Annotated in this window: 52 protein-coding genes and 4 pseudogenes (1 of these 56 cut by a window edge); 28 read left to right on the top strand and 28 right to left on the bottom strand. The window is 58.4% G+C overall.

The window, feature by feature from the left end; translation table 11 throughout:
- On the top strand, window positions 1-72 hold the final stretch of the coding sequence (locus tag ACIQ47_RS02755) for a hypothetical protein (RefSeq protein ID WP_396436732.1). It extends 531 nt beyond the left edge of the window; 72 of the gene's 603 nt are visible here — the last part of the coding sequence; the start codon falls outside the window, past its left edge; its stop codon occupies window positions 70-72.
- A gap of 36 nt (window positions 73-108) precedes the next feature.
- On the opposite strand, the gene ACIQ47_RS02750 is transcribed toward ACIQ47_RS02755, so the two are convergent.
- Window positions 109-1,044 carry a hypothetical protein gene (locus tag ACIQ47_RS02750; RefSeq protein WP_396436731.1) on the bottom strand — a complete coding sequence of 312 codons (936 nt, stop codon included), beginning with the start codon at window positions 1,042-1,044 and terminating at the stop codon, window positions 109-111.
- Between the two features lie 271 nt (window positions 1,045-1,315).
- Between ACIQ47_RS02750 and ACIQ47_RS02745 the strand changes: the two genes are divergently transcribed.
- The 3 genes from ACIQ47_RS02745 to ACIQ47_RS02735 all read left to right on the top strand — a co-directional run bounded on the left by ACIQ47_RS02745 (window position 1,316) and on the right by ACIQ47_RS02735 (window position 5,840).
- Window positions 1,316-3,538, top strand: a complete 2,223-nt coding sequence (locus tag ACIQ47_RS02745) for a PhoX family protein (protein WP_396436730.1) — start codon at window positions 1,316-1,318, stop codon at window positions 3,536-3,538.
- 76 nt (window positions 3,539-3,614) lie between these two features.
- Window positions 3,615-5,657 carry a PhoX family protein gene (locus ACIQ47_RS02740; protein WP_396436729.1) on the top strand — a complete coding sequence of 681 codons (2,043 nt, stop codon included), beginning with the start codon at window positions 3,615-3,617 and terminating at the stop codon, window positions 5,655-5,657.
- A gap of 18 nt (window positions 5,658-5,675) precedes the next feature.
- Window positions 5,676-5,840 (top strand): hypothetical protein, encoded by a 165-nt coding sequence (locus ACIQ47_RS02735; protein WP_396436728.1) that lies wholly within the window; start codon window positions 5,676-5,678, stop codon window positions 5,838-5,840.
- A 12-nt stretch (window positions 5,841-5,852) separates the two neighbouring features.
- On the opposite strand, the gene ACIQ47_RS02730 is transcribed toward ACIQ47_RS02735, so the two are convergent.
- A complete protein-coding gene (locus tag ACIQ47_RS02730; RefSeq protein WP_396436727.1) occupies window positions 5,853-6,482 on the bottom strand; it encodes a ParA family protein in 630 nt (209 codons plus the stop codon).
- Window positions 6,483-6,514: 32 nt separating this feature from the next.
- Window positions 6,515-6,790: a hypothetical protein gene (locus ACIQ47_RS02725; protein ID WP_396436726.1), complete on the bottom strand. Its 276-nt coding sequence runs from the start codon at window positions 6,788-6,790 to the stop codon at window positions 6,515-6,517.
- Between the two features lie 166 nt (window positions 6,791-6,956).
- Here ACIQ47_RS02725 and ACIQ47_RS02720 point away from each other — a divergent pair, with 166 nt between their 5' ends.
- Window positions 6,957-8,075, top strand: a complete 1,119-nt coding sequence (locus tag ACIQ47_RS02720; RefSeq protein ID WP_396436725.1) for a glycosyltransferase — start codon at window positions 6,957-6,959, stop codon at window positions 8,073-8,075.
- Window positions 8,076-8,292: 217 nt separating this feature from the next.
- Here ACIQ47_RS02720 and ACIQ47_RS02715 read toward each other — a convergent pair whose 3' ends face one another.
- Window positions 8,293-9,147: an EamA family transporter gene (locus tag ACIQ47_RS02715; RefSeq protein WP_396436724.1), complete on the bottom strand. Its 855-nt coding sequence runs from the start codon at window positions 9,145-9,147 to the stop codon at window positions 8,293-8,295.
- Between the two features lie 72 nt (window positions 9,148-9,219).
- Between ACIQ47_RS02715 and ACIQ47_RS02710 the strand changes: the two are divergent.
- Window positions 9,220-9,351 (top strand): annotated as a pseudogene (locus ACIQ47_RS02710) (SMR family transporter); the annotation flags it as partial.
- A gap of 53 nt (window positions 9,352-9,404) precedes the next feature.
- Here ACIQ47_RS02710 and ACIQ47_RS02705 read toward each other — a convergent pair.
- The 8 genes from ACIQ47_RS02705 to ACIQ47_RS02670 form a co-directional block, all read right to left on the bottom strand.
- Window positions 9,405-10,532 carry a TIGR03364 family FAD-dependent oxidoreductase gene (locus tag ACIQ47_RS02705; protein ID WP_396436723.1) on the bottom strand — a complete coding sequence of 376 codons (1,128 nt, stop codon included), beginning with the start codon at window positions 10,530-10,532 and terminating at the stop codon, window positions 9,405-9,407.
- A gap of 14 nt (window positions 10,533-10,546) precedes the next feature.
- Window positions 10,547-11,377 (bottom strand): phosphonoacetaldehyde hydrolase, encoded by an 831-nt coding sequence (phnX, locus tag ACIQ47_RS02700; RefSeq protein WP_396436722.1) that lies wholly within the window; start codon window positions 11,375-11,377, stop codon window positions 10,547-10,549.
- Between the two features lie 30 nt (window positions 11,378-11,407).
- The gene (locus ACIQ47_RS02695) at window positions 11,408-13,084 is read right to left on the bottom strand and encodes a putative 2-aminoethylphosphonate ABC transporter permease subunit (RefSeq protein ID WP_396436721.1); all 1,677 of its coding nucleotides are present in this window, start codon (window positions 13,082-13,084) and stop codon (window positions 11,408-11,410) included.
- Window positions 13,084-14,178, bottom strand: a complete 1,095-nt coding sequence (locus tag ACIQ47_RS02690; protein WP_396436720.1) for a putative 2-aminoethylphosphonate ABC transporter ATP-binding protein — start codon at window positions 14,176-14,178, stop codon at window positions 13,084-13,086. The genes ACIQ47_RS02695 and ACIQ47_RS02690 overlap by 1 nt, the downstream gene beginning before the upstream one ends.
- Window positions 14,179-14,275: 97 nt before the next feature.
- Window positions 14,276-15,304, bottom strand: a complete 1,029-nt coding sequence (locus ACIQ47_RS02685) for a putative 2-aminoethylphosphonate ABC transporter substrate-binding protein (RefSeq protein WP_396436719.1) — start codon at window positions 15,302-15,304, stop codon at window positions 14,276-14,278.
- A 138-nt stretch (window positions 15,305-15,442) separates the two neighbouring features.
- Window positions 15,443-16,252: a phosphonate ABC transporter, permease protein PhnE gene (gene phnE / locus ACIQ47_RS02680; RefSeq protein WP_396436718.1), complete on the bottom strand. Its 810-nt coding sequence runs from the start codon at window positions 16,250-16,252 to the stop codon at window positions 15,443-15,445.
- Window positions 16,249-17,070, bottom strand: coding sequence for a phosphonate ABC transporter, permease protein PhnE (phnE, locus tag ACIQ47_RS02675; protein ID WP_396436717.1), 822 nt, complete (start codon window positions 17,068-17,070; stop codon window positions 16,249-16,251). Before phnE (ACIQ47_RS02675) ends, phnE (ACIQ47_RS02680) begins: the two co-directional genes overlap by 4 nt.
- On the bottom strand, window positions 17,067-17,456 hold the full coding sequence (locus ACIQ47_RS02670; RefSeq protein WP_396436716.1) for an ATP-binding cassette domain-containing protein: 390 nt from the start codon (window positions 17,454-17,456) through the stop codon (window positions 17,067-17,069). Before ACIQ47_RS02670 ends, phnE (ACIQ47_RS02675) begins: the two co-directional genes overlap by 4 nt.
- On the opposite strand from ACIQ47_RS02670, the pseudogene ACIQ47_RS02665 reads away from it, so the two are divergent.
- A pseudogene (locus tag ACIQ47_RS02665) lies at window positions 17,443-18,135 on the top strand (integrase core domain-containing protein); the annotation flags it as partial. The gene ACIQ47_RS02670 and the pseudogene ACIQ47_RS02665 sit on opposite strands and share 14 nt — an antisense overlap.
- On the opposite strand, the pseudogene phnD reads toward ACIQ47_RS02665, so the two are convergent.
- Both phnD and ACIQ47_RS02655 read right to left on the bottom strand, forming a co-directional pair.
- Window positions 18,114-18,704, bottom strand: a pseudogene (phnD, locus tag ACIQ47_RS02660) (phosphate/phosphite/phosphonate ABC transporter substrate-binding protein); the annotation flags it as partial. The pseudogenes ACIQ47_RS02665 and phnD overlap by 22 nt on opposite strands.
- A 12-nt stretch (window positions 18,705-18,716) precedes the next feature.
- Window positions 18,717-18,884 carry a hypothetical protein gene (locus tag ACIQ47_RS02655; protein ID WP_396436715.1) on the bottom strand — a complete coding sequence of 56 codons (168 nt, stop codon included), beginning with the start codon at window positions 18,882-18,884 and terminating at the stop codon, window positions 18,717-18,719.
- A 195-nt stretch (window positions 18,885-19,079) separates the two neighbouring features.
- Between ACIQ47_RS02655 and ACIQ47_RS02650 the strand changes: the two genes are divergently transcribed.
- The 11 genes from ACIQ47_RS02650 (at window position 19,080) to lplT (ending at window position 32,112) form a co-directional block, all read left to right on the top strand.
- Window positions 19,080-21,110, top strand: coding sequence for a bifunctional metallophosphatase/5'-nucleotidase (locus tag ACIQ47_RS02650; RefSeq protein ID WP_396436714.1), 2,031 nt, complete (start codon window positions 19,080-19,082; stop codon window positions 21,108-21,110).
- Between the two features lie 259 nt (window positions 21,111-21,369).
- Window positions 21,370-22,551, top strand: a complete 1,182-nt coding sequence (locus ACIQ47_RS02645) for a PQQ-dependent sugar dehydrogenase (RefSeq protein WP_396436713.1) — start codon at window positions 21,370-21,372, stop codon at window positions 22,549-22,551.
- Window positions 22,552-22,768: 217 nt separating this feature from the next.
- Complete coding sequence (pstS, locus tag ACIQ47_RS02640; protein ID WP_396436712.1) at window positions 22,769-23,788, top strand: phosphate ABC transporter substrate-binding protein PstS; 1,020 nt, start codon at window positions 22,769-22,771, stop codon at window positions 23,786-23,788.
- A gap of 90 nt (window positions 23,789-23,878) precedes the next feature.
- The gene (gene pstC, locus ACIQ47_RS02635) at window positions 23,879-24,856 is read left to right on the top strand and encodes a phosphate ABC transporter permease subunit PstC (protein ID WP_396436711.1); all 978 of its coding nucleotides are present in this window, start codon (window positions 23,879-23,881) and stop codon (window positions 24,854-24,856) included.
- A 7-nt stretch (window positions 24,857-24,863) separates the two neighbouring features.
- Window positions 24,864-25,718, top strand: a complete 855-nt coding sequence (pstA, locus tag ACIQ47_RS02630) for a phosphate ABC transporter permease PstA (protein WP_396436710.1) — start codon at window positions 24,864-24,866, stop codon at window positions 25,716-25,718.
- Window positions 25,719-25,772: 54 nt separating this feature from the next.
- Complete coding sequence (gene pstB, locus ACIQ47_RS02625; protein WP_396436709.1) at window positions 25,773-26,546, top strand: phosphate ABC transporter ATP-binding protein PstB; 774 nt, start codon at window positions 25,773-25,775, stop codon at window positions 26,544-26,546.
- A 13-nt stretch (window positions 26,547-26,559) separates the two neighbouring features.
- Window positions 26,560-27,258 (top strand): phosphate signaling complex protein PhoU, encoded by a 699-nt coding sequence (gene phoU / locus ACIQ47_RS02620; RefSeq protein WP_396436708.1) that lies wholly within the window; start codon window positions 26,560-26,562, stop codon window positions 27,256-27,258.
- Window positions 27,255-27,950, top strand: a complete 696-nt coding sequence (phoB, locus tag ACIQ47_RS02615) for a phosphate regulon transcriptional regulator PhoB (protein WP_396436707.1) — start codon at window positions 27,255-27,257, stop codon at window positions 27,948-27,950. Before phoU ends, phoB begins: the two co-directional genes overlap by 4 nt.
- Before the next feature lie 13 nt (window positions 27,951-27,963).
- Entirely contained in the window at window positions 27,964-29,289 is a 1,326-nt protein-coding gene (phoR, locus tag ACIQ47_RS02610) for a phosphate regulon sensor histidine kinase PhoR (protein ID WP_396436706.1), read from the top strand.
- Between the two features lie 143 nt (window positions 29,290-29,432).
- Window positions 29,433-30,866, top strand: coding sequence for a UDP-glucose dehydrogenase family protein (locus tag ACIQ47_RS02605; RefSeq protein WP_396436705.1), 1,434 nt, complete (start codon window positions 29,433-29,435; stop codon window positions 30,864-30,866).
- Entirely contained in the window at window positions 30,859-32,112 is a 1,254-nt protein-coding gene (gene lplT, locus ACIQ47_RS02600; RefSeq protein WP_396436704.1) for a lysophospholipid transporter LplT, read from the top strand. Before ACIQ47_RS02605 ends, lplT begins: the two co-directional genes overlap by 8 nt.
- Here lplT and ACIQ47_RS02595 read toward each other — a convergent pair.
- On the bottom strand, window positions 32,109-33,302 hold the full coding sequence (locus ACIQ47_RS02595) for a glycosyltransferase family 4 protein (protein ID WP_396436703.1): 1,194 nt from the start codon (window positions 33,300-33,302) through the stop codon (window positions 32,109-32,111). The two genes, lplT and ACIQ47_RS02595, sit on opposite strands and share 4 nt — an antisense overlap.
- A 107-nt stretch (window positions 33,303-33,409) precedes the next feature.
- Between ACIQ47_RS02595 and ACIQ47_RS02590 the strand changes: the two genes are divergently transcribed.
- Entirely contained in the window at window positions 33,410-34,018 is a 609-nt protein-coding gene (locus ACIQ47_RS02590; RefSeq protein WP_396436702.1) for a hypothetical protein, read from the top strand.
- Window positions 34,019-34,066: 48 nt separating this feature from the next.
- Here ACIQ47_RS02590 and ACIQ47_RS02585 read toward each other — a convergent pair whose 3' ends face one another.
- Entirely contained in the window at window positions 34,067-35,698 is a 1,632-nt protein-coding gene (locus ACIQ47_RS02585; protein ID WP_396436701.1) for an aminotransferase class III-fold pyridoxal phosphate-dependent enzyme, read from the bottom strand.
- Between the two features lie 52 nt (window positions 35,699-35,750).
- On the opposite strand from ACIQ47_RS02585, the gene asd reads away from it, so the two are divergent.
- Window positions 35,751-36,632 (top strand): archaetidylserine decarboxylase, encoded by an 882-nt coding sequence (gene asd, locus ACIQ47_RS02580; RefSeq protein WP_396436700.1) that lies wholly within the window; start codon window positions 35,751-35,753, stop codon window positions 36,630-36,632.
- A 46-nt stretch (window positions 36,633-36,678) separates the two neighbouring features.
- Here the strand turns inward: asd and ppk2 are convergent, their stop codons facing one another.
- From ppk2 to trxA, 6 genes are all read right to left on the bottom strand, one after another.
- Window positions 36,679-37,599: a polyphosphate kinase 2 gene (ppk2, locus tag ACIQ47_RS02575; protein ID WP_396436737.1), complete on the bottom strand. Its 921-nt coding sequence runs from the start codon at window positions 37,597-37,599 to the stop codon at window positions 36,679-36,681.
- 77 nt (window positions 37,600-37,676) lie between these two features.
- Window positions 37,677-39,047, bottom strand: a complete 1,371-nt coding sequence (locus tag ACIQ47_RS02570; protein ID WP_396436699.1) for an MATE family efflux transporter — start codon at window positions 39,045-39,047, stop codon at window positions 37,677-37,679.
- A 3-nt stretch (window positions 39,048-39,050) separates the two neighbouring features.
- Window positions 39,051-40,796 (bottom strand): hypothetical protein, encoded by a 1,746-nt coding sequence (locus ACIQ47_RS02565; protein WP_396436698.1) that lies wholly within the window; start codon window positions 40,794-40,796, stop codon window positions 39,051-39,053.
- A gap of 143 nt (window positions 40,797-40,939) precedes the next feature.
- Window positions 40,940-41,203 (bottom strand): type B 50S ribosomal protein L31, encoded by a 264-nt coding sequence (locus ACIQ47_RS02560; RefSeq protein WP_396436697.1) that lies wholly within the window; start codon window positions 41,201-41,203, stop codon window positions 40,940-40,942.
- Between the two features lie 84 nt (window positions 41,204-41,287).
- Entirely contained in the window at window positions 41,288-42,550 is a 1,263-nt protein-coding gene (rho, locus tag ACIQ47_RS02555) for a transcription termination factor Rho (protein ID WP_108352340.1), read from the bottom strand.
- 246 nt (window positions 42,551-42,796) lie between these two features.
- Window positions 42,797-43,129, bottom strand: a complete 333-nt coding sequence (trxA, locus tag ACIQ47_RS02550; protein WP_396436696.1) for a thioredoxin TrxA — start codon at window positions 43,127-43,129, stop codon at window positions 42,797-42,799.
- Between the two features lie 102 nt (window positions 43,130-43,231).
- On the opposite strand from trxA, the gene ACIQ47_RS02545 reads away from it, so the two are divergent.
- The 5 genes from ACIQ47_RS02545 (at window position 43,232) to ACIQ47_RS02525 (ending at window position 49,725) form a co-directional block, all read left to right on the top strand.
- Window positions 43,232-44,560, top strand: coding sequence for a TIGR03862 family flavoprotein (locus ACIQ47_RS02545; RefSeq protein ID WP_396436695.1), 1,329 nt, complete (start codon window positions 43,232-43,234; stop codon window positions 44,558-44,560).
- A gap of 61 nt (window positions 44,561-44,621) precedes the next feature.
- Complete coding sequence (locus tag ACIQ47_RS02540) at window positions 44,622-44,933, top strand: hypothetical protein (RefSeq protein ID WP_396436694.1); 312 nt, start codon at window positions 44,622-44,624, stop codon at window positions 44,931-44,933.
- A gap of 105 nt (window positions 44,934-45,038) precedes the next feature.
- Entirely contained in the window at window positions 45,039-46,490 is a 1,452-nt protein-coding gene (locus tag ACIQ47_RS02535) for a DEAD/DEAH box helicase (RefSeq protein WP_396436693.1), read from the top strand.
- Window positions 46,491-46,589: 99 nt separating this feature from the next.
- Window positions 46,590-48,806 (top strand): TonB-dependent receptor plug domain-containing protein, encoded by a 2,217-nt coding sequence (locus ACIQ47_RS02530; RefSeq protein WP_396436692.1) that lies wholly within the window; start codon window positions 46,590-46,592, stop codon window positions 48,804-48,806.
- Between the two features lie 52 nt (window positions 48,807-48,858).
- Window positions 48,859-49,725 carry an alpha/beta hydrolase gene (locus tag ACIQ47_RS02525; protein ID WP_396436691.1) on the top strand — a complete coding sequence of 289 codons (867 nt, stop codon included), beginning with the start codon at window positions 48,859-48,861 and terminating at the stop codon, window positions 49,723-49,725.
- Between the two features lie 84 nt (window positions 49,726-49,809).
- On the opposite strand, the gene ACIQ47_RS02520 is transcribed toward ACIQ47_RS02525, so the two are convergent.
- From ACIQ47_RS02520 to ACIQ47_RS02510, 3 genes are all read right to left on the bottom strand, one after another.
- Complete coding sequence (locus ACIQ47_RS02520; protein ID WP_396436690.1) at window positions 49,810-50,781, bottom strand: Bug family tripartite tricarboxylate transporter substrate binding protein; 972 nt, start codon at window positions 50,779-50,781, stop codon at window positions 49,810-49,812.
- Window positions 50,782-50,812: 31 nt separating this feature from the next.
- Entirely contained in the window at window positions 50,813-51,934 is a 1,122-nt protein-coding gene (locus tag ACIQ47_RS02515; protein ID WP_396436689.1) for an NADH:flavin oxidoreductase/NADH oxidase, read from the bottom strand.
- Window positions 51,935-52,065: 131 nt separating this feature from the next.
- Window positions 52,066-52,785: a pseudouridine synthase gene (locus ACIQ47_RS02510; RefSeq protein ID WP_396436688.1), complete on the bottom strand. Its 720-nt coding sequence runs from the start codon at window positions 52,783-52,785 to the stop codon at window positions 52,066-52,068.
- On the opposite strand from ACIQ47_RS02510, the gene yaaA reads away from it, so the two are divergent.
- Both yaaA and queF read left to right on the top strand, forming a co-directional pair.
- A complete protein-coding gene (yaaA, locus tag ACIQ47_RS02505) occupies window positions 52,784-53,560 on the top strand; it encodes a peroxide stress protein YaaA (RefSeq protein ID WP_396436687.1) in 777 nt (258 codons plus the stop codon). The genes ACIQ47_RS02510 and yaaA overlap by 2 nt on opposite strands.
- Complete coding sequence (queF, locus tag ACIQ47_RS02500) at window positions 53,557-54,402, top strand: NADPH-dependent 7-cyano-7-deazaguanine reductase QueF (protein ID WP_396436686.1); 846 nt, start codon at window positions 53,557-53,559, stop codon at window positions 54,400-54,402. Before yaaA ends, queF begins: the two co-directional genes overlap by 4 nt.
- 6 nt (window positions 54,403-54,408) lie before the next feature.
- Here queF and ACIQ47_RS02495 read toward each other — a convergent pair.
- A pseudogene (locus ACIQ47_RS02495) lies at window positions 54,409-54,720 on the bottom strand (addiction module antidote protein).
- A 10-nt stretch (window positions 54,721-54,730) separates the two neighbouring features.
- Entirely contained in the window at window positions 54,731-55,162 is a 432-nt protein-coding gene (locus tag ACIQ47_RS02490) for a hypothetical protein (protein ID WP_396436685.1), read from the bottom strand.
- Between the two features lie 277 nt (window positions 55,163-55,439).
- Here ACIQ47_RS02490 and ACIQ47_RS02485 point away from each other — a divergent pair, with 277 nt between their 5' ends.
- A complete protein-coding gene (locus tag ACIQ47_RS02485; protein ID WP_396436684.1) occupies window positions 55,440-55,868 on the top strand; it encodes a PACE efflux transporter in 429 nt (142 codons plus the stop codon).
- Between the two features lie 42 nt (window positions 55,869-55,910).
- Here ACIQ47_RS02485 and ACIQ47_RS02480 read toward each other — a convergent pair.
- Window positions 55,911-56,092 (bottom strand): type II toxin-antitoxin system PemK/MazF family toxin (locus ACIQ47_RS02480; RefSeq protein ID WP_396436683.1); only part of this gene is annotated, 182 nt, incomplete at its 5' end.

The raw sequence follows: 56,092 nt of genomic DNA, 5'->3' as shown, positions 1-56,092 counted from the left end.
GGCCAAACCAGGGGTGCTTACGAGCCCCAAAACAACAGATTGCAACTAGGCATGAAATGGCGCTTTCGTTGAACGATGAAAACCTGTTCCAGGGCTGATCTTTTCAAATCAATCCGCTGGGGCCAAGACCACCTCGATCGCGTACTGCGTAGACAGAGGTCCGGTTTGCTGAAACCACAGCGTCATGGCCCCTTCGCCCAGTTGAGACTTGGGTGCATTGGCCAACACATTGCGCCCCAAATCACTGGGCCCCATGTGGCCAAAAACCAGCATCCGTGAAACATCCTCGCCGGCATCAAAAACCTTGTTGCGCTGCAAAGCATAAAAGGCAATGGCATCTTCCGAAACATACTGCACCAGCTTGACTGACTTGACCATTTGTCCTTTGGGAATGTCCCAAGTGACATAGTCACGATCACCGCGCGCCACCACGCCATGGATCAAATAGGTCTGCAAGCCCGGCGTCAAAATGCTGGGTTGCAATGGGTTGTCTGATACTTCGTGGGCTACCAGACTTTGGTTTTGCAAGTCAAATGCTTGGGCGCCAGAAGCGTTACCGGCCAAGTCCATTTGGCGCAACCAGATGCGGCTCAAGTTGTTGCCCAAAATGCCCAGCGCGGTGCATTGACCCGGAGCCCATGAGCGTTGCTCGTCCAGCGAATATTCCCAGCGCGCACCGGGTTCAATGCCCGAGAGTTTCAAGCTGTTGGTCACCCCTTCGGTTTGGCCGGCGACGCCCAAAGCAGCGGGTGCCGTGGTGTCTAAAAAACAGTTGACGCGCACGATCTCAGACTTGTTGCCTGCGTCGTCCCGTGCGCGAACCCAAATCACTTTGGCACCGTCTCCTGTCACAGCGAAAGAAGCGCCAGATCCGCGTGTCCAACTGCTGCCTTGGTCCAGCGAAAACTCCCAGTCGATGCCTGCGCTTTCAACAGCCCACCGACCATTGCTGGTGACGCCGTCAGTGATGCTCAGGCCGGTGTCGTTGAACGACAAAACAGGCGCTCTGAGAACGACAGCGCCCACGGTAGGTGGTGTTGGCATGTTGGGTGGGGTCAGTATGGAAGGCCCAGCACCCGAGCCGCCGCAGGCGGTTAAAAAAGTAGCGATAACGATCACCAAAGAGTACGGTGATGAAAATTTGTGATGCAAAAAAATGTGAGATTTTTGGCAATTCATTTCGCCATATTGAGTCACGCAAATGTGACAAAAAGATGAATCAAAAAAATTCGAAATTTTTAGAGTGTCATGGGTTGGTCACATTCAATTACCAAAATGAACAAGCTATTTCAACTTAACCATATGGAGCTTTTACATGGCGCATCATCCTGATGACAACACCAACATTTCGACCAACGAACACTTTGACCAAGTGCTGGCCAAAGCCAAGATCAGCCGTCGCAGCCTAATTCAAGGTGGCGTGGGCCTGATGGCTGTAGGCAGCTTGCCCATGCTGGCAGGCTGCGGTGGAAGCAGCGGCGCGCCTGCTGCTGGCCTGGCTTTCACCGCCGTTGGTAAAAGCATTTTGGACCAAGTGATCTTGCCACCTGGCTACACCTTCACCGTTTTGCACGCCACGGGTGACCGCTTGGTCTCCAGCATCCCCGCCTATTCCAACTTGGGCACTGAGACTGACGAGTGGAGCATGCGTGTGGGTGACCACCACGACGGCATGGACCTTTTTTACATCGGTGCCGACGGGAAGTTTTCAGCCAAGGCCACAGACCGTGCAGTGCTGGCTGTCAACCATGAAAGCTCGGCCGATGCACACTTCTTTCACCCCAAAGGTCAAACCAGCAACGGCGTGAACGGCAAGAAGTTTTCTCAGTTTGGTGATTGGGATGTAGGCACCCGTCCAGCCCTGGAAGTGCTCAAAGAAATTAACCACCATGGTGTCTCGGTGGTCGAGTTGCGCAAGAGCGGAACCAACTGGTCTTATGTGGTGGATTCTTTGTACAACCGCCGTGTCACAGCTCAAACGCCAGTGCGCATTGCCGGTCCTGCAGCCCACATGAACGACATCAAGGCCTTCATGGTCACCGCGTTTGACACAACAGGCGCCACCGCTCGTGGCACCTTGAACAACTGCGGCCATGGCATCACGCCTTGGGGCACTTATTTGGCTTGCGAAGAAAACTGGGCGGTTTACTTCAACATGCCCGCCGGCACGCCAGCTTTGGATGCCAACACCACCGAGTCGCGTCGCCGTTATGGCGTTGCACGTTCAGCGCTCTCTGCGACGGCTACTGCTGCATCGGGTCAAGGCTGGTACACACCTTCCGATACGGACAACCGCTTCACACGCTGGAATGTCGCCCCCATCGGTGCCACTGCAGCCGCAGACTTCCGCAATGAGCCCAACACCTTTGGCTACAACGTGGAAATTGACCCAGTGACCAATGGCACACCTGCCAAGCGCGTCGCCATGGGCCGTTTTGCCCACGAGGGCGCATGGTGCGGTCTGCCTGTGGTGGGCAAGCCATTGGCGTTTTATCAGGGCTGCGATTCCCGTAACGAGTACATCTACAAGTTCGTCACCGCCGCCAACTGGGATGAAAAAGACATCGGTGGTGGTTTGGCCGCTGGTGACAAGTACCTGAACGAAGGCAAGTTGTACGCCGCCAAGTTCAATGCCGATGGCAGTGGTCAGTGGATCGAGCTGACAATCACCAACCCGCTCATCTCTGGCTACGCTACGTACAAGTTTGCTAACCAAGCTGACGTTTTTGTGAATGCCCGCTCGGCTGCGGATGCGGTAGGTGCCACCAAGATGGACCGTCCTGAGTGGGGTGCGGTCAACCCTGCCAACGGTGAGATCTACATGACCCTCACCAACAACTCCAATACCAACCGCACCCCTGGCAAAACAGACCCGGCCAATCCCCGCGCCTATGCGGATGCTGATGGTAAAAAAGGCTCTGGCAATCCCAATGGCCATATCATCCGCTGGAAGGAAAAAGACAATTTGTCGACCGCTTCGGCCTTCACTTGGGACATCTTCTTGTTCGGTGCTGAAGAGGACATGCCAGCCAATGTGAATTTGTCCGGTTTGACTGCTAAAAACAGCTTCTCGTCGCCAGACGGCTTGTGGTTCTCCAAAGCCACGGGCATTTGCTGGATCCAGACCGATGATGGTGCATTCACCGATGAGACCAACTGCATGCTGTTGGCTGCCATCCCTGGCAAAGTGGGCGACGGTAAAAAGATCAGCGTCGAAAACAAGATGGTGGTTGGCGGAACCGAGGTGGTGGCCAAGCAAGACACCTTCATTGGTGCGGCTCTGGGAGAAGCCCAGTTGCGCCGTTTCTTGGTGGCACCCGTGGGCGCCGAAGTCACTGGCATCACCGAGACGGCCGATGGCAAAACCATCTTTGTGAACATTCAGCACCCTGGTGAAAACACCAATGCCATTGGTACGGCAGCTGAGTTCACACACACCAGTCAGTGGCCTGGCAACATGGGCTATGGTCCCAAAGGCCGCCCACGTTCGGCCACCATTGTTATTACCCGCACTGATGGTGGTGTGATCGGCCTCTGACCCCCACTTAGCATCGCTAAAACTGCAAGTGCCCCGAAAGGGGCATTTGCTTTTGAAATCACCTTTGAAATTCGATATGTCACACCGCGTCCACGACCCCATCTGCAACGTCTCCGGCAACCCTCACTTCCAGGATGTTCTGAGTCAGTCCCTGCAAACCCCGATGCGCCGCGGTTTGCTGCGTGGTGGCTTCGGTTTGGCGGGTCTTGCCATGCTGCCCGGTTGCGCCACTTGGGGTTCTGAAACAGCCGCTGTGCCCAAGGCGCTGGGTTTTCCCGCTGTTGAAAAGAGCCTGCTCGACAGCGTGATGCTGCCGCCCGGCTACCAGTACAGCGTCTTGCATGCCACAGGCGATGCCTTGGATTCGGCCCTGGCCGCTTATTCGAACAAGGGCACGGAAGCGGACGACTGGTCGCGTCGCGTAGGCGATCACCACGATGGCATGGACATTTACTACATCGATGCCAATGGCCGATATACCGAGAAAGAAACAGGCCGTGCCGTGCTGTGTGTCAATCACGAAAGCTCGGCCGATGCGCATTTCATGCACCCCAATGGCCAGACCAGCAACGGTGTCAGCGGCAAAAAATTTCACCAGTTTGGCAACTGGGATCTGGGCACCCGTCCCGAATTGGAAGTCCTCAAAGAGATCAACCACCATGGTGTGTCGGTCGTCGAGATGGTCAAGACGCATCAGGGCTGGCGTGTCAAGCAAGACTCACCGCTCAACCGCCGCATCACCGCGCAAACACCGATGCGCATCAGCGGGCCGCGTGCGCACATTGAAGCGATTCGCAGCTTCATGGTCACGCGTTGGGAACCGGCGGGCAGCATGTCGCGTGGTACGTTGAACAACTGCGGCCACGGCAAAACCCCATGGGGCACTTACCTGGGCTGCGAAGAAAACTGGGCTTATTACTTTCAAACCACGGGTGTGGGCGCTGCCTTGCCTCCCAAAGAAATCGCTGCACGCAAGCGTTATGGCGTGCCCTCTGCAGCACCAGCGGCCGGTGCCACGCGCGCGCCCAGCCAAGGTTGGCACACCGTCTCGTCCACTGACGACCGCTTCGCCCGCTGGAATCTGGCAGCCACCGGTGCCAACGCTGACAAAGATTTCCGCAACGAGGCCAACACCTTTGGCTACAACGTCGAAATTGACCCGCTGGCCCCCAACTCCACACCGGTCAAGCGTGTGGCCATGGGACGATTTGCGCACGAAGCCGCTGTCTGCAGCCTGCCGCAGGCAGGTCAGCCACTGGCTTTCTACATGGGCTGCGATGCGCGCAACGAGTACATCTACAAATTTGTCACCACCGCCGTGTGGGACCCGCGTGATGTGGGCGGCGGCATGGTGGCGGGTGACAAGTACTTGAGCGAAGGCAAACTGTATGTCACTCGCTTTGATGCCACCGGCCAAGGCGAATGGCTGGAACTGACCATCACCGATCCACGCATTGCCAACCACAGCGCCTACAAATTTACCAACCAAGCCGATGTGTTCGTCAATGCCCGCCACGCCGCAGACGCCGTGGGGGCCACCAAGATGGACCGTCCGGAGTGGGGTGCCGTCAACTACCGCAATGGCGAGGTGTATTTCGCCCTGACCAACAACAACGCGGACAACCGCACCCCGACCAAGGTGGACCCTGCCAACCCCCGCGCCTACATGGACTTGGATGGCAAAAAAGGCATGGGCAATCCGCACGGCCACATCATCCGATTCAATGAATCGGGCCAAAAATCCACCTCCAAAGCCTTCACTTGGGACATCTTCTTGTTCGGCGCTGAGGAAGACTCGGGCGATGCCAACTTGTCGGGCCTGACCTCCAAAAATTCATTCTCTTCGCCGGATGGCTTGTGGTTCAGCAAAGCCACCGGCATCTGCTGGATTCAAACCGATGATGGCGCTTTCACCGACGAAAGCAACTGCATGATGCTGGCCGCCATTCCTGGCCAAGTGGGTGATGGCGGCAAAGTGACCGTGAAAAACAAAATGGTGGTCGGTGGTGTTGAGCAAACCGGCACCCAAGAGACCTTCATGGGCGCCGCTTTGGGCGATGCCAAACTGCGCCGATTCTTGGTGGCTCCCCCTGGCGCTGAAGTTACAGGCATCACCTAAACGGCAGATGGCCGCACCTTGTTTGTGAACATTCAGCACCCTGGCGAGTTGTCCAAGCCCTTGGCCAGCGGCAGCACACCACAAAGCATGTGGCCAGGCAATGCAGGCTTCGGTGCACAGGGCCGTCCACGTTCGGCCACGATCGTGATCACGCGCAAAGACGGTGGTGTGATCGGGTTGTAAACCGCACAGGCCTCAGCTCATTGCCAAAGTGAGCAGCGCCTGCTCCACGTCCTGTGCCGCTTGCTTGAGGTGCGGGTTGCTGGACTCGCTGCCAGCGCGGCCCACATCCAGGTCGGCCTGAAAGCCGTCACGCTCTGGCCAGACAGCGTTGAGCATGTCAAACCCTGCCTCAGCAATGGTGGCCTCGGCTTGTTCGAGCAGACGCTCCGAACGACCGGTTTTGGACAACACAATGACGATTTTGTTGCCCACGGAACGGGTTTTGGCCAGCTTGCGTGCCAGCGCCAAGGTGGGGCGAAGATCGTCCATGGAAGTACCCGTGGGCAAGAACACCACGTCACTCTCGCGGCTGACATCTTCGGTCAACTCGTCAGCCAGTCCCCGCGTGTCCACGACCACCAGGTCATAGCCTTCGACTGTTTTGCGCAATTTTTTCAGACTCTTGAATGCGCGGGCTTCAATCTCCGGCTCGATGCCGTTGCGCATTCTCAGAGCGCCCCATTCCACGCAGGTGAGCTGCTCCAGATCGAAGTCACCGATCAGCACCTTGTGCTGCGCCCGGGCCGCAGCCACGGCCAACACGCGGGCCAAGGTGCTTTTGCCCACACCGCCTTTTTGTCCCACAAATGAAGCAATCCGCATGAATCAAATCCTGACTAGAGAGTGGCGTGTCCTCAAGCTTTGGGCTTGCTAGCCTTGGGCTTGTTCATCTGCAAAGCTTGCATGGCCACATCAAATGTTTTGGCTTTGCCCATGTAATAACGGTCAAGCCGCCACTCTTGCAGGATGTCCATGGCCAGCTCGAAATCTGAGCTGCTGAGTTCATACAGATCCTTCAACGAAAAATCTACTTCATCGACCAATGAAGAAATCAACCGGGCAAAAATCTGAGCCGTGGGGTTCAAGGGCTCGTGGGCAATGAGCTGTCGGACTTTTTTGATGGCACGCATGTTCAAACTCAAAAATATTGAGTATGGCTCCAATGAATAAATCATTTATGAAATTTTTGTGAAGTGAATGTGGCAATCAAAATTCAAATGCATGACCATCCCAAAAAGGATGCAGCCAGTGTTATGGTCACGCTCATGTCATTCGCATCGGGCAAGCTGCACAGCCATGCCACACGATGTCCAACTTATTTATTTCAATGCCGGAGGCGGGCACCGTTCTGCTGCCCTGGCCCTGCAGGAAGTCATCGCCCAAGCACACCCTGACTGGGCTGTGACGCTGGTGAACCTGTTTGAAGTCATTGACTCAGACCGCTACTACCAAAAATTGACAGGCTTTGCGCCTGAAGACCTGTACAACATGCGTTTGAAACGCGGCTGGACACGGGGCCTGGCCACCGAGCTCAAGCTTTTTCAGGGCATGATTCGGCTGACTTTGCCCAAGCTCAAAAAGAAGATGCGATCGTTCTGGCGCAACAACCGGCCCAACCTGGTGGTCTCGCTGGTGCCCAATTTCAACAAGGTCATGTACGAGGCCTTGCGTGACGAGTGTCCCGGCGTTCCCTACGTCACGGTCCTGACCGACATGGCCGATTACCCCCCTAATTTCTGGATAGAACCGAACCAAGGTCAGTTCATCATTTGCGGCACTGAATTCGCAGTATCCCAGGCTGCAAGCTTGGGTTATGACGCCGCAGCCATCATCCAGACATCCGGAATGATTCTGCGCCCGAGTTTTTACCGCAAGCCATGCGTGGACAGAGCCAGCCGTTTCGCAGACTTGCGACTGGACCCCCAGCGCCCTACAGGTTTGGTTTTGTTTGGCGGTCATGGCTCCAATGAGATGCTCAAAATTGCCAAGGCCCTGCCCGATCAGCAACTGATTTTTGTGGTGGGGCACAACAGCGCTTTGGCTCAAAAAATGGCTGCGCAATCATCTTCAGTTCAGCACCGGGTTTTGGGATTTACCAAAGACATCGATCAGTTGATGCAGCTGAGTGACTACTTTGTGGGCAAGCCTGGACCAGGCAGTTTGAGTGAGGCTGTGCACATGGGTTTGCCGGTCATCACCTTTCTCAACGCATCCACCATGCCCCAAGAGCGCTACAACACAACTTGGGTGGAAGAAAACAAGTTGGGCAAGGTCATTGCTTCGGTCAGTGAACTGCCGGGAGCAGTTGCTGCTGTTTTGAGCGATCTGCCCAACTACAAGCAGCACGTCCAAGACATCAACAACCAAGCGGTGTTTGAAGTTGTGGAAGCTTTGGCCAAGATTCAGCAGGGGTAGATGGGGGCTGAGCATGCCTGCGCCAATGCACGGATTGGTTTTATCCAGGAAGCGGGCGCAGCAAGCTCACACTTGCCACTGGCCGCGTTTTTCCTGCCCTTGGTAGCCTTGGAAAGTACCACCAGGGTCTTAAGGTTGGAGCTTCCTTTATTCCATGCGCCGTTTAGCCAATTGCAGGCCGACTTTGGTTAAAAATCGCGATGGCTTTTTTCATGGCTCAAGCTTTCAAAAAATAAACACCGACCATCACCAACACAGACGAAATGGCGGCAGATGCAAAGCGTCCTTCTTTGAACCAAAAAATGGAGATCAGCATGGCGAACACCACTGACGTCTCGCGCAGGCCCGACACCAAAGCGATGGGCGAGACTGTCATGGCCCACAGCACCATCGAGTAACTGGTAATGGAGATGGAAGAACCCAGCACAATCAAGCCCGCGTTGTGTTTTGAAAATTGCCAAAGCGCTCGTGTTTGGTGGCGGTAGGCCAGCAGGTAAACCAAGATGGGCTCAAACACAGCCGAGGTCAAGACATAGGCTGTGGGGTTGCCTGACAAACGAGCGCCAGCTCCATCGACCACGGTATAAGCCGCGATGACCAATGCGTTGAGCAGCGCAAATTGAAGGTGGCCGCCTTTGAGCGTGGTGGTCAGTTTGGCTTGTGGGGTGGCATAGGTGTACAGCAAAAATAAAATGCCCAAACTCAGGCACATCAAACCCGCAAAGGCGGGCGCGGTAAATGTCTCGTCCAATGCCAGCAAAGAGATCAGCATCACAAACAAAGGTGCCATGCCGCGCATCACGATGTAGGCGGGACCAAATGCGCTGTGGGTGTAAACCTTGGTCAGCACATAGATGTACAGGCCATGCAACAAAATCGACGCCAAAAGGTGCGGGTAACTCGCCTCGGATGGCCAACCCACCACCCAAAGCAAAGGTACGGCGAGCAGGGCGCTGCACACATGCAAGGCCATGGTGAACAGCGATTTGTCGCTGGCGTGGCTGATCAGTGAATTCCAAAAAGCATGCATCAAAGCCGCCAACAAGACCACCCCCAAGACCCAATTCGTCACAATGGTTTCAAACCTCTGATTTAACGTGGTTCACGTTCGGCATTTGCCAGCCCCTGATGAAAAGATACCTGCATGACGCCCTGCATGACACTGGATTTGGCCATAACCGCTGAAGTGATCGCCACTTCGGCCATCAAAGCCACTGTCAGCTTTACACGTCCGTGGCCCTCCGTGCTGATGGTGGCGGCTTATGGCGCGGCGTTCTATTTTTTTATCGGTGGTTGTCAAAGGCCGACGCCTCAAAGCGCCCACCGCGCTCATGCCCCCATGGCCAAGTCGAGCAACTCCCTTGCCAATGCAAACGAGGTGGATGCACCGGTGCCCCCTGTGACCACACCAAGGGCCACACCCGCACTGGGCTGTGCTTTGAACACCACATCTTGGGCCGAGGCGTAGGTGCCCACCCAGCGCTCGGTCACTTTGGCCTTGGGCAAGTTCAGCACTTGGTGAAACTCGTCCATGATCAAGTCCTCGGTCCGGGCGCTGGCAAACGGCGCTTCGGCATCGCCATAAACATGGCTATCGCCCACCACCAAAGAGCCATCGGCCGACTGCACCACGATCAGATGAATGCCTTGGGCCAGATGCTCTGCCTGTTCCGTCTGCAAGCGTGCCTTGAGGGGCTTTGCCTCGGGCAAGTCGGCATAGCCTTCGTAGCGGATCAGGCTCAAATCAGACATGACAGCGCTGGGCAATTTGAGCGCTTGCCCTGGCGACACCCGCATCATCTGCAAAGTGCATTGGCGTATGCCTGCTTGTGCCAGCACCTCGGGGTACAAAGCATTCAAATCGTTGCCTGGGCAGACCACGCAATGCTCGGCACGCAGGCGGCCACGGCTGGTGGTGATGTGCGGCAAGTCGATGCTCAGCACCGGCGTGTTCCAGAAAAAGTCCACACCCAGGCTGTGTGCCAGCCAATGGCTCAGGCGGGGAATGGCATCGCGTGACTCTACTCGACATTCGTGCGGGCTGTGCAAAAGCGCCATGCCTGCTTGCAGCCAGGGCCAGTCGCGCGCAGCGGTTTTGGCGCTGAGCATGCTGCAGCCTTGGCCCATTTCAGTCGCCATCAGGGCTTGCAAAACCGCCACGGCTTCGGGTCGTTGGGCCATCATCAGCAGGCCTTCGTGCACCAGCTCAATGCCCGCTTGGGGGGCGACTTCACGCCAAATCGCAGCCGTTTCTTTTGCCCTCTGCCAGTGCTCGCCGCGTCGTTGGCCCGTGACGGTGATGAAGCCAAAATTGCGCACCGAGGCACCAATGGCTTTGGCGTTGCGCTCGACCACGGCAACGCGCAGGCCGCGCTGCCGAGCTGTCCAGGCTGTGGCCAGGCCCACAATGTCTGCGCCCACCACCACCAAGTCGTAATGCGTTGCTGTCTCGTTCATGTTCATGCTTTCTTTCAGGGGCGCAGGCCCATGGCCAAGCGTTCTTCAATGTCGAGCAGCACCGCCGGCAAGTCGGCCACCGTGTCGATCACAAAATGCGCGCCTGCGGCTTCAAACATGGGCGTTACACGTTCGCGCACAGCGCGGCGTGTTGCTTCATCGGCTTGCTCGTATTCGGTTTGTGTCCAACCGGCTGGGCTGCCAGACAATGCCAGACCCACCGTCCACATGCCCGCGTTCAGGCCTTCGGCAATGCCGGGCACGGTGTCGTCCACCTTCACGCAGTGCGATACCGCGCCAATGTGCAAATCTTGCACGCAGGCCAGTGCCATCCAAGGGCCAGGCCGCGCGCCCGCAGCCAAATCGTCGGCACACACGGTGCAGTCGGGCGCGTAGCCCTGCTCAGCGGCCAGCACCATGAGGCGTTGCATCACCTCGCGCGGGTAGCCCGTGGTCGAGCCGATCTTGAACCCGTGGCTGCGCAAGGCCTGCACCAGAGATAAAGCGCCGGGTATCAAGTCGCTGTGTGCGCCCACACGCTCGACCTGCAGCGGAATAAAGGTTTCATAAATGTGGCGCACATCGTCTTCAGACATGGGTCGGCCAAATTGCGCGGTCCAACGTGGGCCCACATCCGGGTCTTGGCCCAAGGCTTCGATGTGTTGCCACTTGCCCAAGCCCATGGGTCTGCGGGCTTCTTCCAGGCTGAGTTCAAACCCATAGGCTTGTGCAAAAGCATCGACAAAAATTTGAGTGGGGGCAAAAGAGCCGAAGTCCACCATGGTTCCGGCCCAGTCAAAGATGACGGCTTCCAGTTGGTTTTTGGGTGTGGCAATGGGGGTCATAAATGGCCTAGGAAAAAACGAAAAATGCAATCAGCGAACACGCCAGGCTTGGGTGGATTTTCTGAACTGACGGGTCAGCAGACTGTGCAGTAACTTCACCGTTGCGGAGGTGGCCACAATGACCACCGCCATAGCTGCTGCGGCTGCCGTGAAACCGGCTTCGTCCATGTGCACGATGGATACGGCGGCCAACTTGGTGTTGGAGCCGTACAAGAAGATCACGGCGGACACGGTGGTCATGGCATTGACGAACAAGTAAATGCTGATGTCGAGCACCGCAGGCAAGCACACAGGTACGGTCACGCGTCGGAACATGCGGCCCACCGAGACTTTGAGCGAGGCTGAAACCGATTCAAATTCACTGTCCAGTTGCTTGAGCGCCGTGATCGCGGTGATGTGGCTCACGGTGTAGAAGTGCGCGACCGAGTTCAACACCAAAATCGTCATGGTGCCGTAAATGAAGCCCAGAGGATGACCTGGTGCATTGAAAAAGAAAATATAGGACAGACCCAACACCAAACCGGGCACTGCCATGGACAGCATGGCCATCAGGTGCGTGGTGTTGCGCACCCAGACAAAGCCGCGTGTTTTTTCCATCACAAATGCGCCTGTGAACACCACCAATGTGCCCACCGCAGCGGTCCATGCGGCCAGACGCAAGGAGTTGAAGTAAGCGCTCCAGCCTTCGCTGTCGAAATTGTCAAACTGGTAGTTGGCCCAAGTCAGGCTCAGGATGTAAGGCCATCGCGTGACCAAAGAAGCCCACACCGCCATGCCCAAAACCACCAGCAGCATGCCAGCCACCAGCGCGCAAAACAACCAAAGTGCCCCATCTCGCGACGCGTGGCGTACCGGCACCAAGGGCACCGAGCGGCCGTTGAGCAAAGCCACTTGGCGGCGCTGTACCCAGCGATCGGCCGCAAAAGCCAACACGGCAGGCAAAAGCAAGACAAATCCGACCACCGCACCCATTGAAAAGTTTTGCTGACCAATGACCTGTTTGAAGATGTCGGTGGCCAAGACATTGAATCGCCCGCCAATGACCTTGGGAATGCCAAAGTCGGTGATGGCCAAAGTGAAAACCACAAAGCCCGCGCTGATCAAGCCGTACTTGCTGCCCGGCAAAGTCACCGTGAGGAAGGTGCGCAAGGGCGAAGCGCCCAAGACCTTGGCCGCTTCATAGTGCCTCGCATCGGCCATGCTCAGGGCCACCACCAAGATCATCAAGGCGTGTGGAAAGCAATAAAAAACCTGCGAGATCACGATGCCCAAGGGGCCGTAAATGGTCCCGCCCATGAGCCAGCTGTTGAGCAAGCCTTGGTTGCCAAACAAGTAAATCAATGAAATGGCAGGCAGCAAAGACGGGGCCAAAATGGGGATCAAGGCCAAAGCCTTGAACACGGTTTTGCCAGGCATGGCGCTGCGCGTCAGGGCGTAGGCGTACACATAGGCCAGGCTAAGGGTGATGAGGGCCACCAAGCCCGATACCCACAAACTGTTCCACAACGAATCGGTCAGTGCGGGGGTCTCAAAGTAGCGCGCGTAATTATCCAGCCCGACCCAAGCACCCTGGGCGTCTTCAAAACTCTTGACCAGCAAGGTGCCCAATGGCAAGACCAAGGTCACCAGCAGCCAAAGACCCATCAGCAACACACCCAAGCGCATCCAGACCCCGTCGCGGTCCAAACGCTTCCAGTGCGCCCACATCAAACCGCTCCTGAGCTGCGACCAAACACCTGCATGCGCTCGGCGGGCAAATCGATGAACAGCGGACGCTGGGTGTTCAAACCCATGCGCAGCGCCTGCGCGCTCGGCACATCGGCCACCAAACTTTGGCCGTTTTGGGGCAATCGCACCCGCACGCGACAAAAGGCACCCAAAAACTCCAGGTCCTGCACTTGGGCTTGGCAGCGGTTGTTGCCTAGCTCATTGGGGCTGGCGTCGTCGTGCAACACGATGTCTTCGGGCCTGAGGGCCAAGGTCACTGTTTCACCCAGAGTCAGGGTAAAGGATTGTTCGCATGACAACTCCAAGCCATGCCAATTGAAACGTCCAGGAGAGACGCATTGCGCTTGCAAGGGGTTGGTCTTGCCCACAAAGTCGGCCACAAAGGCGCTGCGAGGTTGTTGGTAAATTTCTTGGGGTTTGCCCACTTGTTCGATGCCGCCTTGGTTCATCACCACGATGCGGTCGGCCAAACTCAGCGCTTCCTCTTGGTCGTGGGTGACCATGATGGTGGTCACGCCCAAGCGCTGGTGCAACTGGCGAAGTTCTGTGCGCAAGTGCGCGCGCACGCGCGCATCCAGGGCGCTCAGGGGTTCGTCAAGCAACAACAAACCGGGTGAAATGGCCAAAGCGCGGGCCAAGGCCACGCGTTGCTGCATGCCGCCCGACAACTGGGCGGGATACTGACCGTCTGAGGCCGCCAAACCCACCAAGTCCAGCAATTCATCAACACGCGCCTGGCGTTTGTCGCGCGGCCAGGCTTTGCCTTGCAAGCCATAACCCACGTTGTCGCGCACATTCAAGTTAGGAAACAAAGCGTAGGACTGAAACACAATGCCAAAGTCACGCTGTGAGGGTGGCAAACCCGAGATGTCACGGCCCTTTTGAACGATGGTGCCGCGGTCTTGTTGCTCCAGCCCGGCGATGATGCGCAGCAAAGTGGTTTTACCGCAGCCGGAGGGGCCTAAAAAACACACGAATTCACCGGGCTCAATGCTGAGTGTGACATCGCGCAATGCCGCAAAGTGACCAAAATTTTTATGGATGTGCTGTACGGCGAGGTAAGGGACGGTCATGGATTTTTCTCTAACGGACCCAATGAAAGGGGGGCGCTGTATCAGCGCCCCCTGAGTCGGGTGGGTGCAAAAAATTCTTGCACCCTGACATGCCCATTTACTTGGGGGCTGACTTGCTGTCGTAACGCTTGGTCCACTCGGCCAGGATGCGTGCACGCTCTGCGCCCATCTTGGCCAAATCAATTTTGACCATGGCGCTGTCAGCGCTAGGGGGGTAGTTGGGGGGCGCTGGGTTCATGCCGGGGTAACCCACGATGGCGTAGTATTTGCCGTACAACTCGTAAGCGGACTTGGTGATGGCAAAGTCGGCCAGCTTTTGTGCAGCGGCCAAGTTTTTGGTGCCCTTGACAATTGCTGTGGCCTCCATATCCCAAGGCGCGCCTTCTTTGGCCAAGATCACATCAATGGGTGCACCCGCGGTTTTTTCGCGTGCACCTCGCATGTCAACACCAATGCCAACCACGCGCTCGCCTTTGGCCGCTTGCACGCAAGGTGCTGAGCCCGAGTGGGTGTAGACCGCCACGTTTTGGTGCAGCTTGTCCATGAATTCCCAGCCGCCTTTTTCACCCATGATTTGCAGCCAAGCATAAACCGCCTGGTAGCCAGTGCCTGACGATGCAGGGTTGGGCATGACGACCGCATCTTTGTAGATGGGCTTGATCAGGTCTGCCCAAGACTCTGGCTTGGGCATGTTCTTTTTGCCACCTTCGACGGTGTTGTAGCACATGACCGCCAACCATGCGTCCATGCCGGTCCAGGTGGTGGGGTTCTTGGTGCTGCGGAACACAGGCTTGATTTGGTCAACACCTTTGGGGCTGTAAGGCAACAACAAACCCATGGTGTCAAACAAGGCAATGCTGGAAGCGCCCAAACCCCAGATCACATCGGCGCGTGGGTTGTCTTTTTCGGCCAAGATGCGTGCGGTCATGATGCCTGTGGAGTCACGCACCCACGAAATTTCGACATCGGGATGGGCTGTTTCAAAAGCCTTTTTGTAGGGGCCGAGTTGGTCGTTTTCAAGCGCGGTGTAGACCGACAAGACAGTTTTTTGAGCCATGGCAGGCACGGCCAGCATGGCGATCAAAGCGCCAGACAAAACAGTTTTGAACAAAGGGTTCAGTTTCATGGAGACTCCGTAAAAATGCTGTGTATGTTTGTCAAAATTTTTTAATAAAATCGAAGATTCAGTTTTGTTTGACAGCCTGAGCGTATGGCTTGCATGTTGCAGTTTGATGACAGTTGCTGACTCGCTGGGTGAATTAATTCAGATCAATTTTTTGCGCACCAGTGCGGTGATCCATTCGCTGAACACCACCGTGAACAAGATCAAAATCAGCAGCATGGTGACCTTGGGCCAAGCCAAGGTGGCCAGCGCGCCTTCGAGCTTCACACCAATGCCACCCGCACCCACCAAACCCAGAACGGTGGATTCGCGGATGTTGATGTCCCAGCGGAACACGCTGATGCCCGCCAACGTGGGGGCCACTTGCGGCACCACGCCCCACGCCATGGTCTGCGCACTGGATGCCCCAGTCGCTTCAATGGCCCCCACTTGATCGGCATCGATTTCTTCGATGGCCTCGTACAGCAATTTGCCAATGAAACCAATCGAACGCAGGGCGATGGCCAAGATACCTGCCAACACACCCGGCCCCAAAATCGCTACCAACAACAAGGCCCAAATCAGCGAGTTGATGGAGCGCGAGGCCACGATCACAAACAGGGCAACCGGGCGAATGAAGGTGGCGCTGGGCGTGGTATTGCTGGCAGCCAAAAAGGCGATGGGTACGGCCATCACCAAACCCAACAGAGTGCCCAGTGTGGCGATATTGATGGTTTCCCACAAAGGCCACCACAACTCGTGCACCGAAGACCAGGCGGGGGGCATCATGCGTGAGCCAATGTCTTTGAATTGCGCAGGCGCGTCCGACACGAAGGCCCAGATGGTGTCTTGCGTCATGACCTGGAAGGTCCAGGTCACAAAGGCCAACAGCAAGACCCACACCATGAACACCGCCAACTCAGACTTGGGCGAGCGTTTGCGCCACGCTGGGGCTTTCAATGCGCTGCTCATTGGATGTACTTTCTCAGCCGTCCCGAGCTGTATTCGGCGAACATGACGATGACAATGATCACCCACAAAACAGCGGCGGCAGAGTCAAACTCATAGCGGTCCATGGCGGTGTTGAGGGTGGCGCCGATGCCACCGGCCCCCACGATGCCGATCACCGCCGACTCGCGAAAATTGATGTCCAGCCGGTACAAAGACAAACCCAGAAAACGGGGCGTGACTTGCGACAACACCGCAAAGTCCAACACCTGTACATAGCCCGCCCCCGTGGCCCGCAAGGCTTCGAGTTGAGAGGCCTGAATCTCTTCGATGTCTTCGGCCATGAGCTTGGCCATGAAACCAATGGTGGCAAATGTCAAGGTCAAGAAACCCGCGAAGGGACCAAAGCCGAACATGGCCACCAAAAAGATCGCCACGATGATTTCGTTCAAGGTGCGCGATGCGGCAATGAAAGCACGGCACGCCAGATAGATCCAAGTGGGCGCCAAATTGCGCGAAGCGCCGACCGCCACGGGGATCGACAAGAACACACCCAAGGCGGTGGACGTCACCGTCATGGTCAGGCTTTCTTGAAAGCCTAGCGCGATATCCCCCCAACGGCTGGAAAAGTCGGGGTACATGAAGCCTTGCACAAAGGCCCAGCCGCGTTCCAGGCCCAGCACCATGCGGGCCCAATTGACCTCGACCGAACCAATGGCCAGCACCAGGTAAATCAGCGCGCCGATGTAAAGCGCCCAGCGTGTGCGCGCACTGCCAATGAAGGGGGGTGGCCTCCAGGTGCGCATGGGCCGTGCGTCCAGCTGCGGTGTCTCGGCGCTCATGCGGCGGTCAGGGCCAGGTTGTTTTCGGCACGGTCCTGGGTCGCATCGGCCGTGGCTTGCATGCGCTGGGTGATGGCGGTCCAGTCTTCATCGCCATAAATGCGCGTCAGCACTTCACGGTCGACTTGCGAGGCGGGTCCATCAAACACCACGCTGCCTGCACGCAAACCCACTATGCGTGGCAAAAATTCGGTGGCCAACACCACGTCGTGGATGTTGACGATCGCGGCCAGTCCGCGCTCTTGGCACAGCTCCAAAATCAAACGCATGATTTGGCGCGATGTCTTGGGGTCCAGGCTGGCGGTGGGCTCGTCCACCAACAGCAACTTGGGGCTTTGCATCAAAGCGCGGGCAATGCCCACACGTTGGCGTTGCCCGCAAGCCACGCGTTCGGGGCTTGATCGTTGCTTGCGCCGCCACGGCGTTGGCAACCTCAATGCGCTCAAGCCCAAAGAACCGACTGAGCCTCACAAAGCTTTCAAAAGCTATGAGCCGGGGTTTATCCACATCGATGTCAAATACCTGCCCCAGATGCCCGACGAAACCAACAGGCGCTATCTGTTTGTGGCCATCGACCGCGCCACACGCTGGGTGTTTGTGCAGATCAAGAGTCACAAGACGGCCGCCGCCGCACGATCGTTCCTCAACGCCTTGCACAAGGCTTGCCCGATCAAGATGCAGAAAATTCTGACCGATAACGGCAAAGAGTTCACCGACAGGTTGTTTGCCAGCCGTGAGCGCCAGGCCTCGGGCAACCATGAGTTTGACCAACTGTGCCAAGCATTGAACATTGAGCACCGCCTTACTAAGCCACGCACGCCCAGAACCAACGGCATGGTCGAACGCTTTAATGGGCGCATTGCCGATGTACTCAAAATGCATCGATTCACCAGTGGCGAGGATTTGGAGCAAACGCTCATGCGTTACGTGGCCTTGTACAACCATCAATTACCCCAGTCGGCGCTCAAGAGCAAAACCCCGATGAGGGCCATGAAAGACTGGTACGCTTCTCATCCGCATTTGTTTGTAAAACGCCCTTACGATCATCCGGGATGCGACACATAGCCATAACCCGTGGTGGGGAAGGAGGCCGATTTGTAGATCACCTTGGTCTGCTCGGACTTGACCACGCCACGGGCTTCCATGCGAATCTTGACCGAGTTGGCAATCGCGGCTGCAGGGTAATCTTTGTTGGCCACACCCAAAATGGAGTTGTCGTGCTTGCCGCTGAACACTGGCGTGAAGTCCTTGCCTGCTTCCATCTTGAACTGCTGACGCATCAAGGCAGAGGGGGCTTTGTAGCCCGAGTTGGAGGTCTCAGACGTGAAGGCCATGCGTTTGCCTTTGATGTCTTCGATCTTCTCGATGCCGCTGCCGGGGTGGGTGATGAACTCCATCTCGTAACCAAAGCGGTTGTCCTTGGAAGCCATCATGGCAAAGGGCACAAAACCAGCGCAGTTCACCGCAATGGGGTTGGAGCCCGTGTTGAAACCCGAGACGTGCAAGCGACCAGCGCGCATGGCTTCGAGTTGGGCGGCATTGCTTTGCACAGGGAAGAACTGAACGCGTTTGCCCGTGACTTTGGACAGGTGATCCAGGAAGGGAGCCCAGACTGGAGCGTACACGGCAGGGTCTTCAACAGGTGTCTAAGCAAACACCAATGTGGCCGGGTCGATCCATTGCTTGGGGTCGGTTGGGGCGTCTGCCACCATGTCGCCGTTGGCGTCTTTGAAGCGGGAGTCCATGGCCAATGTCGGGCCAGCCAAAGCCAAGCCGAGAAGAGAAGCCAAACCTATTTGGTGTTGAAGTTTCATGTGAGCCCTTTGTGTGAAAGATCAATTCACTTTTGGGATTGACTGTGTCATTTGTATGACATGTCAGGCTTGGGGCTCTTGCCCTGAAAAACAGCCAAAGGCATTTTTTGATGTATTGAAAATTTCACATCAATGTCTTCATATCGACATATGACAGATCTAACTTCAGTCCGTCGTTTCAACCGAGTAATTGTCATGAAAAAACAGTTTTCCAGAAGACTTCTGATGGCCTCTATGGCCTCTATGGCCTCAGTGCTCATGCTCAGCGCCTGCGGCGGCACCAACAGTCCACCGCAAGCAGCGGCCTTCACCTTGCAGTTGCTGCACATCTCCGACGCCGACGGCTCGGACAGCACGGCGCTCAACAGCGTGGCCAACATGTCGGGATTGATCCAGAAGTTTCGCGCCCAGTACCCCCAGCAAACCTTGACTGTGAGCTCGGGTGACAACTACATCCCGGGTCCTCGTTTCAATGCGGCCAACGACAGCAGCCTGAACGCCAGCTTGGGCCGCGCCGAGGTGGGGCGCGCAGACATCGCCTTTTTGAACGCTTTGGGCATTCAGGCCTCGGCCATTGGCAACCATGAATTGGATTTGGGCACCAAACAATTCGCCGACATGATCAAACCGCAGTTGCCTTGGTCTGGCGCTTTGTTTCCCTACTTGGCTTACAACGTGGACTTTGCTGCCGACAGTGAGGTGGCCAGTTTGAAGTTGGCCAACGGCGGCAAAGCGGCCGAACAAGCGGGCAAGTTGACCGGCTGGACCGTGGTGGACGTCGGGGGTCAAAAAATTGGTGTCATTGGTGCAGGTTCGCCCGTGTTTGCCAACATCACATCGCCGGGCAATTTGAAATTCACGCCCGCTTTGACCAGCAGCGAGGTGGATGTGGCCGCGTTGGCCGCCGTGATTCAAAAAGGCGTTGATGAGATCACCGCAGCGGGCATCAACAAAGTGGTGCTGCTGGCGCACATGCAAACATTGGCCATTGAGAAAGATTTGGCCAAACGTTTGAAAAATGTGGACATCATCGTGGCCGGTGGCTCCAACACTTTGCTGGCCGATGCCAACGATGTGCTGCGCACAGGCGACAAATCTGCGGGTGACTACCCTTATCAGACGCAGGACGCAGCAGGTCAGCCCACCGTGGTTGTCAACGTGGACGCCGATTACAAATACCTCGGCCGCTTCATGGCACCTTTTGACGACAAGGGGGTGCTGATCACGCAGCGTTTTGACACTAAGCTTTCGGGTGCCTGGGCCACCAGCGAAACCGACGATTCGGCTGGCGGCGTGACCCCCTCGGGCCTGGTGACCCAAGTGCGTGATGCCATCCAGGCCGTGCTCAAGTCCAAAGATGGCAACGTGTTCGGCAAAACCAGCGAGTTTTTGGAAGGTCGCCGCGCGGCAGTGCGCAACGAAGAGACCAACTTTGGCAACCTGACGGCCGATGCCAACCTTTGGTATGCCCAACGCTTGGACCCCACTGTTCAAATCTCCTTGAAAAATGGCGGTGGCATCCGCTCGGAAATTGGTGAAGTTCAAGCCATGCCCGGAGCCACTTCAGCAGCTGTTTTGACGGCACCCAAAGCCAATCCCGCCGCCAAGCGCCAGGCCGGAGAGATCTCTCAACTGGCCATCGAAACGGCTTTGAAGTTCAACAACAAGCTCTGGGCCTTTGATGTCACGGCGGCGCAACTCAAGTCCTTGTTGGAGCACGGTGTGGCCGTGTTGGGCAGCCAGGGCCGTTTCCCTCAGGTGGGTGGCATGAGCTTCAGTTATGACCCAAGCCGCACAGCGCAAATACTCGATGCCAACTTTGCCGTCACCACAGCGGGTGAGCGCATCCGTTCGCTCAAGGTCGGCAGCGATGTGGTGGTGCAAAACGGGGCCTTGGTGGGCAATGCGCAGCGCACCTTCCGCATGGTGACCTTGAACTTCTTGGCCGAGGGCACCAGCACAGCAGTGGGTGGTGGCGACGGTTACCCATTCCCAGCCACGGCCGATTTTGTGAACCTGGTCAAGCTGGACACCACCATGACCGAAACCACAGCGGGCGGCGCGGCCAGCACCAGCACCGCCACTTTGGGCAGCGAGCAAGATGCCTTCATGAAATACATGAAGAGCCAGTTCGGAGCAACAGCTTTCGGTGTGAAAGACACAACCGCTGCGCAAGACACACGGATTCAAAACCTGAGCCAGCGCTCAGACACGGTGTTGAACTGAAATTACAGGAGATGAACATGAATTTGAACTTAAAAAAAACCAAAATGGAACTTTGAGTTCAGTTCCGAAGTTTTCAACTTCTTGTCGGCGCGCTGTTTCAGCGCGCCGTTTTTTTTACGGTCAAAAATATCACCCTGCCCAGGCGCCAAGCAGTATGAATCACAATCAAAATCCATCGCATGGTGCAAGTGAATCTTGGTTCGATACCGTCGGCTTGCACGCGATCCATTCACTTTTTTGACCAGATGAGGAAAGCAGTATGTGCCAGACGCAAATTTTTCGGTTGATCGCAACCATCTTTTTGGCGGGCTGTGCGGCCGCTGCCCTGGCCTCAACTCAACCCACTGCCGCCCCCACGCAGTCCAAAGACATGGTGAGAAACGCGCCCGCGCCGGTCACTTTTCAGGTGCAAACCTTGGTCAAGGGCTTGAGCCATCCCTGGTCGCTGGCTTGGTTGCCCGGCGGTGACATGCTGATCACGGAGCGCGAAGGGCGCTTGCGCCGCATCAGCCGCGACTTTCAGCTCGACCCTCGCCCGATCGAGGGGCTGCCTGTCGACATCGTGGCCGACGGGCAGGGGGGGTTGTTGGACGTGGCTGTGCACCCCGACCACGCCCGCAATGGCTGGGTTTACCTGGCGTATGCGCAGGCGCCCAAAGACGGTGCACGCGGCGCATCGGCCACGGCCCTGGTCAGGGCGCGCCTGCAGGGGCACCGGCTGGTGGATCTTCAGCCCTTGTTTGCCATGCGGCCCGCATCGCGGAGTGGGCGGCATTTTGGTGGGCGCATCGTGTTTGATCGTCAGGGCCATGTCTTTTTGACCTTGGGCGACCGGGGCGATGATGCGCGCGCCCAAAAACCGCGCGACCATGCCGGGTCGGTCATCCGCCTGCATGACGATGGCCGCGTGCCTGCGAGCAACCCCTTTGTACAGCAAGCTCAGCAAATGCCCGAAGTGTTCAGCCGGGGCAACCGCAACATCCAGGGCGCGGCCATTCACCCGCAAACCGGCGAATTGTGGACGCACGAGCACGGCCCGCAAGGCGGGGACGAGCTCAACATCATCCGCAGCGGGCGCGATTACGGCTGGCCCACCATCACCTATGGCGTGAACTACGTGACGGGAACGCGCATCGGTGTGGGCACGCACCAGACAGGCATGGAGCAGCCCCTGCATATTTGGGTGCCCTCGATTGCGCCCTCGGGCATGGCGTTTTACGAGGGGAATGCTTTCCCGGCTTGGCGCGGCAGCCTGTTTCTGGGGGCTTTGCGGGGGCAAAGCCTGGTGCGATTGGTGCTGGAAGGCGAGAAAGTGGTGGCTGAAGAGCGTTTGCTGACGCAGCAAATCGGGCGCATCCGCGATGTGCGGGTCGGCCCGGACGGTCTGGTTTACCTCTTGAGCGATTCGCCGGATGGCGCTTTGTGGCGTTTGAAACCCTGACAGCGGCTGCGATGCCTTGATGTGGGCGGACCGCAAGGTCTTGGACATGTCTGCACGCACGGTTTTTCTTCGGCTTGTCTTTGCCAATCTGTTCATTTGCCATACAAATCAAGGTTATTTGACACAAACTTGTCACAATCGAGGGCTACATTAAAGCCAGTCAGCAGCAAACAGGTTGTTGGCAAGAATTTTCTTTGACCCTGCTTCAGGAGCTGAAATGCTGAAATTTAAATCCCTCTTGGCCGCTGTAGGCATGACCGTTTTGGCTGCCACTGCAATGGCAGCCGACATCACCGGCGCTGGCGCGACTTTCCCATTCCCTGTGTATGCCAAGTGGGCTGAAGCCTACAAAGCCGCCACTGGCACAGGTATGAATTACCAGTCCATCGGTTCTTCCGGTGGCATTCGCCAAATCCGTGCCAAGACCGTGACTTTCGGTGCCACAGACGCCCCAGTTTCGGGCGCTGACCTGGACAAAGACGGCATGGTTCAGTTCCCTATGATCATTGGCGGCACCGTGCCTGTGATCAACTTGGACGATTTCAAGCCCGGCGAATTGCGCGTGACCGGCCCAGTGATGGCCGAGATGTTCATGGGCAAGATCAGCAGGTGGAACGATGCCAAATTGGCTGCTTTGAACCCCGGCAAAAAACTGCCCAATGAAATCATCACCGTGGTGCACCGCGCTGATGGCTCCGGCACCACCTTCAACTGGACCGACTACCTGACGGCCATCAGCAAAGACTGGGCTGACACCGTGGGCAAAGGCGCTGCGGTCAAGTGGCCTGCTCCCACGTCCGTGGGTGGCAAGGGCAATGAAGGTGTGGCAGCCAACGTGAACCGCATCAAAGGCTCTATTGGTTATGTGGAATACGCCTACGTCAAAAAGAACAACATGAATTTCATGCAAATTCAAAATGCCAATGGCAAATACGTCAGCCCTGACGACCTGACCTTCGCCGCCGCAGCCGCTGGTGCCGACTGGTTCAGCGTGCCAGGCATGGGCGTGTCCATGGTCAATGCCAAAGGCGACAACAGCTGGCCCATCAGCACCGCCTCTTTCATCTTGATGTACAAAGCGCCTGCCGACAAAGCCGCTTCGGCCGAAGCCCTGAAGTTCTTTGACTGGTCCTTCAAGAATGGCAAAAAAATGGCCGCCGATCTGGACTACGTGCCCTTGCCTGACAGCTTGACTGAGCAGATCCGTTCACGCGTCTGGTCACAAATCCAGAAGTAATCCAGACCCTGGTCTGTCATCCGTCGGTTGTTGTTCAGCGACCGACGGATTTCTCGTTTATTTGATGCTCTTTGTTTGATGGGTCAAGACATGCAAACCCCCCTCTCCAGCGCGAACAACAACAGCCATCTGATGGCTGTGGTCAAGCGCCAGCGGCTGCAAGACGTGTTGTTTCACCGCCTGACGCAGTTGTTCTCTCTGTTGGTTCTGTTGGCCTTGGCCGGGATCATCGTGTCCTTGTTCATCAACGCTTGGCCCACGTTTGCCAAGTTCGGTGCGCGTTTCATTTGGTATGTCGAGTGGGACATCATCAACGAAGAATTTGGTGCGGCCATTGCCATTGTGGGCACCATGGCCAGTGCGGGCATTGCCATGCTGGTGGCGGTGCCTTTGGCTTTTGGCATTGCGGTCTTCCTGACCGAGACCTGCCCCGTCTGGTTGCGTCGCCCTTTGGGCACGGCCATTGAATTGCTGGCGGCAGTGCCCTCCATCATTTACGGCATGTTTGGCCTGTTTGTGTTTGCGCCCTTGTTCGCTGATTACATCCAGGTGCCGCTGCGCGAGGTGTTGAGTGGTATGCCCTTGATTGGGTTCTTGTTCGGTGGTGCCCCGAACGGCATGGGTATTTTGGCGGCCGGCATTGTGCTGGCCTTCATGGTCTTGCCTTTTGTGGCCGCGGTGATGCGCGATGTGTTCGAAATCACGCCGCCCATCTTGCGTGAATCGGCCTATGGCCTGGGCTGCACCACTTGGGAAGTGGTGCGCAAGATCGTGCTGCCTTACACCCAAAAAGGGGTCATTGGCGGCATCATGTTGGGCTTGGGTCGTGCGCTTGGCGAGACCATGGCCGTGACCTTTGTGATTGGCAACGCCAACCGGATGCCCACCTCGCTGTTCTCGCCAGGCACATCCATCGCTTCGACCTTGGCCAACGAATTCGGTGAAGCTGCCGACTTCCACATGTCGTCCTTGTTTGCGTTGGGATTTTTGTTGTTTGTGATCACGTTTGTGGTGCTTGCCTTGGCCAAAATCTTGATCAATCGGGCTGAAAAAGCCAAGGGGTTCTGACATGGCGATGAACATGAATCACGCGCTGTACCGCCGCCGTCGCTTGTCCAATGCCTGGGGTATGGTCACCTCGATGCTGGCCATGGCTTTGGGTTTGGCCGTGTTGCTGTGGATTTTGGTGGTCTTGTTTACCAACGGTTTCGCGGCACTGGACTGGAACATTTTGACCAAAGACACGCCTGCGCCAGGCACCGAGGGCGGGGGCTTGCGCAATGCCATCGTGGGCAGTTTGATGATGGTCGGCTTGTCGGTGTTGGTCGCCACACCTGTGGGTATTTTGGCGGGCATTTACCTCACCGAATACGGCGATCAAAGCAAAACGGCCGAGCTCACCCGTTTCGTGACCGACATCATGTTGTCGGCGCCCTCGATCGTGATCGGTTTGTTTGTGTATGCCATCGCCGTGGCCACCTTGGGCGGGTTTTCTGGTTACGCAGGCAGCATGGCGCTGACGCTGATTGCTGTGCCTGTGGTCATGCGAACCACTGAAAACATGCTCCGCCTGGTGCCAGGCAGCTTGCGTGAGGCGGCGTTTGCTCTGGGTGCGCCGCGTTGGAAAGTGTCTTTGTCGGTGACGTTGCGCGCTGCCAAAAGCGGTGTGATCACCGGTGTTTTGCTGGCCATTGCCCGCATCAGCGGTGAGACAGCGCCCTTGCTGTTCACGGCCTTGAGCAACCAGTTCTACAGCGATGACATGAGCAAGCCCATGGCCAATTTGCCGGTCGTGATTTTCCAGTTTGCCATGAGCCCTTACGACAACTGGATTCGCCTGGCTTGGGGTGGGGCTCTCTTGATCACCTTGACGGTTCTGGTTTTGAATATTTTGGCCCGCGTGTTTTTCAGGGACAAACAGTCGGCCTGAGGCTGACGGTTCCGAATACCACTGCTTTTTCTCTTTGCATTTACAGGAATTCTCATGCCTGACAAGACACCGACCCAAAACGCCCTTGAAGTGCGTAACCTGGACTTTTACTACGGCAAATTCAAAGGCCTGAAAAACGTCAACCTGGACATCGCCGAGCACCGCGTAACGGCCTTCATTGGTCCATCCGGATGCGGCAAATCCACCTTGCTGCGCACGCTCAACCGCATGTACAGCCTGTACCCCGGCCAGCGTGCGGAGGGCCAGATCAACTTTTACGGTCAGAACATCCTGGACAAAGGCCAAGACCTGAACTTGCTGCGTGCCCAAATCGGCATGGTGTTCCAAAAGCCCACCCCGTTTCCCATGTCGATTTACGACAACATCGCTTTTGGCGTGCGTTTGTACGAAAACCTCAGCCGTTCGGACATGGATGAGCGCGTCGAGTCGGCCCTGACCAAGGCCGCCATCTGGAACGAAGTCAAAGACAAACTGGGCCAAAGCGGCCTGTCGCTCTCGGGCGGTCAGCAACAGCGCCTGTGCATTGCCCGCACCGTGGCCGTGAAGCCCAAGGTCATTTTGCTGGACGAGCCCACCTCGGCCCTGGACCCGATTTCGACCGCGAAGGTCGAAGAGTTGGTGAGCGAGTTGAAAAAAGAATACACCGTGGCCATCGTGACGCATAACATGCAGCAAGCTGCGCGTGTGTCCGATTTCACGGCTTACATGTATTTGGGCGAACTGGTGGAGTTTGGTCAGACCGAACAAATCTTCATGAAGCCCGCCAAGCAGGAAACCGAAGATTACATCACCGGCCGTTTCGGCTGAACAGGAGCGCACCATGGACAAGCACATTTCAAGTCAATTCGATGCCGAACTCACCGGCGTTTCTTCCCGCGTTCTGGAGCTGGGTGGTCTGGTTGAATCGCAAACTCGCCACGCGGTGTACGCGCTGGCCCAGTTCAGCTCCGAAGTGGCTGAACAAGTGGTGGCCACAGAAAGACAGGTCAACGCGCTGGAAGTGGAGATTGATGCTGAATTGGCATCGATCATTGCGCGCCGTCAGCCCACGGCGCGCGATCTTCGCTTGCTGATGGCCATCTCCAAAATCACCGGTAACTTGGAGCGTGCAGGCGATGAGGCCGAGCGCATCGCGCGCATGGTCAAGCAGATCCTGGAGCAGGGCAGTCCGCGCAATTTGCCATCGTCTGAGTTGCGGGTGGCGGCCGATCTGGCGACCGCCTTGTTGCGCAAAGCACTCGATGCCTTTGCCCGCCTGGATGTGAAAACCGCGCTGGTCATTTTGAAAGAAGACGACTTGATCGACGCCGAGTTCAACGGTTTTGTGCGCAAATTGATCACTTACATGATGGAAGATCCACGCACGATATCGGCCAGCCTGGACCTGTTGTTTGTGGCCAAGGCCATTGAGCGCATTGGCGACCATGCCAAGAACATCGCCGAGTTCGTCATCTACGTGGTCAAGGGTGCCGATGTGCGTCACACCGCGTTGACCGACATCGAAAAAGCCGTTCTATGAGAACCATCCCACGCATTCTGATTGTCGAGGACGAGCCTGCCATCGCCGAACTGATTGCGGTGAATTTGCGGCACAACGGCTTTCAGCCGGTGTGGGCCATCGACGCCGAAACCGCCCAGCGCGAGCTCGATGAGATCTTGCCCGACGTGCTCTTGCTGGACTGGATGCTGCCGGGCGAGAGTGGTTTGACCTTGGCGCGCAAATGGCGTGCTTCGGCACGCACCAAGGCCGTGCCCATCTTGATGCTGACCGCGCGGGGAGATGAGGCTGACCGGGTGGCGGGGCTGGATGCGGGCGCTGACGATTACATTGTCAAACCGTTTTCGCCGCGTGAGCTGCTGGCCCGCATCCGCGCGGTGTTGCGCCGCCGTGTGCCCGAGGCTTCAGGGGGTGTCGTCAAAATGGGCGACTTGCAACTCGATGCCGACACGCACCGCGTCAATTTGGCCGACAAACCCCTGAAGGTGGGGCCCACCGAATTCAAGCTGTTGCACTACCTGATGCGCCACCCCGAGCGGGTGCACAGCCGGGGGGGCTTGCTCGACAAAGTGTGGGGCGACCATGTCTACATCGAAGAACGCACGGTGGATGTGCACGTCAAACGCCTGCGCGAGTCGCTGGGCGAGGCGGGCCACATGATCGAGACCGTGCGCGGTGCAGGTTATCGTTTCACCTCTAATCCCACCGTTTGAAACCAGGTTCATCATGTTTTTTTCGATTCTCGAAATGCTCCTTTTGGCGGGCTTGGCGGGAACAACGGGCTGGTTTTTGGGCGGGGCTCTTGGGGCCTTTCTGGGGGCCTTGTTGGCTTTGCTCATTCACGGCGCCATGCTGCAGTGGAAGCTGCACCGGCTCGAGCAATGGCTGAGCACGCCGGTTTTGCGCCAAGACCCGCCTTGGCAGGGTGTTTGGCGCGAGATCGCTGAGCGCGTGCAGCGCTTGCTGCGCCAGCAGCAAAGGCTGGCCGCGGTGCACCAAAAACAGCTGCAGGATTTTTTGCAGGCCATTCAGGCTTCGCCCAATGGCGTGATTTTGCTGGACGAAGAAGCCCGCATCGAATGGTGCAATGACACCGCTGCGGTGCATCTGGGTCTGGATGTACAAAGAGACCGTCTGCAGCACATCGTGCACCTGGTGCGAGACCCGGTGTTTGCGCGTTATTTTGCGCAAGACAACCACGCTTCAGAGGTGGTCATTGAGGGCCGCGCCAGTTCGGCCTTGAGCCTCCAGAAACTGTCGGTGCAGTTGCATGCCTACGGTGAAGGGCGTTCGCTGCTCTTGACGCGCGACATCACGGCCGTTGCGCAGGCCGATGCCATGCGCCGTGATTTTGTGGCCAATGTGTCGCACGAAATCCGCACGCCCTTGACGGTGCTCAGTGGCTTTGTGGAGACGCTGCAATCCATCCCCTTGGGGGAAGACGAAACCCAGCACTACCTGCAACTCATGTCGGCGCAATCGGACCGCATGCAGTCCTTGGTGGTGGATTTGTTGATGCTGTCGCAACTCGAAGGCAGCCAATTGCCCAGTACCCAGGAAAAGGTTTCTTTGGCGGCCTTGATGCTGCAAGTGACCACCGAAGGGCAGGCTTTCTCGGAATGGATGGCCAACAAAGGCGAGGGGCCTGTGCACCAATTGGAATTTTCCCCGGTGCCCGATGTGTATTTGCTGGGTGCGCGTTCGGAGCTGTTGAGCGCGGTCTCCAACTTGGTCAGCAATGCGATCCGTTACACCCCTTTGGGGGGGCACATCCAGACCCATTGGTCCAGCACGGCAGAGGGCTTGGTGTTTGCGGTCCATGACACCGGGCCAGGCATCGCGGCCGAGCATTTGCCGCGTTTGGCCGAGCGTTTTTACCGGGTGGACCGCAGCCGTTCCAGAGAAACCGGTGGCACGGGCTTGGGCCTGGCCATCACCAAGCACGTCATGCAACGCCACGGCGGTGAGTTGCGCATTGACAGCGTGGTGGGTCAGGGCTCTACATTCAAGCTGATCTTTCCACAAAGCCGATTGGTCGTCGACTTGGACTGAACCCTGGTTCGATTGGCGTTCACAAACCACTGTTTTTGAATTCACCCGAAAGACACGCCAGCGTTGTCGTGATTTCTTCATGAAGGTGACACGCTGGATTCACAGATGAGGTGGAACATGCAATGCAAACTTGGAGGTTTGCCATGCGTGTCACAGTCATCGGTTCGGGTTATGTCGGTTTGGTCACAGGCGCATGCTTGTCGGACCTGGGATTCAAAGTGCTGTGCTTGGACAAGGACGAAGAAAAAATCCGTGCCCTGCAAGAAGGAGGCGTGCCGATTTACGAGCCGGGCCTCAAAGAACTGCTCACGCGCAATCGGGCCGATGGACGCATTCGCTTTACCAGCGATGCCTGTGAGGCGATCGAGCATGGCGACATCCTGTTCATCGCCGTGGGCACACCCCCGGCCGAAGATGGTTCGGCCGACTTGGGGCACGTCTTGTCTGTGGCGGCCACCATCGGTCGAAACCTGAAGGGTTTTAAGTTGGTGGTCAACAAATCCACCGTGCCCGTGGGGACGGCCGACAAAGTGCGTGCCGCGATTTCACATGAGTTGGTGCACAGGGGCATGTCACCTGATTTGTTTGACGTGGTGTCCAATCCGGAGTTCCTCAAAGAAGGTGCCGCCATTGACGATTTCATGCGACCAGACCGCATTGTGGTGGGCGTGGATGACGGCCTGCACCATGCCCGCAGCCGCCGCATGATGGGTGATTTGTACGCCAGCTTCAACCGCCACCATGCCCGCACCGTGTGGATGGATGTGCGCAGTGCCGAGTTGACCAAATACGCGGCCAATGCCATGTTGGCCGCGCGCATTTCGTTCATGAATGAAATGGCCAACCTGGCCGATGTGCTGGGGGCCGATGTGGACCATATTCGCCGGGGCATTGGGGCGGACAGCCGAATTGGGCACAGCTTTTTGTATGCGGGTTGTGGCTATGGCGGCAGTTGCTTTCCAAAGGACACGCAGGCTTTGGTCAACACCGCGAAGGCCCATGGTCACAGCATGGCGGTGGTCAGTGCCACCGAACTGGTCAATGAGCGCCAGAAAACGATTTTGGTGGACCGATTGACCCAGCACATGGGAGCTGACCTGACAGGCAGAAAAATAGCGGTTTGGGGCTTGGCCTTCAAGCCCAACACTGATGACATGCGCGAGGCCCCCAGCCGCGTGGTGATCCGTCAATTGTTGTTGCGCGGTGCGCAGGTCAGAGCTTTTGACCCTGTGGCTGGCCCACATGCCCTGCAGGCTTTGCGTTCCGATTTGAGTCAAGAGTCGCATCTGCTGGAGCGCTTTGAATTGGCGCATTCAGACATGCAGGCCCTCGAGGGCGCGGACGCCTTGATGGTGTTGACCGAGTGGAAAAATTTTCACAACCCGGATTTCGAGGCCATGAAGGCCCTGATGCGCAAACCCTTCATTTTGGACGGCAGAAACCTCTACAACCCAGACGCCCTGAGTGAATTGGGTGTGGCGTACCAGGGTGTGGGCAGGCGCAATGATTTGGCGCAACTGATGGATTTTGGCCTTCCGACCGAAGCGCCCGCCGCTGATGAACTCATGAATGCCTAAGGGCTTTGCTTTTTTGATCCTGGCCCAGTTTTTCAGTGGGCTGGCAGACAACGCTTTTTTGTTGCTGGGCATTTTCTTTTTGCAAGAGCAAGGCTATCCCGCATGGTGGGCCCCCTTGTTGAAAATGGTCTTCACGCTGTCTTATGTGGTGTTGGCCAGTGCGTTGGGGCCTGTGGCCGATGCCTTTCAAAAACGCCACGTCATGATGGCGATGAATTTGCTCAAGTTGTTGTCGGTTGTCTTGTTGTGGTCAGGTGTCAGCCCTCTGGTGGCCTTCGCCCTGACTGGCTTTGCGGCCTCTGTCTATGCCCCCGCAAAATATGGCTTGCTCACTGAAACCGTGCCTTCGGGCAGTCTGGTCAAGGCCAATGCCTTTTTGGAGGTGTCGGTGGTGCTTGCCGTTTTATGGGGCGTGGTGTTGGGTGGGTGGTTGATGGACGCAGGGTCTTGGGGGGCTGATGGCCTGAATCGTGCCTTCGGTTTGGCCACAAACGGCTTGCTGGTTGAAACTCAAATTGGTTTTGGCTTGGGCGTGATCTGCCTGCTGTATGTGTTCTCTGCAGTCCTCAACAGTAGGATGCATGCCCTGCGCTCGCCAACACACCCCTCATGGTCTTGGGCCCATATTCGTTGGTCGGCTTTTTGGGCCAACAATTTGAAGCTGTGGCGAGACCCCTTGGGGGGCGTTTCTTTGCGGGTCACGACTTTCAGCTGGGGTGTGGGTGCTGTGCTGCAGTTCTTGGTCTTGGTGTGGGCGCAGACACAGGCCGGCTTGACTTTGCAAGCCGGGGCTTATTTGCAGGGTTTGGTGGCATTGGGGGTGATCGGTGGCGCAGTCACAGCGGCGCTCACCTGCCGCATCTTGGATGCCCGAAGGCAGAGGGTCTGGGCCGTGGTGTTGGCTTGCTTGATGCCCGCTTTGGCCCTGACACCAAGCTTGTGGCTGGCGGTGCCCATGATGCTGGCGGCAGGCTGGGCGGGTGGCATGTTGTTGGTGCCCATGAATGCCTTGCTGCAACACCGGGGTCTCAAAATCATGCCGCCTGGGCGGTCGATTGCCGTCCAGGGCTTCAACGAAAACCTGAGTGTGTTGGTGATGCTGGGCTTGTACAGCCTGCTGCTGGCTTGGGATTGGCCTCTGTTGGCCATGATGCTGTGCTTGTCACTGCCTTTGTGGCTGGCCGTTTTGCCTTGGCGCCGCAAGGCAGGCAAGCGGGGTGCAATGCGCGGTTCAACGCTCAGTTAAGCGCACTTCAGGACCCTTCGGAACATGTTCTCCACCTTGGTGGCGATGCTGGACCATTCCCATTTTCGAATGCTGGCTGCTGCGTTGAGTCGAGCCTCTTGCAAGGTCGATACTTTTTGGGTGATGGCCAAGGCGCGCAAGACAAAGCGTTGCGCATCTTCACCTGGAACAAGCCAGCCATTGTGTTCGTCATCTATGACCTCTTTGGCGGCGGCGCAGTCAAATGCCAGAACCGGGGTGCCGCTGGCCAGTGCTTCCAAGGTCACGTTGCCAAAGGTTTCGGTCAAGCTGGGGAACATGAATAGATCGGCACTGGCGTAGGCCACGGCCAATTGTGTTTGGTTGGCCATGCCCATGAAGATGGCCTCTGGGCAATCGGCTTGGAGTTTGGCCCGGTAGGGGCCATCACCACAAAAAACCAGTTTGACTGCACGGTTGTTCTGCTTTAAAGCTTGGTAGGTTTTGACCGTCAAATCCAGATTTTTTTCTGCCGCGAGGCGCCCGACCGACAAGATGACCACAGTCTTGTCATCGACTTGCCACTGGTTTCGCAAGCTGGTGCTGCGTTTGTCGGGTGTGAACAGCTGTGTGTCCACGCCGCGTGCCACCACTTGGAGGTTGTGAAACCCCAAGATCTTGAGCTGGTCGTGCATGGCTTGGGTCGGCACCATGGTGCACAAGGTGCGGTTGTGAAATTTGCGCAAGTAAGCCACGATGGGTTTTTGCAACCATCCGACGCCATAGTGTTTGCTGTAGCTTTGGAAATTGGTTCTGAAGTCGGAGGTGACGGGCAAACGCAAGACCCTGGCCGCTTGCAGGGCCGACCAACCCAGTGGCCCTTCGGTGGCGATGTGCACCAAGTCGGGCCGCTGCAGACACCAAGCCTTGATCAGTGATTTTTTGCTGGGGAACCCCAGCTTGAGCTGCGGGTAGCGAGGAATGGGCATGCCCTTGAGCAGCAGTTCACTCCAACCCTCCCGATGGCTTTCGGTTTCATGGCGGTCTTGCCGGGGGCGGATGAGCTGGATGGTGTGTTGGCGCTGGCGCAACTCCTGGATCAAACGCGACAGGGTCAGTGCAACGCCGTTGACCTCGGGGGGCCATGTTTCGGTCACCACCGCAATGCGCAGCGGGGCATTGGCGGGCACAAAGTTTTCGACCCAGTAGGACGCATTGTCTTGTTCTTGCATGCCCCAATGGTGAATGCAGGTTTTAACAGTTTGATGACAAAAGCCATGTCACTGATTTTTCACACGAATTGATGATGATCTTCATACATTCAACTAGAGGGGTTCTTGTGAAAGATTTCTTGAAAGCTTTGGAAGTTCAGCGTTGGGACGATCACCGTTACTACCACCATTGCCGCATCAACCAGTCCTTGCACTTGCTCAGTGCGATGGCTTTTGTGGTGGCTTACGGCATGTTGTGGATCGATCCGGCCATGGCTGCATTGTTGGCCTGGATGGTCTCCATGACCTCCAGGCAAGCCGGTCACTTCTTCTTCGAACCCTTGGGTTATGACCACGTCAACGAAGCCACCAACGACTTCAAGGAAGAGATCAAGGTGGGCTACAACTTGCGCCGCAAGGTGGTGCTCTTGAGCGTCTGGGCCCTGTTGCCTTTGGCCATTTACATGAACCCTGGCTTCATGGGCTTGCTGCCTGTGCAAGAGACCTGGTTTGAGTTTTTACGCGCTGTGGGTTATGCCTGGCTGTACTTGGGCGTTGCGGCTTTGCTGTTTCGCACGGTGCATTTGTTCTTTCTGCACGACGTGCAAACTGGACTGGTCTGGTTGACCAAGATCATCACCGATCCCTTCCACGACATTTACCTGTACCACAGGGCGCCTTGGCAGTTGTTGCGCGGTGAACGCTTCGCTGACAACACTTTCCACGCCGGCCGCTGAAAGTTCAGAACCCCGGTTCACTGTGCCACAGTGAACCGGGGTTTGTCTTCAGCGAAACAGTGTTTCTTTCAGGATGCTGCGGCGGATGGATTTGTTGGTGATCTCAGGGGCATGCCACCACCAGCCATCGCGCTGCATGTCTTGACAAGCCAGTACAAACTTTTGAAGCACCACTTCAAAGTCAGCGTCGCTGTAGTTGAGGCTGAAGATCAAACGACCTGTTCCCACCCAACTGAGCGCCAATCCATGCAGCCTGAGGTAGTACTGCAGCATCCAGTTGTACCGGCTGGGCTGGGTGTAAAAGAGTGTCCAGACGCTCGACATGTTGGCTGCTTGCAAGGGCAGCTCATGCGTTTGCATGGTGCTGTTGAATTGGGTGGCGCGGGCATTCCAGCGCTCATCCAGGCCTTCGTAAATGGCCTTGACCTCAGGGGTTTCCAGTTGTTCCAGAAAGACCGACATCGCACCCATGACCGCAGGGTTTGCGTTGAAGGTGCCACGCGCAAAGCAAATATCGGCGGGGCGTTTTTCATTGAATCGGCGCATCCATTCGCGCTTGCCGCACACCACACCGACGGGAAATCCACCGCCCAGGGTTTTGCCGTAAGTGACCATGTCAGCCTGCACGCCAAAATAGGCTTGCGCGCCCCCTGCGGCCAATCGGAAGCCCAAAAAGACCTCGTCAAATATCAATGCAATGCCGCGTTCTGTGCAGACCTGTCGCAAGGCCTTGAGCCAAGCGGTGTAAGCCTCGCGGTCATAAGCGGCGCGCCGGCTGCTGTCCACCAGGGTCGAGTCGCCGGGCGCGTTCGCGTTGGTGTGCAGCGCCTGCAGGGGGTTGATCAGCACGCAAGCAATGTCCTTGCGGGAGCGCAAGACTTGCAAGCTGCGCTCGTTCATGTCACTCAGGGTGTAGGTTTCGCGCGGTGGCATCGGGTTGCCCGGGCCGGGCTGCACGTCCTCCCACCAGCCGTGGTAAGCCCCGCAAAAACGCACGATGTTTTTGCGGCGTGTGTGGTAGCGGGCCAGGCGCACGGCCTGCATCACGGCTTCGGTGCCCGACATGTGAAACGAGACCTCGTCCAAGCCGGAAATGGCTTTGAGGCGCTCGGCGTTGTCGGCCACCACCGGGTGGTAAGAGCCCAGCACTGGGCCCAACGCTTGGGTGCGGGCCATGCCTTGGGCCATGGTGCGTTTGTAAAAGTCAGCGCCAAATACGTTCACGCCATAAGAGCCTGTCAGGTCGTAAAAAACCTGACCGTCCAGATCGGTGACGTGCACGCCATGGGCCGATTGCAAGAACGAGCCGACCTTCAGGTGCTCGCGCACCACCGGGCTGAACTGGAAGGGTACGCGGTAGGCCGCGATGAATTGCATGTCAGAGATGTTCTCGCGCGCCGCCGCTGTGGCCTCAATGCTCAGGCGATGGCGCGTTTGCAGCGTTTGGCCCAAGGCAAAAAAGGCCGCGCGGCGTTGCGCTTGAATGTCTGTGGGGGCGCCGTCGCAGCCGAAAAATTCAGCCTCCTCGAAGCCGTAACCGGGCAACCAGCGCGCCAGCCGTTTGGCCATGCGTGAGTGCCCGGCCAGCGAGCGGTGCTTGGCTCGCGAAAGTTGTATGCGCCGATGCAGGCTTGGGGCCAATGCGGCCAACACGCCCAAACTGATCCAAGTGGGGTTCACAGCAGTTTCCTTGTGTCAATGAAATTTCTTTTTATTCAAATTGAGTGACAACATGATGAAGATTCGACGATTTTTTCAAAAGTGGATGCTGCAAGAAGACCTGAACTTCTTGCTCACCAACCGCATCCCGCGCATCACCCTGACCCGATTCATGGGCTGGTGGAGCCAGATCCGACACCCTTGGGTGGTCAAGACGTCCATGGCGGTTTGGCGCTTGTTCAGTGACCTGGACTTGAGCGACGCCAAGCACACCCAATTTGACAGCTTGCATGCGTGCTTCACGCGTGAGCTCAAGCCCGGGGCTCGGGTGGTCAACCCGGACCCTGCGCTCATGACCTCGCCTTGTGATGCCATCGTGGGCGCGTGCGGCACGATCACGCAGGGCCAGGTTTTTCAGGCCAAAGGTTTCCCTTATCGGTTGGAAACTTTGCTGAGTACATCCGCGCACTGCCCGCATTGGACAACTGCGCTGGAAGGAGGCACTTACATCACGTTGCGCCTGACCAGCAGCATGTACCACCGTTTCCATGCGCCGCACGATGTTCGCCTCCAGCATGTGACTTACATCTCGGGTGACGCCTGGAATGTGAACCCGGTGGCTCTTGCGCGTGTACAAGAGCTTTTTTGCAAAAACGAACGGGCGGTCTTGCAGATGCAAACGCAAGAGGGCGTGCCGTTTTTGATCGTGCCCGTGGCGGCGGTGTTGGTGGCCAGCATGCGCTTTCATGCGGTTGATGTGTTGCTCAACCTGCGCTACAAAGGCCCGAATGAAATGCCCTGTGATGCGGCCTATGTCAAGGGCCAGGAAATGGGTTGGTTCGAGCACGGCTCCACCATTTTGGTGTTTGTGCCCAAAGGCTTTGCCTTGGCCGATGGCATTGCGTCGGGCGCGCGAATTCAGATGGGACAGGCCTTGCTGAAACGGCCTGGTTGATCAAGCCCGGGCACGTAGGACCCAGACCTTGCCTTGGCGGGCAACGTCAATACTTCTCGGGCACGATCATGTCCGCAGGCACCGGGTGACGGATGTAGTCGGGGTTGCGTACCCGTCCGGGCAGTTCAACTTGCGGGTGCTCGACCTCGTGGTAGGGCACCTGTGCCAACAAGTGGTCAATGCAATTGAGTCGGGCTTTTTTCTTGTCGACCGCTTGCACCACCCACCAGGGTGCTTCAGGAATGTGTGTGCGCTCGATCATGGTTTCCTTGGCACGGGTGTAGTCTTCCCAGCGGCGGCGGCTTTCCAGGTCCATGGGGCTGAGCTTCCACTGCTTGAGCGGGTCGTGGATGCGGCCTAAAAAACGGGCGTGTTGCTCGTCATCGGTGATGGAGAACCAGTATTTCACGAGCTGAATGCCACTGCGCACCAGCATTTTTTCGAACTCTGGCACCGAGCGGAAGAACTCTTCGTATTCGTCATCGTTGCAAAACCCCATGACTTTTTCGACGCCAGCGCGGTTGTACCAGCTGCGGTCAAACAACACGATTTCGCCCGCAGCGGGCAGGTGCGAGATGTAGCGCTGAAAGTACCACTGGGTTTTTTCGCGGTCGTTGGGCGCGGGCAGTGCGGCCACGCGACACACGCGGGGGTTCAGGCGCTGGGTGATGCGATTGATCACGCCGCCTTTGCCTGCAGCGTCGCGCCCCTCAAACAAGATGACCATGCGGTGGCCGGTTTTGACCACCCAGTCTTGCAGCATCACCAGCTCGGACTGCAGGCGCAGGAGTTCACGAAAATAACGGATGCGGTCACCTGCTTGGGCATCGTTGGTGGCTGATTCAGCGCCACAACGGTCGTCGAGCTCCAGCTCAAGCTCCTCGTCCATGCTGTCCAGCAGGTCTTCGCGCAGCTGGCGCATTTGGGTTTCATCGATGGCGTGTGTGGGCGTCATGGTGTGGGGCATCATCAAAAAAGCAACTGTCGTTGTTTTGTGTGAATTTTTGATGAATTCAGGCCAGGTCTAAGCCCTTGGTCAGTGCTTCAGTCCTGAGCGGTTGAGCCTGTGCCAGGCCGTGACACACGCCACACCAGCGCCGCAAACAGCGCAGATACGGTCGCCAGAGCCAAGCTGCTGCTGATCCAGAAAGTGTCCACAGCCGGGCGGCCGGTCCATTGCAGCCAGCCATTCAGCGCGGAGTCGTCGTAGGCCCACAGGTAGCCGCCATACAGGCCCAAGCCCCATAAAAAAGCGGTGTAGATCAGCAGCGGCGCGATGGTGACGCGGTAGCAACGCAGCAAGAATGCGCAGACCACCTGCACCGCATCGGTCATGTGGAAAATAGCCACCCAGACCAGCCACACCATGGCGGTTTGTGCCACCAGAGGGTCGTTGGTGAATGCGTGGGCAATCGTTTCGCGGCCCAGCAGCAAGGCTGCAGCGCACAGCACGGCCGCGCCGATGGTCAGGCCAATGCCCAGGCCCGCTGCTTGCCGGGCGCGCTGGGGGTTACCTGCGCCCAACCAGTAAGCGGTGCGGGCGCTGCTGGCAATGCCCAGAGCCATCGGCACCATGTACAGCACCGAGGCCAGGCTGGCCGCAATCTGGTGACTGGCCGAAGCCACCGAGCCCAAGCGCGCAATGAACAGCGCCATCAGGGTGAATGACGTCACCTCCACCATGACGGAGAGCCCGGCAGGCACGCCCAGGCGCAAAAAGTGTCGCAGCACAGGCCACTGGGGTTTTTCAGGCAGACGCCACAACTGGTCGGGGCGGTAAATGTCTTGCGTCCGCAAGAGCCACAGCCCGGTGAGCATCATCAGGCTGTTCACCGCGAGCGTGGCCCAGGCGCAGCCCACCACGCCCAGGCCCGGCGCATCGCCAGCGCCAAAGGTCAGCAGCACCGACAAAGGAATCTTGACCAGCAAAGCGCCCGCTTGCAGCCAGGTCACCAGGCGCGGGTAGCCCAAGCTTTGGTTGAGCGTGCTGTACATGCGAAACAGCAAGGAAGGCACCAACGCCACCGCCAGCACGCGCAAATAGGCCCGCACATCAGGCCACAACTCGGTGGGCACTTGGGTCCATGACAACCAAGGGTCGGGAAACCACAAACCGATGAAGCCCAGCGCTGCCGCGAACGCCGAGATGTACAGCGCTTGGCGCACCGAGCGCCCGATCTCAGCGCGTCGGTTGCCGCCATGCAGCTCGGCCCAGACCGGTAGCAGCGCTTGCATCATGCCATTGAGCGCCACATAAATGCTGATGTAAATGGACGAGGCCACGGACAGCACGGCCAGCGCATGCGGGCTGTAGCGCCCGGCAATCACCGTGTCGGCCACGCCAAAGGCCATGACGGCCAGCTGCCCGACCAGCACAGTACCCGCATGGCGGGAGATGGTGCGCAGCTCAGACATGGCTCAGTTGCGGGCCGCGTCTGGCTGGGTGGGCGTGTCGTGTTGGTGTGGCTGTGAGGGGCGCAAGATCAGCAGGCGGTCGCTGCGCTCACCCAATCGGGCGGCTGTGGCCTCGAGGGTCCAGCCCAGGGCTTGGAGGCGTTCGTCCAGCAAGGGCAGGTTCTTTTCGTCCATGACCAGCCAGGGACACTCCGCGCTGGGCTGGGTGGCCGCTTGCAGACGCACCTGGGCGTGAAACAACAGGGCCGCGCCTTGGGCCTGACTGATGCCCGCGTATTGCAAGCAACGGGCGGTGCCGGTGACGACTTGCACTTTTTGCACCGTGGGGCCGTAGCTGCGGGCAAAGTTGAGCAAGGGCAGCCACAGGCTCATGAGCAGCAGCCAGCACAGCACAGCACCCGAGGCCGGCAAGACCATGCTTTTCCAGATGGCAGCGCGGTGGTGGCCAATGCGCCACTTGACCAGGCCAGCCCAGGCCAGGGTAGCCAACAAGGCCAATGCAAATGCCGGGGCCGAAAACGCCGGTAAAAAGCCGGGGGCCAGTTTGGCCACGTTGGCCGCAGGTTGGGCCGGAAAGCCTGTTTGCATGGCGATCCAGACCACCCAGATGGTGAGTGCGCAAATGCTGAAAAACAGCAGGGTGAACCAGTCGATCAAGGCCCCGAGGCTGCGCCGCAAAGTGGGCAGCGCAAAAGCGGCCAGTGCGGCAACACCGGGCAAAGCCAAGAGCAGGGCCCGGTCAGAAAAGCCGGTGAACCAGGTGGCCCCCACCGTGACGGTGACGAACCACAACGGCAAAGCCAAGTGCGGATAGCGCCAAACTTGCGACAGCTGGCCCCGCCAGCGCCACAAGGACCACAGCGCCAAAGGCCAGGCTGGCCAGGTGAACCACAGCATGAGCTTGGCCAGGATGTGCACATCCAGCAAGGTGTGAGGCACCACGCGCCAGCGCCACAAATCGAGGACCCCTGCGGTGGTGATGCACAGCAGGCACAGCAAAGCCAGCAGCCCCAAGTCGAGCATGCGCAGGCGACCCTGTACGGGGTCGATGGTCGCCACGGCACGAATCAGCGAGCCACCCACGCCCAGCCACAGGGCCACACTGGGCGCCCCTGACAGCGTCAGGCCCATCATGCCCACAACCACGGCCAGTCCACTGAGCAAGCGCCAGCGCGGCAAGGTGGACAGGCCCACAAAAATCAGCGATGCAAAACACAGTTGGCTGAGCGCTGGGGTGGCTTCATGCGCCAGCCGAGCCAAGCCCAGACAGGCCAGCAAAGCCAGCAGTCCGCCGTCCGCCAAAGCGCGGGCATAGTCGCCTGGTTTGGCCTCGCCACCAAAGGCAAAAGCCACTGGCTGAGCTGCGGGGTGCCGTGCCAGGGCGTACACGGCGTACCAGGTGGCGGCCAATGTCAGGCCCAGCATCCCGATAAAGGGCAGTCGGGAAAACGTGACTTCCCATCCCGCAGGTGCCCATTGAAGGAAGCCGGCCCCTAGCCAAAAGGGCAGCAAAGCCAGTTGCGGGTCGTGCTGACCCAACAAGCTGGGCCTGAACCAATTGGCCGTTTCTCCCAACGCAGGCTGGGCCAGTTGCAGCATGTAGCCCAAGGCTTCCAGGTCTTGCGATTTCCAGGGCGCACGGTCCCAAAAACCAGCCAAAACATAGACCACACACAGCAAGAGCAAGGCTGGGCGCGGCAGTCTGCGCACAGCACTTTGGGCAACGATGGCGGGGGTGGGCAGGTTCACGGTGGCAAGGGAAATCAGGTGTGGGTCAAAGGCTGGGATGCTGGATTTTGTATTTTAGAAAAACCATGCGGGCGGGTGCGGGCCCATGCAAAAAGGGCAGGCCGGTTGCCCGGGCTGCCCTTGGGGGTTCACCGATTCGCGAATTACTTGGCGATGGTGGTGGTTTTGCCGAAACGGTTGCGGAACTTCTCGACGCGGCCGCCCATGTTGTCGACCGACTTTTGCGTGCCGGTGTAGAACGGGTGCGACTCGCTGGTCGTGTCCAGCTTGTACAAAGGCAGCTCGCGGCCGTCTTCCATTTTGATCATCTCTTTGGTGTTGGCGCATGAACGGGTCACGAACTTGAAACCATTGGACATGTCTTGGAAGCAAACTTCACGGTAGTTGGGGTGAATGCCGTCTTTCATGGGGAAATCCTTTTATTTTTGCTACGGCAGCCACTCCTCAGCCTATCCGGGAGCACTTTCCGCAAAACCGTGGATTATAGGGTATCAACCGCCGCGTCGCATCATGTCAAAGAACTCGGAGTTGTTCTTGGTGGCTTTCATGCTCTTCAAAACCATCTCCATCGCCTCGATTTCGTCCATGTTGTACATGAACTGACGCAGGATGCGGGTTTTTTGCAGCACTTCGGGCTGGAGCAGCAACTCTTCGCGGCGCGTGCCGCTGCGGTTCAGGTTGATGGCTGGGAACACCCGCTTTTCGTACAAACGGCGTTCCAAATGGATTTCGCAGTTGCCGGTGCCTTTGAATTCTTCAAAGATCACCTCGTCCATGCGGCTGCCGGTGTCGACCAAGGCCGTGGCGATGATGGTGAGGCTGCCGCCTTCTTCCACATTGCGGGCCGCGCCAAAAAAGCGCTTGGGGCGCTGCAGGGCGTTGGCGTCCACGCCACCCGACAACACTTTGCCCGACGAAGGCACCACGTTGTTGTAAGCGCGGGCCAGGCGGGTGATCGAGTCCAGCAAGATCACCACGTCTTTTTTCAGCTCCACCAAACGCTTGGCGCGCTCGATCACCATCTCGGCCACGTGAACGTGGCGCGAAGCGGGTTCGTCGAAGGTGGAGGAGATCACTTCGCCACGCACATTGCGTTGCATTTCGGTCACTTCTTCAGGGCGCTCATCGACCAGCAAGACCATCAGGTGCACATCGGGGTAGTTGGCGGTGATGGCATGCGCGATCTGCTGCATCATCACCGTCTTGCCCGACTTGGGCTGCGCGACGATCAAGGCGCGCTGGCCGCGGCCGAGTGGGGCAATGATGTCGATCACACGGCTGGTGATGTTTTCTTCGCCCTTGATGTCACGCTCCAGGCGCATTTGTTCTTTGGGGAACAAAGGCGTCAGGTTCTCGAACATCACCTTGTGTTTGTTGTTCTCGGGCAGGTCGTCGTTGACCTTGTCCAGCTTGGTCAGGGCAAAGTAGCGCTCGCCGTCTTTGGGGATGCGCACTTCGCCTTCGATCATGTCGCCCGTGTGCAGGTTAAAGCGGCGCACCTGGCTGGGGCTGATGTAGATGTCGTCGGTGCTGGCCGTGTAGCTCGAGTCGGGGCTGCGCAGAAAGCCAAAACCGTCGGGCAATATCTCGAGCACGCCGTCAGCAAAGACCTGTTCGCCCCCTTTGGCGCGTTTTTTGATGATGGCAAACATCAGCTCCTGTTTGCGCATGCGGCCCGTGTTCTCGATTTCGAGCGTGTCGGCTTGCTTCAGGAGTTCGGACACATGAAGTGCCTTGAGTTCGTTCAAATGCATGGGATGGGGCCTGTGGCGAATCGGTTCGTTGTGAACCGTTTTAGGAGATAACCGGGTGGAATGTTCTGAACCGGATGCCGCCCGGGGTTGGGGGCTTGTGCTTCCGGCAGTCTTGGCGCTGTCCCGTGTTCGAGTTGCCTGCTGGAAATTATGACAGGTTTTCGTTCGGCCTCGAAAACAAAAAACCGGACCATCAAGGCCCGGTTGCGGGTGGCACGTCCGGCACTGCCGGACGGCATGCACGCATCAAGCCAGTTGCTGGTCGATGAAGGCGGTCAATTGAGACTTGCTCATGGCCCCCACTTTGGTGGCGGCGAGTTGGCCGTCCTTGAAGATCATGAGCGTGGGGATGCCGCGAATGCCGAACTTGGCGGGGATGTCGCGGTTGTCGTCGACATTCATCTTGGCAATTTGCAGCTTGCCTTCGTAGGCGCTGGCCACTTCGTCGAGGATGGGGGCAATCATTTTGCAGGGGCCGCACCATTCGGCCCAAAAGTCGACCACCACGGGCTGGCTCGACTGGAGCACGTCGGCTTCGAAAGTGGCGTCTGTGGTGTGTTTGATCAAATCGCTGGCCATGGCCTATTCCTTAAAACATTGATATGCGGCTAAAGTGAAGTCTATTTTGACAGAAACTATGCTCACCCGCATGCCTCAGTTCCCTTGCCAGACCACAACTACATGAGCCTTCCAGAACCGACTTCAGATTTTCCCGGCGCACTTGAGCTATCGATAGATGTGGCCATTGTGGGAGGGGGCCCCGCTGGCTTGATGGCGGCCGAACTGCTGTCGCAAGCAGGTCTGCAGGTGCACCTGTTTGACGCCATGCCGTCGGTGGGGCGCAAGTTTTTGCTGGCAGGCAAGGGCGGCTTGAACCTCACCCATGCCGAACCCTCGGCTTTGTTCAACACCCGTTTTGGCGCTCGCCAAACCGAGGTCAGCCAGTGGCTCTCCCAACTGGACGCCCAGGGTGTGCGCGACTGGGCGCAGAGCTTGGGCGTGGGTACTTTTGTAGGCACTTCAGACCGTGTTTTTCCGGCCGAAATGAAAGCGGCGCCTTTGCTGCGTGCTTGGCTGCAGCGGTTGCGTCACCCTGTCAGCGGTGTCCCGGTGCAGTTTCACATGCGACACCGTTGGCTGGGCTGGCAAAGCGACCGCCTGGTGTTTGGCCGTCGGGGCGATGCCTCGCCGCTGCTGGTCAATGCGGGGACCACGGTGCTGGCGCTGGGCGGGGCCAGCTGGCCCCAACTGGGCTCGGATGGCGCTTGGCTGGCCCATTTGCAGGACCAGGGCGTCGAGGTCGCCCCTTTGAAGCCCGCCAATTGCGGCTTTGATGTGCTGGGGCGAGAGGGCCAGGGCTGGACAGCGCACTTCAAGGACAAGTTTGCCGGGCATCCGCTCAAATCGGTGGTGCTCACCGTTCCAGCGCCAGACGCGGCGGCGCAGCCCCCTCGTTTTGAGCGCAAGGGTGAGTTTGTGATCACCGACACCGGGCTGGAAGGCAGCCTGGTGTACGCCGCATCGGCCTTGCTGCGCGACGACCTGGCCGAGCGCGGGCAGGCCTGTTTGCTGCTGGACTTGTTGCCCGACAAAACACCTGAGCAGGTTCTCAAGGACGTTGCTTGGCCGCGCGGCAGCCGCAGCCTCAGCAGCCATCTCAAAAGCCGACTGGGCCTGGACGGCGCGAAGATGGGCTTGCTGTTCGAGCTGTGTCCCCCCGGGACTTTGGCCCAGTCCGAAGCCTTGGCCGCGAGCATCAAAGCTTTGCCTGTGCCCTTGAAGCGTGCCCGGCCCGTGGCCGAGGCGATCAGTACCGCCGGAGGGGTGGCTTTGCAGGCCATGGGGCCTGATTTGATGCTCTCGGCCCGCCCGGGCGTGTTTTGTGCGGGTGAGATGCTCGACTGGGAAGCGCCCACCGGCGGCTACCTGCTGACGGCCTGCCTGGCCAGTGGTCAGCAGGCGGCAAAGGGTGTTTTGAGGCATCTTTCGGGCAGTCAATGCACAATTTGATACGGTTGTGTATGCCTAATGGCCTTTGGCCGCGTTATGTATGGGCTCAATCAACCCATCCATGACCGAGGTCCCTATGTCTCCAGAAGCCAGCCAGGAATACCAACAAGCCGTAGAAGAGGCAGCCAATGCCTTCATGAAGGTGATGAACCTGCGGGGGTTTCAGGTTCGGGATTACCCGCAAAACTTTGTGGCCCAGATGGCCCAATCCACCCGTTTGGCCTTTGAGTCCAATCGTCATGGCGCGCACGACCGCGCAAATGCCTTGGTCTCCGACATGCTGAGCGTCGCCAATGTTGCCTTGCGTGCAGCTCCGGCCAAAGCGCCCCACAAAAAGACGGCTTTCCCATCGCTGAGCCGTCGCCTGGCCTGATGGACCCTCCCCGGTGGTCAGTTTGCTCCCCGGTTTGGGCTCTGGAGCCCGGTCCCGGTTGGCATTTTTGGCAATGGCAGTTCAAAATGCGACAATAGCGGGTTAATGACCGACTCTTTTTCCAATTTATCGCTGGCGCCCACGCTGGCACGAGCCGTAGCCGAAATGGGCTACGAATCCATGACCCCTATCCAGGCCCAAGCCATTCCGGTGGTGTTGACGGGCCAGGACGTGATGGGCGCAGCCCAAACGGGCACCGGCAAAACGGCGGCGTTTTCGCTGCCTTTGCTGCAACGCCTGCTCAAGCACGAAAACCCCTCGACCTCACCGGCCCGTCACCCTGTGCGCGCTTTGGTGTTGTTGCCCACGCGCGAACTGGCCGATCAGGTCGCCCAGCAGATCAAGATGTACGCCAAGTACACCCAGCTGCGCAGCACGGTGGTGTTCGGTGGCATGGACATGAAGCCCCAAACGCTGGAGCTGAAAAAAGGCGTTGAGGTGCTGGTCGCTACGCCAGGACGTTTGCTCGACCACATTGAAGCCAAAAACGCGGTGCTCAACCAAGTCGAATACGTGGTGCTCGACGAAGCCGACCGCATGCTGGACATCGGCTTTTTGCCCGATCTGCAACGCATTCTGAGTTACCTGCCAAAGCAGCGCACCACCTTGCTGTTCTCGGCCACTTTTTCACCTGAAATCAAGCGCCTGGCAAGCAGCTACCTGCAAAACCCCATCACCATCGAGGTGGCCCGGCCCAACGAAACCGCGTCCACTGTCGAGCAGCGGTTTTACGTCGCCCAAGACGACGACAAGCGCCGTGTGATCCGCAAAGTGCTGGACGACCGGGGCATCAAGCAGGCCTTCATCTTTGTGAACAGCAAGCTCGGCTGCGGCCGTTTGGCCCGTTCGCTGGAGCGTGAAGGCCTCAAAACCGCTGCGCTGCACGGTGACAAAAGCCAAGACGAGCGCCTGAAGGCCCTTGAAGCCTTCAAGCAAGGCGAGGTCGATTTGCTGGTCTGCACCGATGTGGCCGCGCGCGGTCTGGACATCAAGGACGTGCCCGCGGTGTTCAACTTCGATGTGCCCTACAACGCCGAAGACTATGTGCACCGCATTGGCCGCACTGGACGTGCCGGTGCGTCGGGTCTGGCCGTGACCTTGGTCAGCCCCTCGGACACCCGTTTGGTGGGCGACATCGAAAAGCTGATCAAGAAAAAGCTGGAAGTTGAAACCCTGCAGCTGGACACCGCCCCCGCAGGCCCCGCGCCCGAGAAGTGGGGCGCACGCTCCGATGATCGACCCCGCGCCCGCGCTTCTGAAAGCCGCCGCCGGGACGACGCTGACCCGCGTGACGCCCTGGAAGCGCCGCGCGAGCGCCGAGGGGGCTTTCGCCCCGCACCTATCAACCGCGACCCGTTCTTCAGCAAGCCCTACGAGGCACCGCCTGCCGACGTTTCGCCCAGCTGGGATGCGGTGCCCAAAGCGCCGCGCTCGTCGATTTCGGCCAACATCAAGCCCAAGCGCAAGGTGGCGGCTTTGTTCAAATCCGACGAGTGATGTTTGCTGGAGCCGGACCTGCCTGACTGATCCTCAGGCTGACCCCGGCTTTTACGCCAGCTTCACACGCCAGCGGCCGGGCGCTGTCAAAATAGTTGCATGCGTTCATCCCATTTCACCCCCACCCTCCATCCCCTGACCCAAAGCTTGCTGTTGGCTGGGGTGGCTTTGTATTTGCTGCCCGCTTGGGCTTGGGCTCAAAGCCCTGCCAGCGCGACGCCCAGCGCCCCTTCGGCCACCGCGCCTGCGGCGGCTGCGACCGATTTGGGGCAGGTCGAAATCCGCAGCAACCGCAACAACGACACCGAGGTGCGCCGCGAGTCTTCGGCCTCAAAAATAGTCATTGGCCGCGAAGAGATCGAAAAGCAAGGCGATTCGACTTTGGGCGAAGTCCTCAAGCGTTTGCCGGGCGTGACGGTACAAGGTGCTCCGGGCCGGGGCGGCGCTATCCGCATGCGCGGCTTGGGCGGCGGTTACACCCAAATTTTGCTGGACGGCGAACGCGTGCCGCCGGGCTTTTCCATCGACTCACTCACCCCCGAGCAGGTCGAAAAGATTGAAATCATGCGCGCCCCCACGGCCGAAACCGGGGCGCGGGCCATCGCGGGCACCATCAACATCGTCTTGCGCGAGGGTCAAAAAGCCAATCCCGATGACCTCAAAATCACCCGCAGCCAGGAGCACGGCGAGGGCTCGACCATGCTCAGCTGGGTCCACAACCTCAAGAAGCAGCCCCTGAGCGGCACGGTGACCCTGTCCCTGATGGACCAGTACCGGCCGGACGAAAGCACATCGGTCATCACGTCCGACCCGGGCGTTGACCGCATCCGCCTGAACGAATCGGTTGGGCACCGCAAAGGCCTGCACGCCAATGCCCGTTTGCAGTGGAGAGGCGAACAAGGCCGTACCCTCACGCTCACGCCTTTTGTGGTGTATTCGGATTACACCAGCCCCGGCCAAGTGCAGATCCGTGAAACAGAGGGCGGCTTGCGGTCTGACAGCGCCCAGACACTGAACAAAAGCATTTTTGCCATGGCCCGGCTGAACGGCCAATGGGCGCAGCGCCTGTCGGCCGATGACCGGTTGGAAGTGCGCTTTGGCCTGGGCCAGTCCAAGTACGACTTTCGCCTGGACCAGACGGGCGCGGCCGATGTGCTGCTGTTCAATGGTTTTGAAACGCAAAACTTTGTCGACCGCACGGGCAGCCTGAACGGCAAATGGACCCGCGCCATGGCCAACGGGCACCAGATTGTCAGCGGCCTGGAGCTCGAAGGCGTGCGCCGCGTGGAAGAGGCCAACGCCGCCGTGGACGAGGACGGTGGCGACATCCGGGCCCGCACCTTCCGATGGGCCGCTTACGCACAAGACGAGTTCAAGATCAACGCCAACTGGTCGGCCTACACCGGCTTGCGCTACGAATCGATCCTGACAGAAGGCACGAGCGAAAAAGGGCTCAAGTCCAACAACAGCTCGGTCTGGACACCCTTGCTGCATGCGCTGTGGAAGCCCGACCCCGCCAAGCGCGACCAGGTGCGCATGAGCCTGACACGCAGCTACAAAACCCCCACGCTCTACAACCTGGTGGCCCGGCCCGTGCCCTCGCGCGAGGCCAACAGCCCCACCCGCCCCGACCGTGTGGGCAACCCTGATCTGCGGCCCGAAATGGCCACCGGCATCGATGTGGCCTTTGAGCGCTACCTGCCCGGCGGTGGCGTGCTCAGCGCCAACGTGTTCCACCGCCAGATCAGCGACCTGATCCGCTACACCGTGGCCCAGCAAAGCAGCCCCTCTTGGGCGCCTGGCCAAGACCGCTGGGTGTCATCGCCGCTCAACCTGGGTGACGCCACCACGCAGGGCATCGAGCTCGAAGCCAAGTTTCGCCTGGACCAAGTGCGCAAAGGCGCCTTGCCGGTGGACATCCGCAGCAACTTGAGTCTCTTCAGCTCACGGGTCAAGCAGGTGCCTGGCCCCGACAACCGGCTGGACCAGCAGCCCGGCATGACGGCCAACCTGGGGGCCGACTACCGCGTGCGCAGCATCCCGCTCACGGTGGGGGGCAACCTGAATTGGAACCCCGACTACGACACCCGCCGCAGCGAGCAGCAGTGGGCTTACCAGGGCACCAAACGCGTGCTCGACGTGTATGGTCAATGGCGCTTTTCCCCCGCCACCGCTTTGCGCCTGACGGTGAGCAACCTCACCCCTCGTGACTACATCACCGCGTCTACCTACAGCGGCAACGGTGTGAGCGAAACGTCACGCAACACCTCGCCGAACTGGCGCAACGTGCAGTTGCGCCTGGAGATGAAAATCTGACGCCTCGTGTGTCAAGATGGTGGTCCAAGAACAATCCTTACTGGAGACAAAAATGCCCACCAAAGACGCCGCCTGGCATGACCGCATGTACAACAACCGGGCCTTGGTGCCTGACTTTGCGGACCACTTTGCCCATTGGCAAAACGCCTCGGCGCAAGCACGTGAGCGCCTGAAAGGCCATCTGGATTTGCCCTATGGCGATGGTCCGGGTGAAACCCTGGACATTTTCCCGGCTACTCAGCCGAACGCCCCCGTGGTGATCTTCATCCACGGCGGCTACTGGCGCAGTCTGGACAAATCAGACCATTCCTTTGTGGCCCCGGCCTTGCACGACATGGGGACCTGCGTGGTGGTGGTCAATTACGCGCTGTGCCCCGGCACGCCCGAGCAGCCTGTCACCATCCCCGACATTGCGCTTCAAATGGCCAAAGCCACCGCCTGGGTCTGGCGACACATTGCCGAGCACGGTGGTGACCGCAACCACATCAGCGCCGTCGGCCACTCGGCGGGCGGGCATTTGGCGGCCATGCTGCTGGGCTGCGACTGGAAAAAAATGGGCCGCGATTTGCCTTCTGGCCTGGTGCGCAAGGCGCTGTCCATCTCGGGCCTGTTTGACTTGGAGTCCATTCGCAAAACAGCGTTTGTGCAGGGCGATTTGCGCCTCACGCCCGCGCAGGTGCGCCTGTGCAGCCCGGCCAAGTGGCAGCGCCCACGTCAAGGCGTGCTGTACACCGTGGCTGGGGGCAACGAGAGCCCCGAGTTTTTGCGTCACAACCGCTTGATCCACCAAGCCTGGGGCCCCAAAACCGTTCCCGTGTGCGAAGACCTGGCTGGCCTCAACCACTTCAGCATCGTCACCGACCTGACGCGGCCAGGCACGCGTTTGCATGCGCTGGCCCAGCAGCTGATCGCTGCTTAAAAAAACTAAAAAGCCCCAGCGGCAAAACCGCTGAGGCTTGGCTCTTCAGCCCCGTTTTTCAGCCCCGCCCGTGCGGGGCTTTTTTCAGTCCAGCTTGATGTTGGCCGTCTTGATGGCCTGCGTCCAGTCGGCGATTTCGCGGTCCAGCAATTTGGTCATGTCGGCTGGGGCCAAAAAGCGCACCTCAATGCCCGCTTGGTCAGCCCGTTGTTTGCTCTCGGGCAAGTCCAGGCTGCGCTTGACGGCATCGGCCAGTTGGTTGAGGGTGGCGGTGGGTGTGCCCGCTGGGGCGTAAAGGGCCACCCAAGCTTCCAGGTCAATGTTGGGGTAACCCGCTTCGGCCATGGTGGGCACTTGGGGCATGCCGGGGTGGCGTTTTTTGCCCGTGACCGCCAGCGCCTTGAGTTTGCCCGCCTGGATGTGTTGCATCACCGAAGGTGGTGTGGTCATGAACACCTGCACTTGGCCCCCCAACACGTCGGCAATGGCTTGGCCCGAACCCTTGTAAGGCACATGCACCAAATCCACGGCGGTTTGCTGCTTGAAGATTTCGGTGCCGATGTGGGAAACCGATCCGTTGCCCTGAGACGCGTAGTTCAGCTTGCCCGGGTTTTGCTTCAAAAACGCGATGAAATCCCGCATGTTGTTGGCAGGCACCGAGGGGTGCACCGCCACCACGTTGGTGGCCACGGTGATCAAGCCCACGGGTGTCAAATCTTTCAACTCCCATGGCAGTTTGCTCATGAGGATGGGGTTGGCAATGTGGTAACCCGAGTAAGACACCAACAAGGTGTGGCCGTCTTTGGGGCTGCGGGCCACTTGTTGGTAAGCCAGGTTACCGCTGGCGCCACCCTTGTTGTCGATGACGACCGATTGGCCGATCAAGCGGCCCAAAGGCTCGGAGATCAAGCGGGCTGAGGTGTCCACCAAACCACCCGGTGGCACCGGCACCACCAGGGTGATCGGCTTGCTCGGAAAGGCCTGGGCCATCAAGACCAACGGGGCGCACAGGGTGGCCAAGGCGAGCAGTTTGGAAAAATGGCGACGTGTGTTCATGGGTGTCTCTTTCTTGTTGTGATTGATGAAATCAGCGCATGCCAATTTTGGCGTTGTTGAAAATGTTTTTGGCTTCTCGGGGCAAGCTGCGCCAGTACTGGTGTTGTGAGTCGACAGTGCCGTCCAGGGCCACAGCCGCTTCCCAGCCCCAGCGTGGTTTGTACATGAAAGAACGGGCCAGCGCCACCAGATCGGCATCACCGCGTTGCAGCACGCCTTCGGCCTGGGCGGGCTCTGTGATCAGGCCCACGGCAATGGTGGTCAGGTCTGAGGCGGCTTTCACGGCTTTGGCCAAGTGCACTTGGTACTCTGGCCCCAAGGCGATTTTTTGCAAAGGCGACACGCCACCCGACGAGATGTGCACAAACTGCGCCCCGGCTTGCTTGATCCGGATGGCCAGCTCGGCGGTTTCTTCGACCGTCCAGCCACCATCCACCCAGTCGGTGCCCGAGATGCGCATGCCCAGCGTGCCGCCAAAGGCTTCGCGCACCGCCTTGAACACTTCCACCGGAAAGCGGATGCGGTTTTCAAACGAGCCGCCGTAATGGTCGGTGCGCTGGTTGGACAAGGGCGACAAAAACTGGTGCAGCAAATAGCCGTGCGCCGCGTGCACTTCCAAAGCCTCAATGCCCAGCGCTTGGCTGCGCCGAGCGGTGTTCACAAAGTCGGCCTTGATTTGCGCGATGTCGGTCAGGCTCAGTTCGGTGGGTGCCGCTTCTTGCGGCAAGTGGGGCAGGGCGCTGGGCGCCACGGGCTGCCAGCCGCCATCGGCCGGGGTGATCAACATGCCCCCGTCCCAAGGACATGCGCTCGAGGCCTTGCGGCCAGCGTGGCCAATTTGAATGCACACGGGCATCGCGGGTGCCAAGCGACGCGCGCGTTCCAGTTTGTCACCCAGCGCCGCGTGCGTGGCGTCGTCCCACAAGCCCAAGCAGCCGGGGCTGATGCGGCCCACAGCCGACACGGCAGTGGCCTCGATGGTGAACAGGCCCGCACCGCTGTTGAGCAGGTTGGTCCAGTGTGTCAGGTGCCAGTCGGTGGCTTGGCCGTTGTCGGCCGAGTACTGGCACATGGGCGCGACCACGATGCGGTTGGACAAAGTGAGGGGGCCGGAGGGTGCGTTGAAGGTGAAAGGCGTGAAGAGCAGGCTCATGGTGTGTTGGTCTTGTAAGGTGTCACAGATGGGGCTGGGTCAGCCAGCTGGGCGGCATTTGGGGGCCAAGCCAAATGAAAGTTGTGCGATCTTAGGCAGATCAAAGGCTGGGTCTTATCCGCTGCGTGACATCAAGCCCGGACTGCGGTGGGGCATTCTGGAAATGTTGTCCAAAGTCCCCATTCAGCAGGCAATGGCGCTTCGATGGCCAGTGGCTGAGCGCTCACGGGGTGTGCCAGTTGCAAGCGTGTGGCGTGCAACCACAGCCGCTGCAGCCCGATCAAATCCGCCACGGCCCGGTTGAGCGGCCCTTTGCCGTGCGTGGCATCGCCCATGATGGGGTGGGCGATGTGCTTCATGTGGCGGCGCAGCTGGTGGCGGCGGCCCGTGAGCGGCTCCAAAGCCACTTCGGCGCAGCGGGTGCTGGCAAAGCCCTGCTGAGGCAGCGGCAGTTCAAAGTGGTGCAAGGTCGCAAAGCGGCTTTGGGCGGGCTGCACTTCCTGGCGCTCGGTGCGCATGTCGTCGGGCATGCGTTTCAAAGGGTGATCGATCAGGCCCGAATCGGCAGGCCAGCCCCGCACCACAGCGCGGTAGGTTTTTTGCAGGCCCTCGCCGCTTTCAAAAGCCTGGCCCAGCGTGCGCGCCGTGTCGGCATCCAGCGCAAACAGCAGCACGCCGCTGGTGCCTTTGTCCAGGCGGTGCACTGGCCAGACGTGTTGCCCAATTTGGTCGCGCAGGGTTTGCAGCACAAAGCGGGTTTCGCCCTTGTCCAGTGGGGTGCGATGCACCAACCAGCCGGCGGGCTTGTTGACGATGGCGAGATAATCGTCCAAGTAAAGGATGTCGAGCATGTTGTTCTTATTGTCACCCGCCAAATCTCTGGACTACGAAACCCCCGCAGCAGGCGTGCCGCACACGCTGCCCCAGTTCGTGCCGCAATCGCAGGCCCTGATTGAGGTGCTGCGTCAAAAGTCGCCCCAGCAAATCGCCGAGCTGATGGACCTGTCGGACGCGCTGTCGGCCCTGAACGTGGCCCGCTACGAAGCCTGGACGCCCAAGTTCACCGCCCAAAACGCCAAGCAAGCCGTGCTGGCCTTCAATGGCGATGTGTACGAAGGGCTGGACGCCAAGACCTTGTCGGCGCAAGACCTGGACTGGGCGCAAACCCATGTGGGCATTTTGAGTGGCTTGTATGGCGTGTTGCGCCCGCTGGACTGGATGCAACCCTACCGCCTGGAAATGGGCACCACGCTGCAAACCGACAAGGGCAGCAACCTGTACAAGTTTTGGGGGCCGCAAATTGCCGAGTACCTGAACGTCCAGCTGGCCAAAGACAAAACCCCGGTCATCGTCAACTTGGCCTCGCAAGAATATTTCAAGTCGGTAGACCGCAAAACTCTCAAGGCACGGGTGATCGAATGCGTGTTTGAAGACTTCAAGGGCGGCAAATACAAAATCATCAGCTTCAACGCCAAGCGGGCGCGTGGTTTGATGGCGCGCTTCGCGGTGCAAAACCGCATCACCCACCCTGAAGGACTGCTGGGTTTTGATCTGGAAGGCTACACCTACGACCCCCAGGTGTCCGAGCCAGACCGTCTCGTTTTCCGTCGCAAGGTGCAAGCATGAACTCTCCAGAACAATCTCAGTTGGGCAAATCCAGCGCCTATGTGGACCAGTACGACGCAGATTTGCTCTTCCCGATTCCGCGTGCAACCAAGCGCGCCGAGATCGGCGTCACCGGTCAGCCCGTGTTTTTTGGGGCCGATCTGTGGACTGCTTTTGAGCTGTCCTGGCTCAACACCAAAGGCAAGCCGCAGGTGGCGCTGGCGCACATCACCGTGCCCGCCGAAAGCACACACATTGTGGAGAGCAAGTCCTTCAAGCTGTATCTGAACAGCTTCAACAACACCCGCTTGGAAAGCGCCGACGAGGTGCGCGACATGATCCGCCGCGACATCAGCGCCGCCATCTGGCACGGCGGCGCGGTGCAAGCCAGCGTGGGGGTGAAGCTGCTGTTGCAAGAGCAATTTGACGCCGAACCTGTGCACGAGCTCGACGGCCTGAACCTGGACCGCATGGACATCGAGTGCACCCGTTACGAGCCTGCGCCGGACCTTTTGAGCGCCAAGACCGACGAACTGCCCGTGAGCGAAACCCTGGTCAGCCACTTGCTCAAAAGCAATTGCCTGGTCACCGGCCAGCCTGACTGGGGCAGCGTGCAAATCACCTACAGCGGCCCGCAGATCGAGCAAGCGGGCTTGCTGCAATACATCGTGAGTTTCCGCAACCACAACGAGTTTCATGAGCAATGCGTCGAGCGCATCTTCATGGACATCTGGACGCGCTGCCAACCCACCACCTTGACGGTGTATGCCCGCTACACCCGGCGCGGCGGGCTGGACATCAACCCCTGGCGTACCAGCGCCCCGGGCAAGTTGCCGCCCAACGTGCGCACGGCGCGGCAGTGAATCAAGTCAGTGGTGCCGCACCACCGATAAGTGCAATCCGGTGGCGTTCAACACAGCCAACCAGGTTTTGAGTGTGGGGTTACCGCGTGGACTGAGTGCCCGGTACAAGCTTTCGCGGGGCATGCTCGCTCTCTCGGCCACCGCAGACATGCCTTGCGCCTCAGCCATATGCCGCACAGCCGCCAGCAAAGCCTGCTGCCCGCCGGGTTGATCGGCTTGATCCAGTGCAACAGCGAGTTACTCGTTAGCAAACTCAGGATCGGCTTTGAGCATCTCCACAACGGCTTCGTCATGCGGGCGACTGGTCCTGATGGTCATTTCGACCGTCTCATAAAGACAGGCCTGCAGCGACCAAGAGCGCGGCAGCACCCAGCAACGAAGTCCAAGCGCCCGTCATATTTCCCCAATAAACCAAACGCGCCCAGCCTTGGCCACCTTTAGCCAAGCCCCTGTCTTGGGTGATGGCCGCTAAAGGGGTTGCGATGGTGAACGCATAGCTTGAAGTGATGAAAGAGACAACAATCAGCCATTTCAGCGATGCAGAGACCGGCAAAAAAGGCAATACTGCAGCAACGCTGAACATCAAAATCGCCCCCAGACAAAGGCTTTGATGTGCCACACGCCAAGAGTTCACTACTTGCGCAGCTGACCCGGATTTGATGGCTTTTGCGTAAGGTGCGCCGTACAACAATGCAGCCAATAAAACCACTGCGCCGTGAAAAATCAAATGGCGTGAAGATGCTTCCAAAATGAACTCCATAAAAGTTTTAACTCAGTGAGTTTAGCGGTTGGAGTTGATTCAATTGTTATAAAAATTTAATAAAAATAATGACCTAAATGGTTGTTTTTTGATGCGACGGCCAAATGCAGGTTCTCAGCCGAACCGTTGTCCGAGAATGGCCAATAAGTTGGCAATGCGAATGCGGCACCGGCATTCGTGGGCTGTGAGGGCGGCCAAACGCCTGACGTGTTAACTTCTTGATGTTCGCGACTGCGAGCGCTCTTGATGAGCTGACCAACCCACTTCGTTCCCCAAGATGACACCCACCACCCGTCGCGTTTTTCAGGCCCTTTTGTACGAGGCCATCGCCATCGCCGTGGTCGGGCCCGTGTTGAGCCTGGCCTTTGACAAGTCCACCACCTCCACATTCGGCCTGGCGGTTGTGTTGTCGAGCATTGCGCTGACGTGGAATTACACCTTCAACTGGTTCTTTGAGCGCTGGGAGTCGCGCCAATCGGTCCGCGGCCGTTCCTTTTTCAGGCGGCTGGCCCACGGGGCTGGTTTTGAAGGCGGCTTGGTCATCATTCTTTTGCCCGTCATGTCGCTGTGGCTCGACATTTCGCTCATCGCTGCCTTGGTGGCCAACTTGGGCCTGCTGGCGTTCTTTTTCTTTTATGCCATCGCGTTCACCTGGTGCTTTGACCGGGTCTTTGGCTTGCCTGCCTCTGCGCAGGCGGGCGATTAAAACCGGGGCTGATGGCGAGGCAGTGAAGCAGGCCGCAAGGGTTTACTCCGCGAATACTTCCTGCAGCGTGGTCAGCGCTGCCGTCAACGTTTTGGCGGACACAGCGCCCAGCCGCTTGACCAAGCGCAGCTTGTCAACCGTCCGAAGCTGATCCAACACGATCAAGCCTTTGGTGCCCGCATGGGTGACAGGCACCCGAAACGGCGCGGCAAAACCCTTGGAGG

Origin of the sequence: Limnohabitans sp. (assembly GCF_044373035.1) — a bacterium.
Lineage (GTDB): Bacteria > Pseudomonadota > Gammaproteobacteria > Burkholderiales > Burkholderiaceae_C > Limnohabitans_A.
The sequence above is the reverse complement of the archived record's forward strand: the minus strand, read 5'-3'. Positions and strand labels throughout refer to the sequence as shown.

Coding starts and splice junctions, on each gene's coding strand:
- ACIQ47_RS02510 (WP_396436688.1), bottom strand. CDS start 52,785: ATGCTCGACATCCTTTACTTGGACGATTATCTCGCCATCGTCAACAAG.
- ACIQ47_RS02570 (WP_396436699.1), bottom strand. CDS start 39,047: ATGTCTGAGCTGCGCACCATCTCCCGCCATGCGGGTACTGTGCTGGTC.
- ACIQ47_RS02605 (WP_396436705.1), top strand. CDS start 29,433: ATGCGTGTCACAGTCATCGGTTCGGGTTATGTCGGTTTGGTCACAGGC.
- lplT (WP_396436704.1), top strand. CDS start 30,859: ATGCCTAAGGGCTTTGCTTTTTTGATCCTGGCCCAGTTTTTCAGTGGG.
- phnX (WP_396436722.1), bottom strand. CDS start 11,377: ATGACCCCCATTGCCACACCCAAAAACCAACTGGAAGCCGTCATCTTT.
- ACIQ47_RS02530 (WP_396436692.1), top strand. CDS start 46,590: ATGCGTTCATCCCATTTCACCCCCACCCTCCATCCCCTGACCCAAAGC.
- rho (WP_108352340.1), bottom strand. CDS start 42,550: ATGCATTTGAACGAACTCAAGGCACTTCATGTGTCCGAACTCCTGAAG.
- ACIQ47_RS02545 (WP_396436695.1), top strand. CDS start 43,232: ATGAGCCTTCCAGAACCGACTTCAGATTTTCCCGGCGCACTTGAGCTA.
- ACIQ47_RS02750 (WP_396436731.1), bottom strand. CDS start 1,044: ATGCCAACACCACCTACCGTGGGCGCTGTCGTTCTCAGAGCGCCTGTT.
- trxA (WP_396436696.1), bottom strand. CDS start 43,129: ATGGCCAGCGATTTGATCAAACACACCACAGACGCCACTTTCGAAGCC.
- ACIQ47_RS02730 (WP_396436727.1), bottom strand. CDS start 6,482: ATGCGGATTGCTTCATTTGTGGGACAAAAAGGCGGTGTGGGCAAAAGC.
- ACIQ47_RS02595 (WP_396436703.1), bottom strand. CDS start 33,302: ATGCAAGAACAAGACAATGCGTCCTACTGGGTCGAAAACTTTGTGCCC.
- queF (WP_396436686.1), top strand. CDS start 53,557: ATGAACTCTCCAGAACAATCTCAGTTGGGCAAATCCAGCGCCTATGTG.
- ACIQ47_RS02490 (WP_396436685.1), bottom strand. CDS start 55,162: ATGGAGTTCATTTTGGAAGCATCTTCACGCCATTTGATTTTTCACGGC.
- ACIQ47_RS02725 (WP_396436726.1), bottom strand. CDS start 6,790: ATGCGTGCCATCAAAAAAGTCCGACAGCTCATTGCCCACGAGCCCTTG.
- ACIQ47_RS02520 (WP_396436690.1), bottom strand. CDS start 50,781: ATGAACACACGTCGCCATTTTTCCAAACTGCTCGCCTTGGCCACCCTG.
- ACIQ47_RS02645 (WP_396436713.1), top strand. CDS start 21,370: ATGTGCCAGACGCAAATTTTTCGGTTGATCGCAACCATCTTTTTGGCG.
- ACIQ47_RS02535 (WP_396436693.1), top strand. CDS start 45,039: ATGACCGACTCTTTTTCCAATTTATCGCTGGCGCCCACGCTGGCACGA.
- ACIQ47_RS02650 (WP_396436714.1), top strand. CDS start 19,080: ATGAAAAAACAGTTTTCCAGAAGACTTCTGATGGCCTCTATGGCCTCT.
- yaaA (WP_396436687.1), top strand. CDS start 52,784: ATGTTGTTCTTATTGTCACCCGCCAAATCTCTGGACTACGAAACCCCC.
- asd (WP_396436700.1), top strand. CDS start 35,751: ATGATGAAGATTCGACGATTTTTTCAAAAGTGGATGCTGCAAGAAGAC.
- ACIQ47_RS02740 (WP_396436729.1), top strand. CDS start 3,615: ATGTCACACCGCGTCCACGACCCCATCTGCAACGTCTCCGGCAACCCT.
- ACIQ47_RS02695 (WP_396436721.1), bottom strand. CDS start 13,084: ATGTGGGCGCACTGGAAGCGTTTGGACCGCGACGGGGTCTGGATGCGC.
- ACIQ47_RS02540 (WP_396436694.1), top strand. CDS start 44,622: ATGACCGAGGTCCCTATGTCTCCAGAAGCCAGCCAGGAATACCAACAA.
- ACIQ47_RS02705 (WP_396436723.1), bottom strand. CDS start 10,532: ATGAACGAGACAGCAACGCATTACGACTTGGTGGTGGTGGGCGCAGAC.
- ACIQ47_RS02720 (WP_396436725.1), top strand. CDS start 6,957: ATGCCACACGATGTCCAACTTATTTATTTCAATGCCGGAGGCGGGCAC.
- pstS (WP_396436712.1), top strand. CDS start 22,769: ATGCTGAAATTTAAATCCCTCTTGGCCGCTGTAGGCATGACCGTTTTG.
- phoB (WP_396436707.1), top strand. CDS start 27,255: ATGAGAACCATCCCACGCATTCTGATTGTCGAGGACGAGCCTGCCATC.
- ACIQ47_RS02690 (WP_396436720.1), bottom strand. CDS start 14,178: ATGACCGTCCCTTACCTCGCCGTACAGCACATCCATAAAAATTTTGGT.
- ACIQ47_RS02485 (WP_396436684.1), top strand. CDS start 55,440: ATGACACCCACCACCCGTCGCGTTTTTCAGGCCCTTTTGTACGAGGCC.
- ACIQ47_RS02655 (WP_396436715.1), bottom strand. CDS start 18,884: ATGAAACTTCAACACCAAATAGGTTTGGCTTCTCTTCTCGGCTTGGCT.
- phoU (WP_396436708.1), top strand. CDS start 26,560: ATGGACAAGCACATTTCAAGTCAATTCGATGCCGAACTCACCGGCGTT.
- ACIQ47_RS02515 (WP_396436689.1), bottom strand. CDS start 51,934: ATGAGCCTGCTCTTCACGCCTTTCACCTTCAACGCACCCTCCGGCCCC.
- pstC (WP_396436711.1), top strand. CDS start 23,879: ATGCAAACCCCCCTCTCCAGCGCGAACAACAACAGCCATCTGATGGCT.
- ACIQ47_RS02745 (WP_396436730.1), top strand. CDS start 1,316: ATGGCGCATCATCCTGATGACAACACCAACATTTCGACCAACGAACAC.
- pstB (WP_396436709.1), top strand. CDS start 25,773: ATGCCTGACAAGACACCGACCCAAAACGCCCTTGAAGTGCGTAACCTG.
- ACIQ47_RS02525 (WP_396436691.1), top strand. CDS start 48,859: ATGCCCACCAAAGACGCCGCCTGGCATGACCGCATGTACAACAACCGG.
- phoR (WP_396436706.1), top strand. CDS start 27,964: ATGTTTTTTTCGATTCTCGAAATGCTCCTTTTGGCGGGCTTGGCGGGA.
- ACIQ47_RS02560 (WP_396436697.1), bottom strand. CDS start 41,203: ATGAAAGACGGCATTCACCCCAACTACCGTGAAGTTTGCTTCCAAGAC.
- pstA (WP_396436710.1), top strand. CDS start 24,864: ATGAACATGAATCACGCGCTGTACCGCCGCCGTCGCTTGTCCAATGCC.
- phnE (WP_396436718.1), bottom strand. CDS start 16,252: ATGAGCAGCGCATTGAAAGCCCCAGCGTGGCGCAAACGCTCGCCCAAG.
- phnE (WP_396436717.1), bottom strand. CDS start 17,070: ATGAGCGCCGAGACACCGCAGCTGGACGCACGGCCCATGCGCACCTGG.
- ppk2 (WP_396436737.1), bottom strand. CDS start 37,599: ATGCCCCACACCATGACGCCCACACACGCCATCGATGAAACCCAAATG.
- ACIQ47_RS02685 (WP_396436719.1), bottom strand. CDS start 15,304: ATGAAACTGAACCCTTTGTTCAAAACTGTTTTGTCTGGCGCTTTGATC.